Genomic DNA, 56,877 nt, shown 5'->3' with positions numbered 1-56,877 from the left:
GGTCACAACCGCGCCATCTTCATCACGCTCCGCCAGCCAGGGGTACTCCTCCCCGACGCTGAACGGCGCATGGCCAACGATCACTCGCGTTTCAGCCATCTCAGCCTCCTGTCACCGGTGGGAAAAAGGCCACTTCATCACCCGCCGTCAGCGGATGTTCAAAACTGACCAGCGTCTGATTGACGGCGGCCAGCAGCTTGCCGTCTTCCAGCGCCAGCGCCCAGCGATCGCTTTGCGCCGCCAGATGCTGACGCAGCGCTTCTACGGTTGGGAAATCGGCGGCGACCTCTAACGCATCCGTTCCCACCAGTTCACGCACCTGAGCGAAAAACAGAACCTTAATCATGCGTATCCACCTTAAAATCGCCAGACTTACCGCCGCTTTTCGCCAGCAAGCGCACCGGGCCAATCACCATATCCTTTTGCACCGCTTTGCACATGTCGTAGATCGTCAATGCCGCCACGGAAGCGGCAGTCAGCGCTTCCATCTCCACGCCGGTTTTCCCCGTCAAGCGACACAACGATTCAATGCGTACCCGGTTGTGTTCAGGTTCCGCCTGCAATTGCACTTCGACCTTACTCAACAACAGCGGGTGGCACAGCGGGATCAGCTCCCAGGTACGTTTAGCCGCCTGAATACCGGCGATACGCGCGGTCGCGAAAACATCGCCCTTATGGTGGCTACCGTCGATAATCATCGCCAGCGTTTCACTGCGCATCGTCACAAACGCTTCGGCGCGCGCCTCACGTACGGTTTCCGCTTTGGCGGAGACATCCACCATGTGCGCTTCGCCAGCGGCATTAATATGGGTCAGTTGCGACATACTTATTTCTTCAAATGTGGGTGGAAGTTACACGGGCGTGTGCGAGCATCAAGCTGCGGCGCGATGATGTTGTCCCAGGCGGTGCGGCACGCTTTTGTGGAGCCCGGCATCGCAAAAATCAGCGTCTTGTTGGCAACGCCGGCCACCGCGCGAGATTGCAGGGTCGATGTGCCAATCTCTTCAAACGACAACATGCGGAACACTTCGCCAAACCCTTCGACTTCGCGATCAAAGAGCGGCAGTAACGCTTCCGGCGCCTGATCGCCATCGGTCAGCCCGGTACCGCCGGTGATGAGCACCACCTGAACGTCATCGCTGGCGATCCACGCGGAAACCTGCGCGCGAATGGCGTAGCGGTTCTCTTTAACGATGGCTTTGTCCACGACCTGATGCCCTGCTTCCAGCGCGGCGTCGCGCAGAAAATGGCCGGAAGTGTCGTCTTCTTCGCCGCGACGACTGGAAACCGTAAGAATAGCAATGCGGGTAGGGATAAACTCAGCGCTTACCTGACTCATAAAAACTCCTTGTCCGTTAAGGCGTTAACCGCCTATGTACGATAGATTTTGCGTAATACCGGTATTGTTCTGGTGCAGGAAGTGGGTCTGCTTTTTCTCCAGCAGCGCGGCTGAAATGCGTTCTTCCAGCGCATGTTGCTGTGCATCGTCTTCCAGCAGGTCGCGCAGGCTTACGCCGCCTTCGCCAAACAGGCAAAGATGGAGTTTACCGACCGAGGAAACGCGCAGACGGTTGCAGGTGGCGCAGAAATCTTTTTCATACGGCATGATGAGACCGATTTCACCGGCATAGTCAGGATGACAAAAAACCTGCGCCGGGCCGTCGCTGCGCTGGCGCAGCTGATGAATCCAACCGCGACGCAGCAGTTCATCACGCAGCACCTGTCCAGAAATATGGTGTTTACGAAAGAGTTCGCTCCCCTCTCCCGTCTCCATCAGTTCAATGAAGCGCAGTTGAATGGGGCGTGCCTGAATCCAGGCGAGAAAGGTGTCCAGTTGATGATGGTTCACATCGCGCATCAACACGGTGTTCACTTTGACCTTTGCGAAACCGGCGTCAAACGCGGCGTCAATGCCCGCCATCACCTGCTGGAATTTATCCTGCCCGGTAATGGCGTGAAACTGGCGGGCGTCGAGGCTATCGACGCTGACGTTGATGCCCGTCAGACCCGCGTCGCGCCAGTTCGCCGCATCACGCGCCAGACGATACCCATTAGTGGTCACCGCAATCTGGCGAATCGCGTCGTTTTCACGCACGGCGGCAATGATGTCGGTAAAGTCGCGACGCAGCGACGGTTCACCGCCGGTAAGGCGCACTTTTTCGGTGCCCAGACTGGCAAACGCGCGCGTCACACGGCGAATTTCATCGACGGTCAGAAAGCCGTTATTGGTGACACCGCCAGGCTTGTAGCCATCCGGCAGGCAGTATGTGCAACGAAAGTTACACACATCAGTAATCGACAGACGTAAGTAATAAAACTTACGTGCGAAAGCATCGGTAAGTTGTGAGGCCATGTACACCTTTCCAAATACGGGAGGCGGAGTCATTTCTTCCTGCGCCCTGGTGGCAAACTCTTTCGAGGCTTGTCACGGCCAAAACACCATATCAATTTGACACAGGCGTAGAGGCTAGAGTGTCTTTTTAAGCATCGCTTAAAAAGGTGGTTATGCCGATACTAGCGTGTAAATAGCATTTTTGCCATTCCCACTTTACGCTATATAATCATGTATATAGCGTCATGATCGTGCTATTTCGCTACAGAATAAGCAAAAATCACACTTTTGCATTGATATACATCAGTTAGCCATCAGGCTAACCCTATCCGAAAGAGGTAGAGGAGATGGATTTATTTTCCATCGTTGTTCGTTGGCTAATTGCTGAAAAGGCGCTATTTGCGCTACTGTAGCGCAGTACCTCTGATATTAGGAATTTGTATGCGCAATCGTACGCTGGCAGACCTGGATCGTGTTGTCGCTCTCGGCGGAGGGCATGGATTAGGACGCGTTCTCTCTTCACTCTCTTCATTAGGCTCACGCCTGACCGGTATTGTCACCACCACCGATAACGGGGGTTCCACAGGCCGTATTCGCCGCTCTGAAGGGGGCATCGCCTGGGGCGATATGCGCAACTGTCTGAACCAGTTAATTACCGAACCCAGCGTCGCGTCGGCGATGTTTGAGTATCGTTTTGGCGGTAATGGTGAACTTTCCGGCCATAACCTCGGAAATCTGATGTTAAAGGCGCTGGACCACCTGAGTGTGCGGCCTCTCGAAGCGATAAATTTAATTCGCAATTTGTTGAAGGTGGATGCGCATTTAATCCCTATGTCGGAGCTGCCGGTAGACCTGATGGCCATCGACGATCAGGGGCATGAAGTATACGGCGAGGTGAATATCGATCAACTGGCGACCCCGCCGCAGGAGCTGATGCTGTCACCGAAAGTCCCCACCACCCGGGAAGCGGTGCAGGCCATTAGCGAAGCCGATTTGATTCTGATTGGCCCCGGAAGTTTCTACACCAGTTTGATGCCGATTCTGCTGCTTGATGAGCTGGCGCAGGCGCTGCGCCGTACTCCGGCGCCGATGGTCTATATCGGTAATCTGGGGCGCGAATTGAGTCTGCCCGCCGCCAGCTTAACGCTTGTCGACAAACTGGCGATTATGGAGCAATACGTCGGGAAACAGGTTATCGACGCCATTGTGGTTGGCCCGAAAGTGGATGCCTCAGCGGTGACGGGCCGGATTGTGATTCAGGAAGTGCTGGAAGCCAGCGATATTCCGTATCGCCATGACCGACAGCTGCTGCATAACGCGCTGGAGAAAGCGATACAGGCGTTGGGGTAAACGTTCAGATTTGCCCGGTGGCGCTTCGCTTACCGGGCCTACACACAACAGGCGGCACAACCGTAGGCCGGATAAGACGCTTTGCGTCGCCATCCGGCATCGTCAGGACGCCGCGATAAACAGCTCACGTAGCTGATGCAACTGGTCGCGGATCTCTGCGGCTTCTTCAAACTCCAGGTTTTGCGCATGCTGCATCATCTGGCCTTCCAGCTCATGAATTTTCTGCTGCAACGCTTTCGGCGTCATATCCAACTCAACCACACCCGATTTCGCCGCTGCGCGGGACTTCCCTTTGCCCTTCGCTTTGGTTTTCGCGATGTTCTGACCCAGCGCCAGAATATCGACCACTTTCTTATTCAGCCCCTGCGGAACGATACCGTGCTCTTCGTTGTATAACTGCTGTTTCTCGCGACGACGTTCGGTTTCGCCTATCGCTTTCGCCATCGACGGGGTGATCTTATCGCCATAGAGGATCGCCTTCCCGTTGACGTTACGCGCCGCACGGCCGATGGTCTGAATCAGCGAACGCTCTGAGCGCAGGAACCCTTCTTTGTCTGCGTCCAGAATCGCCACCAGCGAGACCTCAGGCATGTCCAGCCCTTCTCGCAACAGGTTGATCCCCACCAGCACGTCAAACTCGCCCAGACGCAAATCACGAATGATTTCCATACGCTCAACGGTATCGATGTCCGAGTGCAGGTAACGTACGCGCTCGCCGTGTTCTTCGAGATATTCGGTAAGATCTTCCGCCATTCGTTTGGTCAGCGTTGTCACCAGCACACGTTCGTTAATCGCCGCCCGTAGGCGGATCTCAGAGAGCAGATCATCAACCTGCGTCGCCACCGGCCGAACTTCAATGATCGGGTCCAGCAGCCCGGTAGGACGCACCACCTGATCCACCACCTCGCCGCCGGATTTCTCCAGCTCATAGTTGCCCGGCGTGGCGGAAACGTAGATGGTTTGCGGGGCCAGCGCTTCAAACTCTTCAAATTTTAGCGGACGGTTATCCAGCGCTGACGGCAGACGGAAACCGTACTCCACCAGCGTCTCTTTGCGCGCCCTGTCCCCACGAAACATCCCGCCGATTTGCGGAATCGTGACGTGAGATTCATCCACGACTAACAGGCCATCGGCTGGCAGATAATCAAACAGCGTCGGCGGCGGCTCGCCAGGCCCGCGCCCGGAAAGGTAGCGGGAGTAGTTTTCAATCCCCGAGCAATATCCCAGTTCGTTCATCATTTCCAGATCGAACTGCGTACGCTGGGTTAAGCGCTGTTCTTCCAGCAGCTTATTGTTTTCCAGCATGATCCTGCGTCTGTCCACCAGTTCGTCTTTGATCTCCTCCATCGCCTGTACGATGCGCTCGCGCGGCGTAACGTAGTGCGTTTTCGGGTAGATGGTGTAGCGCTGGATAGTCGATTCAACCTGCCCGGTCAGCGGGTCAAACAGCGACAGACGTTCAACCTCTTCGTCAAACAGCTCAACCCGCAGCGCAATATCGTCAGACTCCGCCGGGAAGATGTCGATGACCTCGCCGCGTACGCGGAAAGTGCCGCGCTGGAAGGCCTGATCGTTGCGGGTATATTGCAACTCCGCCAGACGGCGCAGGATAGCGCGCTGATCGATGATCATCCCCACCGTCAGGTGCAACATCATCTTCAGGTATAAGTCGGGATCGCCCAGACCGTAGATAGCGGAAACCGAAGCCACGACCACAACGTCCCGCCGCTCAAGCAGCGCCTTGGTCGCCGACAGTCGCATCTGTTCTATGTGTTCGTTCACCGACGCATCTTTTTCGATAAAGGTGTCGGAGCTGGGCACATACGCCTCTGGCTGATAGTAGTCATAGTAAGAGACGAAATATTCCACCGCGTTGTCAGGGAAGAACTCTTTCATTTCGCCGTATAACTGGGCCGCCAGCGTTTTATTGGGCGCAAGCACCATCGTCGGGCGCTGTAAATCGGCAATCACATTGGCGATGGTGAACGTTTTCCCTGATCCCGTTACGCCCAACAGCGTCTGGTGCGCCAGACCATCTTCAAGACCTTCCTCCAGACGACGTATCGCCTCCGGCTGATCGCCTGAAGGTTTAAAAGCGGAATTCAGTTTGAACGGTTTACTCATGGGCAGCTACCTGAAGGAATGGGCGGGCAGGACACTAATTTTACCCGGAGCCGCTAATATTGCCAGCAAAATATACTGGATGAAAAAACAGTGGCGACTTAAGGTATTACTCAAATAAGGGATAACACCCGGCATTGCGACGTAAAATGTAGACCCTGACGAGATAAAAAACCAGTGAGATGCGGTTATCCCCAAACCAAAGACTTTTTTAACACTTGTCAAGATGTGTGATGAAAGATTTGTGGCAACCCGTGACACTTTCCTTACAGCCATTGCTTTTATCTAACAAATTGTTTCATAAGCACTATTTACTTAAGACGCCTTTCGCATCAATTTAGTCGCAGGCCGCGTCTTCTCTCGCTTACGTTGTGTTTTCTAACTCTAATACACAAGGTTATCCACAGGAATGGTGGATAACTGCGTCCAGCCCGTATGGACTGCCGCCTGGCAAAATCGCGCGGACGCCCCTTGATGAGGGGCTAAAAAAAAATTATCGCTTTTTTTTGATTTTTATCAGCTAACGAAACGCGGGCGGCAGGCGAGATCCTGCTCGCATTTTCACCTGTTTTACACCGCCTTCAGGCGCGTCAGGTCGAGATATTGTCCTGTTGATGCACTTTCCGCCTTCCCGGAAAGCCAGGGGATTTCGCCCAGCAGAGGAGCCGTAATCACCCGCGTTAGCGTCGCCATGTATTCCGCATGGCGCTTTCCGGGCGGCGTCACGTCATTGGCTACCCACCCGGCAAGCGTCAGCCCGGCTTGCTGCACGGCCTGCGCCGTCAGCATGGCATGATTGATACACCCCAGCTTCACGCCCACCACCAGAATCACCGGCAGGTGCTCCGCCGCAACCCAGTCGGCAAACGTCAGCGTTTCGCCAAGCGGAGTAAACCAGCCGCCCGCCCCTTCCACTAACACCCAGTCGGCCTGCCGTTCCAGCGTGCGTAAACCGGCGGACATCACCGAGGCCTGAACGGGTCTCCCCTCCTCTGCGCTCACAATGTGCGGCGAGGTCGGTTCCGCAAAGGTGTAGGGATTGATCGCTTCATAGGCCAGCGTCAGCGTGCTGTTGCGCTGTAGCGCCAGGGCATCGCTATTGCGCAGCCCCTGCGCCGTCATCTCGCTGCCCGACGCCACGGGCTTGTAGCCTGCCGTCCGAAAGCCGCTCTGCGCGGCAGCCTGTAACAGGGCGCAACTGGCGACCGTTTTTCCGACTTCAGTGTCCGTCCCGGTGACAAAATACCGTTTAATCACGTTCAATGACTCCCAAAAAAAGCTGATACGTCAGCGGATATTTCCCCTGTTGCTGCGGCCAGGCCAACTGTAACTGTCGCAACTGCGAACGCGTTAACACGCGCGGTTCACGCCCCTCGTGCAGATGCGTCGCCCCAATGCCTTTAAGCGAACGCATCGCGCTGAGCGCATCATCAAACCACAGGGTGATCGCCTGGATCTGCTGACGGACGCGCCAGCCGCGCATTGCATTGCCGATCGTCTCCGGCGACAAAAAATGGTTGGCATGCCCCCGGTTATCTACCGCCTGCCAGGCCTGACGCAGTTCCGGCAGCGATCCGTGCGCCAGCGAGGTAAACGCCACCACGCCGCCAGGACGCACCACGCGATACAGTTCGCTTAGCGCGCCGCGCAAGTCGCCGCACCACTGCACCGCCAGGTTGCTCCATGCCAAATCAAACCGCGCCGCCGCCAGCGGGATGGCTTCGATATCCGCCGCAAGGTAATGGTGAGCAGCCTGCTGACGACGCGCCTCATCCAGCATTTGCGCCGAAAGATCGAGCGCCGTGACCTCGCATCCCTGCTCTCGCCAGAAGCGGCTCATCCGCCCTGGCCCACAACCAGCGTCCAGAACGTGCGCACATTCGCGCCCTGCCAGCAGCGCCAACAGCGCGTCCGCACTCTGGCGTTGCAGTTCAGCGTGCTGCTCATAATGCGACGCGGCGCGCCCAAACGCGGCCGCAATCGCCTGCTTATCAACCTGCGCCATCCAGCACCTCCAGTAAGCGATCAATATCCTGCGCTTCGTGCGCCTGAGTGAGCGTCAGGCGCAACCGGGCAGTACCGGCCGGAACGGTAGGCGGTCGGATCGCGCTCACCCAGCATCCCTGTTCCCGCAGAGTATCCGCCAGCCGTAACGCGCGCGCATTGTCTCCGACAATCAGCGGCTGAATCGCACTGTGCGAATTTGCCAGCGTAAAATCGCTGGCCTTAACGCCCGAACGGAAGCGCTGAATTAACGCAGCCAGTTTTTCCCGGCGATCTGCGCCTTCCGGGCTTCGGATCACCGCCAGCGCCGCGCTCAGCGCCTGCGCCTGGGCCGGTGGCATACTGGTGCTGTAGATCAGATGGCGGGCAAACTGCAACAGATAATCCGCAACGCTTTCAGAGCAGAGAATCGCCGCCCCGCTGACGCCAAAACCTTTGCCAAACGTCACAATCAGCAGCTCAGGTTTGACCTGCTGTCGCCAGCAGCTTCCGCGCCCCTCATCGCCCGTAACGCCAATACCGTGCGCATCATCCACCAGCAGCCAGGCGTTACGCTGCCGTGCGACACGGTGGATCTCCGCCAGCGGCGCGCCGTCGCCGTCCATACTGAATATGCCCTCTGTCACCACCAGTTGCTGCCCGCCGCACGGGGCGTCCAGCAGGCGCGCCAGGTGTTGAGGATCGTTGTGGGTAAAGCGGCGAAGCGTCGCCGGGCTGAGGTTTGCCGCTTCCAGCAATGAGGCGTGGCTGAGACGGTCCGCGACAATCCGATCGTCTTTCGCCATCAGTGCAGCGATAACCGCCTGATTCGCCGCAAAGCCAGAGATAAACAGCAGCGCCCGCGAATAGCCAAGCCAGCCTGCCAGCGCCTCTTCAAGCGCCTGATGCGCCACGGAGTAGCCGCTGACGTGGCCGGAGCCGCCGCTGCCGACGCCAAAGCGCTCCGCACCCTGTTGCCAGGCGCGAATAATCTGCGGATGGTGACTTAAACCGAGGTAGTCATTGCTGGAGAAATTCAGATACTGGCGTTCGTTAGCCACCAGCCAACGCCCTGCCCCCTGCGCCACCGCATAGCGGCGACGCAACGCATCGGCAGAACGACGCGCCGTAAGCGCATCGTCGATTTTTTGCTGCCAGGTCATACTGCTGCCGCGTTGTAATAGTCGTCTGTATCCGGGGTCATCAGCGCCTGTTCCAGACGCTGTTGCTGTTCGTTGTCGCCAGCCAGCACCGACGTTTGCTGCGGATTCAGCCCCAGTTTGCGGAACAGCTGGAGATCTTTGTCTTCTTCCGGGTTCGGCGTGGTCAGCAGCTTGCAGCCGTAGAAGATGGAGTTCGCCCCCGCCATAAAGCACATCGCCTGCGTCTGTTCGTTCATCTGTTCGCGACCCGCAGAAAGACGCACGTATGAGGTTGGCATCATAATGCGCGCGACAGCGATCGTGCGGATGAAATCAAACGCATCCACATCCTCATTATCCGCCAGCGGCGTACCTTTGACCTTCACCAGCATGTTGATCGGCACGCTCTCCGGCGGAGTCGGCAAATTCGCCAGTTGCAACAGCAGCCCGGCGCGATCTTTAACCGTTTCGCCTAAGCCAACGATACCGCCAGAGCAGACTTTAATCCCCGCTTCACGCACTTTGTCCAGCGTATCAAGACGTTCCTGATACGAGCGGGTCGTGATGATGTTGCCGTAAAATTCCGGGGAGGTATCCAGGTTGTGGTTGTAGTAGTCCAGCCCGGCGTTGGCAAGGCGCTGCGCCTGAGATTCATTGAGCGTGCCGAGAGTCATACAGGCTTCCAGCCCCATCGCCTTCACGCCCTGCACCATCTGTTCCAGATACGGCATATCGCGCTCGTGCGGGTTTTTCCATGCTGCGCCCATGCAGAAACGGGTTGAACCGGCGTTCTTCGCTTTGCGCGCGGACTCCAGCACCTGCTCCACTTCCATCAGACGCTCCGCTTCCAGCCCCGTCTTATAGCGAGAACTCTGCGGGCAATATTTGCAGTCTTCCGGGCAGGCGCCGGTTTTAATCGACAGCAGCGTGCTGACCTGCACCTGTTGCGGATCGAAATGCTGACGATGGATTTGCTGCGCGTCAAACAGCAGATCCAGCAGCGGTTTATTAAATAATTCGGTAACTTGCGACAATGTCCAGCGTGGGTGGTGAGCCATAGGGCCTCTCCAAAGGGTGTTGTTAATTCTTGATTCGGTGTAGACTCGTAAACCTAAATGTTTTTAATTTGGTTTACAAGTCGATTATGACAACGGACGATCTTGCCTTTGACCAACGCCATATCTGGCATCCCTATACCTCCATGACCTCCCCACTCCCGGTTTATCCGGTTGCGCGCGCCGAGGGTTGCGAACTGATTTTGGCCAACGGCGACCGTCTGATCGACGGCATGTCGTCATGGTGGGCGGCGATCCACGGTTACAACCATCCACAGCTCAACGCCGCGATGAAAACGCAAATTGACGCCATGTCGCATGTGATGTTTGGCGGCATTACCCATGCCCCTGCGGTCAACCTGTGTCGCAAGCTGGTGGCGATGACGCCGCAAGCGCTGGAGTGCGTGTTCCTGGCGGACTCCGGTTCGGTAGCGGTGGAAGTGGCGATGAAAATGGCGCTGCAATACTGGCAGGCGAAAGGCGAGTCTCGTCAGCGTTTTCTGACCTTTCGCAACGGCTATCACGGAGACACCTTCGGCGCGATATCGGTATGCGATCCAGATAACTCAATGCACAGCCTGTGGAAGGGCTATCTGCCGGAAAACCTCTTTGCCCCCGCCCCGCAAAGCCGGATGGATGGCGAATGGGACGAGCGGGATATGGTGGCCTTTGCCCGCCTGATGGCGGCGCACCGGCATGAGATTGCGGCGGTGATTCTGGAGCCCATTGTCCAGGGCGCTGGCGGGATGCGGATGTATCACCCGGAGTGGCTTCGCCGCATCCGTAAGATGTGCGATCGCGAAGGGATTCTGCTGATTGCCGATGAAATCGCCACCGGATTTGGCCGCACAGGTAAACTGTTTGCCTGCGAATATGCAGACATTACGCCGGATATTTTGTGTCTCGGTAAGGCCATCACCGGCGGTACGATGACGCTTTCCGCCACGTTAACCACCCGTCTGGTCGCTGAAACCATCAGCAACGGCGAAGCCGGTTGCTTTATGCATGGCCCGACCTTTATGGGCAATCCGCTGGCGTGCGCCGTGGCCTGCGCCAGTCTTTCCCTGCTGGAAACGGGCGAGTGGCAGCAGCAGGTGGCGGCGATTGAAACGCAGTTACGCCGCGAACTAGCGCCCGCGCGCGCATCGTCCTGGGTCGCTGACGTGCGCGTACTCGGCGCCATCGGCGTCGTGGAAACCACGCACCCGGTCAATATGGCGGCGTTGCAGCGTTTCTTTGTCGGGCAAGGCGTCTGGGTGCGCCCGTTCGGTAAACTTATCTACCTGATGCCGCCCTATATCATCCAGCCGGAACAATTGCATCGTCTGACGCAGGCGGTGAACGACGCTGTGCGCAATGAAACATTTTTTATCCATTAATCAGCGGTAAGCTGTAGCGGTTCTGGCTACACTTCCTTGCTAATCAGTAGATTAATGGAGGCGGTATGAAACTTATCAGCAACGACCTGCGCGACGGGGAAAAACTGCCCCATCGCCATGTGTTTAACGGCATGGGCTATGACGGGGACAACATCTCTCCGCATCTGGCCTGGGACGAGGTGCCCGCCGGTACGAAAAGCTTTGTCGTGACCTGCTACGATCCCGATGCGCCAACCGGCTCAGGCTGGTGGCACTGGATTGTCGCCAACCTGCCAGCCGATACCCGCGTACTGCCGCAAGGGTTTGGTTCCGGCCTGGTGGCGATGCCGGAAGGGACTCTCCAGACGCGCACCGATTTTGGTAAAGCAGGCTACGGCGGCGCAGCTCCGCCGAAAGGGGAAACGCACCGCTACATCTTTACCGTTCACGCGCTGGATGTGGAGCGTATTGATGTCGATGCAGGCGCCAGCGGCGCGATGGTGGGCTTTAACGTCCATTTCCATGCGCTCGCCAGCGCGTCGATTACCGCAATGTTCAGCTAAGTGCCGTTGTTGCCTGATGGCGACGCTAAAGCGTCTTATCCAGCTTACGGCACCTGACACCCAGCGCCGTAGGCCGGATAAGCGTCAGCGCCATCCGGCATTTTTTTACAAGAAATCAGGTAATAAGCGGAACAAGTCCCCGCGCGCCAGCAATTCGGTCGCGCACTCAATATCCGGCGCGAAGAAACGGTCCTGAGTATAATGCGGCACCTGCTCGCGCAGCGCTTTTCGCGCCTGCTCCAGCAGCGGGCTTGAGGTTAATCCTTCCCGGAGGTCGATCCCCTGACAGGCCGCCAGCCACTCTACCGCAATGACCCCACGCGTGTTTGCCGCCATTTCCCATAGTCGCCGACCCGCAGCGGGTGCCATCGACACATGATCTTCCTGATTGGCCGACGTCGGCAGGCTGTCCACGCTGTGCGGATGCGCCAGCGCTTTGTTCTCGCTGGCCAGCGCCGCAGCGGTCACCTGCGCAATCATAAAACCGGAGTTGACGCCGCCGTTTTTCACCAGGAAAGGCGGCAACTGCGACATATGTTTATCCATCATCAGCGCGATACGCCTTTCCGACAGCGCGCCGATTTCCGCAATCGCCAGCGCCAGATTATCCGCCGCCATCGCCACCGGTTCGGCATGGAAGTTACCGCCGGAAATCACATCCCCCTCTTCGGCAAACACCAGTGGGTTATCCGAAACGGCGTTGGCTTCAACGAGCAGCACCTCCATCGCCTGACGCAGTTGTGTGAGGCACGCGCCCATCACCTGCGGCTGACAGCGCAGCGAGTACGGGTCCTGCACCTTTTCACAGTTATGGTGCGACTGTGCTATCGCGCTGGTCTCCGTCAGAACGTGGCGGAACAGCCCGGCGGCGTCAATCTGCCCACGCTGACCGCGCGCGGCATGAATGCGCGCATCAAACGGTCGGCGCGACCCCAGAACGGCTTCGGTGGTTAACGCCCCGCAGACCACCGCAGAGGCGAACAACGCCTGCGCTTCGAACAGCCCACGCAGCGCAAAGGCGGTGGAGGCCTGGGTGCCATTCAGCAGCGCCAGCCCCTCTTTCGCCGCCAGCGTGATCGGTTCCAGTCCGGCCTTTTTCAACGCCTCTTTCGCCGGAAGCCACTCCCCCTGCCAGCGGGCTTTCCCTTCGCCAAGCAGCGTCAACGACATATGCGCCAACGGCGCCAGATCGCCCGATGCCCCTACAGAACCTTTCGCCGGGATCAGCGGCCAGACCTCTGCGTTAACCAGCGCAATCAGCGCCTCAATCACGCTCAGGCGGATGCCCGAGAAACCACGCGCCAGGCTATTGATTTTCAGCACCATGATCAGACGCACCATCGCGTCGTCCAGCGGCTCGCCAATACCCGCCGCGTGGGAGAGCACCAGCGAACGTTGCAGGTTTTGCAGATCCTCCGTGGCGATGCGCGTCTGCGCCAGCAGACCAAAACCGGTATTGATACCGTAGGCCGTGCGCCCCTCGGCGACGATATTGTTCACGCAGTCGACGCTGGCATTAATACCGTCAACCGCGCTGCTATCAAGACGCAGTTGCACTGGCTGCTGCCAGACGGCGCGAAGCTGCGCAAAACTCAGATGACCCGGCGTTAACGTAAGCGTATTCATATCAGCGTTTTCCTTGAGTAGCCGCGATCATCGGCAAGTTCAGCCCTTGTTCTGCGGCGCATTCAACCGCAATCTCATACCCGGCGTCAGCATGACGCATCACGCCTGTCGCCGGATCGTTATGCAGCACTCTGGCGATACGCACCGCCGCCTCGTCGGTGCCGTCGCAGACAATCACCATTCCGGCATGTTGCGAGAACCCCATGCCGACGCCGCCGCCATGATGCAGCGAAACCCAGGTCGCACCGCTGGCGGTATTGAGCAGCGCGTTCAGTAACGGCCAGTCGGATACCGCATCAGAGCCGTCGCGCATCGCTTCCGTCTCCCGGTTTGGACTGGCGACGGAGCCGGAATCCAGATGGTCGCGGCCAATGACGATCGGCGCGGAGACCTCTCCACGGCGTACCATTTCGTTAAACGCCAGACCCAGTTTTTGCCGCCACGCCAGCCCCACCCAACAAATACGCGCCGGTAAGCCCTGGAAGTTAATACGTTCGCGCGCCATATCCAGCCAGTGATGCAGATGTTTGTCATCCGCCACAATCTCTTTGACTTTGGCATCGGTTTTATAAATATCTTCTGGATCGCCTGAAAGCGCCACCCAACGGAATGGGCCGATCCCCCGACAGAAAAGCGGGCGGATATAGGCCGGAACGAACCCAGGAAAATCAAAGGCGTTCTCTACGCCCATCTCTTTCGCCATCTGGCGGATATTGTTGCCGTAATCGAAGGTCGGGACGCCCATTTCACTGAACGCCAGCATCGCCTGTACGTGCTTCGCCATTGAGCGTTTCGCCGCCTGTACCGTGCCCTGTGGATCTGACGCCGCTTTCGCCTGATACTCCTCCCAACGCCAGCCAGAGGGTAGATAACCGTGCAGCGGATCGTGCGCGCTGGTCTGGTCGGTCACCAGATCCGGGCGAACGCCGCGTTTTACCAGTTCCGGCACGACGTCCGCCGCGTTGGCGCACAGCGCAACGGAGACGGCTTTACCCTCGCGGGTATATTTTTCAATTCGCGCCAGCGCGTCGTCCAGCGAGGTGGCCTGTTCATCGACGTAGCGGGTACGCAGACGGAAATCGATACGGCTTTGCTGGCATTCGATATTCAGCGAGCACGCCCCCGCCAGCGTCGCGGCCAGCGGCTGTGCGCCGCCCATACCGCCAAGCCCGGCGGTCAGCACCCAGCGCCCGGACAAATTCCCCTGATAGTGCTGCCGTCCTGCTTCAACGAAGGTTTCATAGGTACCCTGCACGATGCCCTGACTGCCGATGTAGATCCAGCTTCCGGCGGTCATCTGGCCGTACATCGCCAGCCCTTTGGCGTCCAGCTCATTGAAATGTTCCCAGGTCGCCCAGTGCGGCACCAGGTTGGAGTTAGCGATCAGGACACGTGGCGCGTTTTCGTGGGTCTTAAACACGCCGACCGGTTTACCGGACTGCACCAGCAGGGTTTCATCGGCCTCCAGTTTGGTCAACGCATTGATGATGGCGTCATAGCACTCCCAGTCGCGCGCCGCGCGGCCAATGCCGCCATAAACCACCAGTTCATGCGGATTCTCGGCAACATCGGGATCGAGGTTGTTCATTAACATGCGCAGCGGCGCTTCGGTTAACCAGCTTTTTGCCGTCAGGGTTGTTCCCCTCGGGGCGCGGATATCCTGCTGACGATACTTGCTTTGAGGCATGACACCAGACTCCTTACGATGATCGGACAGATAAGTAACATATACTTGTCTATACAACTTGTCGCAAGGCTGATTTTAACAACTGAGATACATTTTTGTTATATTGCGTCAGCAATCACGCTTTTTATCGCGCCGTCATTCAGGACATAAAATGGCCCTGCAACCGGTAGCGAGAACCGGGGAAAAGCAGGCGAGCGTGAGAAACAATGTGCGACGCAGACCAGGTGCGTCGATGAATTAACAGGCAGGGATCGTGCTCCTTAATGTTCAGCAGCGCGCACTCTTCCGCCGTGGCGCGCACGGCTTCCACAATGTGCTCCCCTTCCGTTAGCGGGGCGATCAGCGACAGGTATGCATGAGGCGTGGTCTGGCTGTAATCCTGCGCCAGATAATCCGGTACAACGCCAGCATTCACACAGCGATCCTCAATCTGCACCGGCAGATCGTTTTCATAGTGCACCATCACCGAATGAAAAATCAGCGTGCCTTCACGCACATTCAGGGCAGTGGCCTGAAGCGCATTCGCCTGCGTCTGTTCCAGCGTCAGCACCTCACAGCGATGCTGATGGTGACGGGCGGCGATTTCATCGGCAATGCTGCGAATTTCAAACAGTGCGGACTGCCCTTTCGGTTCCGCCACAAATGTGCCGACGCCCTGTAAACGCACCAGCAGCCCTTCATCCGTTAATTCCCGCAACGCCCGGTTGATTGTCATCCGGCTGAAGCCAAATTGCGCCACCAGTTCCGCTTCCGAGGGAATGCGGTCATGCGGGCGCCAGACGCCGCTGGCGATGTTGTCGCTGATCGTCTGTTTGACCTTTTCATAGAAAGGCACAGGGGCAGAACGGGATGGGAGCATGCGTAAGCCTTCCTTAAGCGTATGATTTTATTTGCCGGATGGCATTATCCAGCCTGTAACGCGATTCTGGGCCGGACAAACATCGCGATTAACGCCACCCGTGTGCGATTTGCCAGCCGAGGCGTGCCGCAACACGCGCTGCGTTGCCATCATCGTCAAAGCGCGGATTAAATTCAACCATATCCACCGCCTGTAGCTTACCGCTGCGACAAACGGCATCGACAAGCCGCATCACCGTCGCCAACGGCACACCGAGCGCTGCGGGCGCAGACACTGCGGGCATCTCCCAGGCGGGCAGCACATCAAGATCGATGGTCAGGTAGATCTTATCCACGCTGTCGATAACCTGCGCCAACGGCGCCTGAGCGGTATCACAATCCACGTCTTCTACGATGGTCACTCCGCGTTGTTGCGCCTCATCCCATAACGCCTGCGTATTTGCCGCCCGACTGACGCCAAAGCAGGCGTAATGAAACTCACGCTGCTGTTCATCGCATAATTGCGCCAACTGGCGAAACGGCGTACCGGAGGTGGCGTGGTCAGCCCGACGCAGATCCAGATGCGCATCAAGATTAATAATGCCGACTCTGGCATGCGGGAACGCATCGAGCAGTCCCGCGCCATGCCCAAACGCCGTTTCATGTCCGCCGCCTAGCACAAACGTGCGCATATCCGCCTGCTGGCAGCGCCGTACCGCATCGCGAAGCGCCTGCTGCGCGCCTTCCAGATCGGGGGCTTGCGCAATAATGTTACCTAAATCCACCAGCCGATCGTGGCCGTGGTGAGAGGCCAGGTTCGCCAGCGCCCGGCGCAGGGCATCCGGCGCGCCAGCAGCGCCAGGCCGCCCCTGGTTTCGCTTCACGCCTTCGTCACAGGCAAAGCCGAGCAAGGCGATTTTTTCACGATACATTTCGGGAGAAAACGTCGGGCTGCGCGTCACCGTCTGAAAGAGACGCAGCGCATTAGCCGCCTCGGCGCTGTCATCACGCCCCTGCCAGAGCGTGGGGGATGCGGGTTGCCATTGCGTCATGTTACTTCTCCTCTGAATACACGGTGACAGAGCGGGTTACGCCCCGGTTCATAAAGGATTTCAACCGGAAGCTCAGCGTCCCATACGGCAAAGTCAGCGACATATCCCGCTTTCAATTGCCCATGCGTCGTCTGCCGCCCCAGCGCGCGCGCAGCATGCCGCGTCACGCCCGCCCACGCCTCTTCCGGCGTTAAGCCAAACTGTACGCAAGCCATGTTCATCGCCATATGCAAACTGATAAACGGACTGGTGCCGGGGTTAAAGTCCGTTGCAACCGCCATTGGCACGCCATAGTGGCGGAGCAACGCCACCGGCGGGCGCTGCGTCTCTTTGAGGAAATAAAACGCCCCCGGCAGCAGAACGCCCACGGTGCCGCTGCGACTCATCGCCGCCACGCCAGCCTCATCCAGATACTCAATATGGTCAGCGGATAACCCCTGATAACGACTCACCAGTTGTGCGCCCCCCAGCAAGGAGAGCTGCTCAACGTGCCCTTTTACCGGAATGCCCAACGCCTGAGCGGCCTGAAATACCCGCTCACTCTGCGCCAGGTTAAACCCCACGCTTTCACAGAAAAGATCCACCGACTCAAACAGCCCTTTTGCCCATAATCCGGGCAGAATACTTTCGCAAACTAGCGTGATATAGCCGTCGGGATCGTCGCGGTATTCTGCTGGCGTCGCATGTGCCGCCAGCAGGGTAGGACTGATTTCCACCCTGTTTTCATGCGCCAGCGCAGCGGCAACGCGCAACATTTTCTCTTCCGTGGCGAAATTCAGGCCATAGCCGGATTTCACCTCCAGCAACGTAACGCCTTCTTGCAGCAACCGCGCCATCCGCGCACGCGCAATGGCTAAAAGCTCATCTTCAGAGGCCGTCCGGGTCGCGGCGACGGTCGCGTTGATACCGCCGCCCTGCGCGCTGATCTGCTGGTACGACACGCCGTTAAGCCGCTGCTCCCACTCCCCGGCGCGCGTGCCGCCAAAAATCAGGTGGGTGTGACAGTCAATCAGTCCGGGCGTGACCAGTCGGCCTTGCAGATCCACGGTATTGCGGTGCGCGGCGTTGAGCGACGACGCAGGCGCAATATCCAGTATCCGGCCCTGGCGGACGACAAGCGCATGATCGTCCACCATCCCATAAGGGCTACCGCGTTCAGGGTTCATCGTCGCCAGTCGGCCATTCCGCCAGATCGTGTCATCAGGTAAAAGTTGCGCCATTGGGTTCATCACTTGTCATGGGTTGTCTATACATTTATTTTTTATTCTGCCGGGGTTGTCAATCTTACAGGCCATGAATGTTATTTATTTGTGATGTACTTGCCTGGAACATCGGGTGCGCGGCGTCTAAAAAAGAACTTTTTACCTTTTCACCTTCCCGTTTCGCTCAACTTAGTATAAAAAAGCAGGCTTCAATGGAATTAATTTAACTTTCAAAGCCCGGAGCAACCTGTGAACACATTTTCGGTTTCCCGTCTGGCGCTGGCACTGGCTTTTGGCGTGACGCTGACCGCCTGTAGCTCTACGCCGCCCGATCAAATCCCATCCGATCAGACCGCGCCAGGCACCTCCTCGCGTCCGATCCTGTCGGCGAACGAAGCGCAGAATTTCGTTGCTGCACACTATTTCTCGTCACTGACGCCGAATACGGCGCCGTGGACGCCTTCCGCCATTACGCTGCCTGCGCAACCTGACTTCGTTGTCGGCCCGGCTGGCACGCCAGGCGTGACGCACACCACCATTCAGGCGGCGGTAGATGCAGCAATTACGCAGCGCAGCAGCAAGCGTCTGTACATCGCCATTATGCCGGGCGAGTATCAGGGAACCGTGTATATCCCGGCGGCGCCTGGCAGCCTGACGCTGTACGGTACGGGCGAGAACGCGATTGATGTGAAAATCGGCCAGGCGATTGACGGCGAAATGAGCACGACCGACTGGCGTCGTTCAGTGAACCCGGGCGGTAAATACATGCCGGGCAAACCTGCGTGGTATATGTTTGATAACTGCCAGAGCAAACGCGGCGCCAGCATTGGCGTGATGTGTTCTGCGGTAGTCTGGTCACAGAATGACGGCTTGCAGTTACAAAATCTGACCATCGAAAACAATCTCGGTGACAGCGTTGACGCCGGCAACCATCCGGCAGTGGCCTTACGCACTGACGGCGACAAAGTGCAGATTAATAAAGTGAACATTCTGGGTCGCCAGAATACCTTCTTCGTGACCAACAGCGGCGTACAGAACCGTCTGCAAAACGATCGCCAACCGCGCACGCTGGTGACGAACAGTTACATTGAAGGGGATGTGGATATGGTTTCCGGTCGCGGCGCAGTGGTGTTCGATAACACTGATTTCCGCGTGGTGAACTCCCGTACCCAGCAGGAAGCGTATGTTTTCGCTCCGGCAACGCTGTCGAATATTTATTACGGTTTCCTCGCCACCAACAGCCGCTTTACCGCCGCAGGTGATGGCGTCGCACAACTGGGGCGTTCGCTGGATGTGGATGCCAACACCAACGGTCAGGTCGTTATCCGCGATAGCGTGATTAACGAAGGGTTCAATATGGCGAAACCGTGGGCTGACGCCGTTATCTCCAAACGTCCTTTTGCCGGGAATACTGGCGCGAAGGATGATAAAGACGAGGTACAGCGTAACCTGAACGACACGAACTTTAACCGGATGTGGGAATACAACAACCGGGGTTTGGGCAGTAAAGTGGTTGCCGAACCGAAGCAATAATATCTGCTGACGATTATTCTTCAGGCCAGATAAAAGAGAAAAGGTCGTCACGCCTGGCGTGACGACCTTTTTTTACATCTGACGATTTTTATTGAAATTAATCAGACTTCCCGCTTTGATAATTTCACGTTCCTCGGCGGTCAGGCTTTCCAGATACAGACTGATTTCCGTGATTTCATCGTCATGAATCACATAGCCTTTTAAGGTGGTTGCGCATTGATCCAGCGCCGTACGGACGCCAGGAATGTAAATATAATCCCCGACGTCAAACCCAGGCTCACCCGCCATTTGCAGCGGCAACATTCCCCAGTTGATCACATTCGAACGGTAGCGTTTCGTCGCATACTCCTGGGCAATATTCGCCAGACCGCCAATCACGCGCTGACAGCTTGCCGCCTGTTCACGCGCGGAACCGTCTCCCGGCTTAACGGCATAAATCATGCTGCCAATCCCGGTGGCTAACGGATCGGTGGTTTCCTGGCCCGCAATTGTGCGAATACGGGCAAAGACCGGCTCCAGCTCACTCACCTCGCCTGCCAGACGCTGTTTTTCCAGCGTCGCGGTTGCTTTGCTTCGGCCAACATAGTCTGGATCGCGGCGTGACAGGGTGAACTCCGCCAGACCAACCGGATTTGAGCGAAAAGAGGAGGTCTCCCCGGACGGAATCAGCTCATCCGTCGTTGTGACTTCATCAAGAATTTTTGACGCCACCTTGAGCAGAATATTTTCCGTCAGCGCCCCCAGCGCCGGCCAGTCTTTAATATTCGGGCCATAGATGAGCGATTGCTGCGTCGCCCCTTTAACAAAACCCTGATAGACACGGTTTTTGTACGGAGTGGGATCAAACGCATAGTCAGGAACGTTTTCCCAGCAGTCCAGTTCAGCGGCGGAGGTCAGATAGCCCCCATTTATTGCCGTCGCCGCAATAGAACGCGCATCCATCAGCGCAACCGCGGACATTTGACCATTACCCGGTTTCGAACCTTCACGGTTCGGGAAGTTACGGGTGGTGTGGCGAATGCTCAGCCCGTTGTTAACGGGCGTATCGCCAGCGCCAAAGCATGGGCCGCAGAAAGCGGTTCTGATGATTGCGCCCGCGCCAGTTAAATCGGCCACCACGCCTTTTTTCGCCAGATCCATAAATACAGGCTGTGAAGAGGGGTAAACCGCGAGTGAGAACGTCTCATTACCACACGATTTACCGCGCAACGCATTCGCCGCCGCAATGACGTTCTCATAGTTACCGCCTGAGCATCCGGCAATAATTCCCTGCTGAACCTTTAATTTTCCCTTCTCAACTTTATCCAGCAGTGAGATTTTGGCTTTCCCACGGGCAATGCGCGCAGACTCAATTTCTACCTGGTGCAGAATATCCGTCAAATTCTCATTTAACGTGTCGATTTCATACACATTGCTCGGATGGAAAGGTAGCGCGATCATCGGTTTAATTGTGCTCAAATCAACATAAATACAGCCATCGTACCAGGCCATTGGCTGCGGATTCAGCTGTCGATAGTCCGGTTCACGGCCATGTAACGCCAGCCAGCTACGGGTTTCATCATCCGTTTGCCACACCGAACTCAGGCAGGTCGTCTCCGTGGTCATGACATCAACACTGTTACGGAAGTCCGTGGACATTGCGCTAATGCCCGGCCCCACAAATTCCATGACCTTATTTTTGACATAGCCATTTTTAAATACGGCGCCAATGATGGCTAACGCCACATCCTGCGGGCCAACGCCTGGCGCCAGTTTTCCCGTCAGATATACCGCCACGACGCCCGGATAATCGATATCCCAGCTATCATTCAACAGTTGCTTGACGAGTTCACCTCCGCCCTCCCCTACGGCCATCGTCCCCAGCGCGCCATAGCGCGTGTGGCTGTCTGAGCCTAAAATCATTTTTCCACCGCCCGCCATCATCTCGCGCATATATTGGTGGATGACCGCAATATGGGGCGGCACATAAATACCGCCATAGCGCTGCGCAGCGGAGAGTCCAAAAAGATGATCATCGCCATTAATGGTTCCACCAACGGCGCATAATGAGTTATGACAGTTTGTGAGAACATAAGGTAATGGAAAACGCACCATCCCGGACGCTTTCGCGGTCTGAATTATGCCTACATAGGTAATATCGTGGGAGGTTAACGAATCAAACTTGATTTTAAGTTTATCCATATTTCCTGACGTATTATGAGACGCAAGAATGGACCATGCTATGGTGCCTTTTTTGGCTTCCTCTTTTTGTACATTACCGCAATACTGTTCTTCTGCAATTATCTCATTGTTACCGGAGAGATAAATCCCTTTGTCATATAACTTAATCATTCATTACTCCACATTGCCGTGCATGTTTCCATGCACGGACAACAGACCATGTCATTAATAATAAAAATGAACGCTGACGGTTGATTACAGCATGTTCCAGTCAATCAACATGTTCCACCACCAGATACCAACCGTGATATGTACCAGGAACGTTAAAATGGTCAGAACCGCGCCGACGAGCCACCAGGACTTAATATCGTTATAACCGACCCCGAAAATAACCGGGCCAGCGGCACCGCCATAGTGCGTGACCATTCCGCCATAAGAGTTGGAGAATAATAAGGCCAGCGCGGTTAGCATTAATGGCGCACCAGAGACATTCGCCAGCATGGCGAATACCGGCATCATCGCCACAATATAAGCGCTACCGGAGGCAAAGAAATAACGGACAATAATACTCAGAAACAAAATGACGAAGAACGCCACGTTACCATGATTATCAAAAGAGAGATTGTTTTTAAACAGTTCAGCCAGCCAGTCAAAAAACTTCACTTTCGATAATAAAGAGCTTAAGCCAATGATACCGCCGTACCAGATTAATGTATTCCAGCCGCCCTTATTTTTAACGACATCATCCCAGCTCACCACGCCCAGTAGCAACATCGCGCCCATCACCACAATCGCAACGGTTGATTCATCCACGCCAAGCTGTTTACTGAAAATCCAGCCTGACAGCGCGAGGACAAAAATACCCAGCAGTAATTTCTCACGGCCTTTCATTGGCCCGAGATCCTGAAGCCCGGCTTTCGCGATCGTCTTATTATCAACCTTTTTAATTTCTGGTGGATACATGGTATAAATCACCAGCGGCGTCACCAGCAACATAATGATACCCGGCACCATTGCTGCCAGCGCCCATCCTCCCCAGCTTAATTGCAGATGGCAAATATCGTTGATCATTTTCAGCGCCAGTATGTTCCCTGCCATTGCGGTAAAAAACATATAACTGGTCGTTTTCGTGACCATATACACGGACATCATTAAGTAATGACCGACACGACGGGGGCTTTTTTCAGGCTCTGAACCCAGCGCGACGGCCACACTGTTGATGATAGGTAAAACAATGCCGCCTGCGCGCGCCGTGTTTGACGGCGTTGCCGGAGAGAGAACCAGATCGAGAAAAACCGTAACGTAGCCCAGCCCCAGCGTGGTATTCCCGATCTTACCAATCAGAATATACGCAATGCGTTTGCCCAGACCGGTAGTGACAAACGCGGCGCTTAACGTAAACGCAGAAAATACCAGCCACGTCGTTCCAGAGGCGTAACCGCTGAGCACGCTGGTCGTTTTAAACGCCCCTTCACTTAAATTTCCGACCACGACCATCGATGCCGCGACGGCAATCAATAATACAACGGGTTCGGGAAACGGTTTTATCACCAGCCCCACGATTGCCGCAAGATAGATGCCAAAGAGAACCCAGGCGAGTTCACTCAGACCGGCTGGCGCGGGAATTAAGCCAATAATACACGGGATCGCTAATATAATAATTAGCTTCCATATGGATTTTTTATTCATTTTTTGCACCCTGATTTATCTGTATTCGTTATACAGAAAAGGCATTGTTTGATTTTCCTTAATCACAGCGAAATGAGATCAACATCATTCAGGAATATAAACTTCACCTGCAAAAATCTTTCTTGCTGTGCGAATAACAGAAGCACGTATTGAAGAAGGCTCATTACCTTCATTTGTTAAATGAATATCAAGGCACCCGCCCGGGTGTTCGATATTTATATCGCCATAGTCTGTCAATTGCGTCATCCGGTGGGCGACCGTCCCTTCTGTCGCACAGCTACTGGCAAGCGCGATGGCACCAGTAATCGCCAGCGCCTTATGGCAGGAGTGCGGCATAAAATAGCGCACATTGATCGTCCCGCCCCGTCTGGCCGGGGAAATAAGCATCGGTTTAGGAATAACCATATTGCTGACGTCGCCTAACCCCATCGCTTTACCCGCCTGCAAACGGATGGATTCAATGCGACGCAATAATTCAGTATCGGCATCAAGTTCCGCAGGGGATTCATAACCCGTTTTACCGACATCTTCGGCAGCGATAATAACCACCGGCATCGCCATATCAATACAGGTGACGGCAACGGAATCAAAATGATCGACACGATGACCGGTCGGAAAAATTTGCCCGGTTTTGGCGCCAGCAGCGTTCAAAAACGTGAGTGCCACGGGCGCAGCCGTTCCCGGTACGCCATCGATTTTTGCCTGACCTTCGTACTCAACGGCGCCGTCCGGCGTCTGCACGTCCGCTTCGATATACGTATTTGTATTTACATTACGTATACGCACGCGCGTGACGGGCGGCGTAGTCTCAATTAAGCCATGTTCAATCGCAAATGCGCCTACCGCGGAAAGCATATTTCCACAGTTCGGCGTGGTATCAACGCGGTGTTCATGTACCAGAACCTGAGCAAATAAATAGTCGATATCTGCTTTTGAGTCATCCGAACGACGGATAATGGCCACTTTACTGGTCAACGGATTACCGCCGCCAATGCCATCTATTTCCAGCTCATTCCCCGATCCCATAATTGCCATCAATATGGCATCGCGCCGCTGTCTCTCCTCAGGAAGGTGTTCTGCTAATAAAAACGCCCCTCTGGATGTTCCCCCTCGCATCAACGTGCAGGGAATTTTTTTCATAACATTGCCCTCAATTAAAAAACATTAGCGTTAATGAGGACATGGTTGCACGCGCAGAATAGAGAGGCTAATGACTTTAAATTTATGATTGATAATTTATTTGCATTAATCAAGACGGATAATTTACATATAAACTACGTTTTTCTCTCCTGGGGCAGCAAATCAGGGAATCCCTGGATTCTATTTTCTGGAGTTATGATGAAACACGAATTATCAAGTATGAAGGCATTTGTCACACTGGCAGAGGCAGGATCATTTAACAAAGCCGCTAAATTACTTAACATTACGCAACCTGCATTAACTCGCAGAATAAAAAAGATGGAAGATGATTTACATACCCTGCTTTTTGAGAGAACAACACGTAAAGTAGAATTAACAAAAGCGGGGAGGATGCTGTTACCGGAAGCCAGAGAATTAATAAGAAAACTGGATGAAGCTCTTTTTAATGTTCGCGAAATGAATGCTTATCACCACGGCACGATCACATTGTCCTGTATTCCGACCGCTGTTTTCTATTTTCTACCCCTTGCTATCGGAAAATTTAATGAGTTGTACCCCAATATCAAAATACGAATTCTTGAAAAAGGTACGAACAACTGCATGGAATCGGTGTTGGGTAACGAAGCTGATTTCGGCATAAATATGAACAGCATCACAAATTCTGCTATTGACTTCACCCCGCTGGTGAATGAACCGTTTGTTCTGGCCTGTCGACGAAACCATCCCTTAGCCAGTAAGCAACTGGTCGAATGGCAGGAGTTGGTGGGCTACAAATTGATTGGCGTGCGGTCATCCAGCGGTAACAGGCTGCTTATTGAGCACAATCTGGCGGATAAACCCTGGAAGCTGGACTGGTTTTACGAGGTTCGTCATTTATCGACCTCACTTGGCCTGGTTGAGGCCGGGCTGGGTATTTCTGCACTGCCGGGGCTGGCAATGCCTCAGACAGTGCATCCCACGCTTATCGGAATCCCGTTGATCGAACCCGTTATCAGACGCACGTTAGGGATTATCCGGCGCAAAGACGCCGTTCTCTCTCCTCCGGCAGAGCGTTTTTTCTCTCTGCTTTTGAATGTCTGGGCCGATGATAAAGACACGCTGTGGACGCCCTTTGCTGAACCACAGCGGCAACAATAACGCCGTATCCGGCCGACGGCCCGGTAAGCGAGCGCCACCGGGCACAACGGTCACGGAATATTAATACGCGTTAACCACGACCCACATTGGCCCCTGGCCTACCGCATAACGGCCTTTCTCCGTCAGCAGCCCCTGCTCACCGGCAATGGCATACACCGCAATATGGTGTGACTTCTGCCCGGCGGCAATCAGGTACTTACCGCTATGATCGACGTTAAAGCCGCGCGGCTGCGTTTCAGTCGGCTGGAAGCCCTCTTTTGTCAGTACGCTGCCGTCTTCAGAAACGCTAAAAACGGTAATCAGGCTGGCAGTACGGTCGCAGGCATACAGATGACGGCCATCCGGCGTAATATGGATATCCGCCGCCCAACGCGTGTCAGAAAAATCGGCAGGCATCATATCCAGCGTCTGCACGCATTCAATATTGCCGTGCGGATCTTTCAGCTCCCAGACATCAACAGAGCTGTTCAGTTCATTCACGCAGTAGGCATATTGCTGGTTCGGGTGGAACGCCATATGGCGCGGCCCGGCCCCCTCAACGGTGGTGACTTCCGCCGGTTCCTGGGCGACCAGTTTGCCGTCGTCACTGAGCGTAAACAGGCAAATGCGATCCTGCTTCAGCGCAGGCACCCACAGCGTCCGGTTATCCGGTGAGATATTCGCTGAGTGGCACCCTTCCAGCCCTTCAACGACATCCACCACGCCAGCCGGCAGGCCATCATCCAGACGGGTCACGCTGACGTTACCGGCATTGTACGAGCCAACAAACACAAAACGGCCCTGATGATCGGTAGAGATATGGGTTGGGCTACCCGGCAGAGCGGACTCCGCCGCGAAGGTCAGCGCGCCGTCATCCGGCGCAATACGGTAAGCCAGCACGCGGAACTCAGGACGGACGCCAACATAGAGATAGCGCTTATCAGGGCTGACCACCATCGGCTGAACCTGCCCCGGCACATCAACCACCTGCACCAGCTTCAGCGAGCCGTCATGATTCAGGCTCCAGACGTGAATTTGCTGGCTCTCAGGGCTGGCGGTATAAACGGTTTGCTTCATGACTACTCCTTCCTTATGGCAACTGTCTGCAATTGCGGAATACAGCTTAACGTAGACGCTTTTAACGGTGAATGCTGAATTAACGCTCAGAATTTTGTCCGGCCAACCGTCTCGGTGTACCATTCCCGCAGGCAAAATTCTCAACCTTAATCTGGAACTCCCTATGACCGCTCGTGTGATTGCCCTGGATTTAGACGGCACCTTACTGACGCCGAAAAAAACATTGCTCCCCTCCTCGCTTGAGGCGCTTTCTCGCGCCAGAGAGGCAGGCTACCAACTTATCATCGTCACTGGCCGTCATCACGTTGCGATTCATCCTTTTTATCAGGCACTGGCGCTGGATACACCTGCAATTTGCTGTAACGGCACTTACTTGTATGATTATCAAGCAAAAAATGTTCTTGAGGCCGATCCGCTGCCTGTCGATCAGGCATTGCAACTGATTGATCTGCTGGATGCGCATCAGATTCACGGTCTGATGTACGTTGATGACGCGATGGTTTATGAACGCCCGACCGGCCATGTGATCCGTACCGCTAACTGGGCGCAGACGCTGCCGCCGGAACAGCGCCCGACCTTTACTCAGGTGCCGTCGCTGGCGCAGTCGGCACGCGACGTCAACGCCGTCTGGAAATTCGCGCTGACCGATGAAAATCTGCCAAAACTGCAACAGTTCGTGCAGCAGGTTGAGCATCAGCTGGGTCTGGAATGCGAATGGTCCTGGCACGATCAGGTGGATATCGCGCGTAAAGGGAACAGCAAAGGGAAGCGCCTTACCCAGTGGATTGAAGCGCAGGGCTGGTCGATGGAGAATGTGGTGGCGTTTGGCGATAACTACAATGATATCAGTATGCTGGAAGCGGCAGGCACCGGCGTCGCGATGGGCAATGCTGACGACGCGGTGAAAACGCGGGCGAATATCGTGATCGGCGATAACACCACGGACAGCATTGCGAAGTTTATTTATACCCACCTGCTGTAATCAGGCGGTAATTGAGACACTCTTGATTTGCGCGTACAGCCACAGGCCAGGTTTGATGCCCAGCTCATCCCTGGCCCACGGGCTGATTCTTGCCCACAGCGTTTTCCCGCCGACTTCAAGCTGGACTTCCACCTGCCCGTTATCGTCATAACAGTTTGCCACTTTTGCCCGCAGGATATTACGGATACTGGTTTGCATCGGTGGTTGTAATACCAGCGACACGTCCGAGGCCTGAATACGAATACGCAGCACGGTTTGCAGCGGCTCTTCCAGTTTGTTGACCCACAGGTGCTGATCGCCCAGCGCCAGCGCGGTCATTGCATAATGCGGATGATGCTCCAGCACGCTCACTTTCAGGATGCTGCTCTGCTGCTCTTTCGGCAGCCACGGGTGCATCACACTGCTGCCCCAGACCTCTTCCAGCGCGCCAAACGCTTTCACCTGCCCGTTTTCCAGCACCATGACTCTGTCCGCCAGATGTAAAATCTCGTCCAGCGAGTGACTGACGTACAGCAGGGGGATATTAATTTCGCGCGCCAGGCGTTGCAGATACGGCAGCAGTTCGCGTTTGCGCGGAATATCCAGCGAAGCCAGCGGCTCATCAAGCAACAGTAGCTCCGGCGCGGTCAGCAACGCGCGACCAATCGCCACACGCTGTTTTTCCCCGCCGGAAAGGCTGCCAGGCAAACGCTCCAGCAAAGGTTCGATACCGAGCAGATCCACCAGCTTGTCGAACTGTCCGGCCATGCTTTTCGCCATGCCATAGCGCAGATTGCCGCGCACTTTGTAATGCGGAAACAGTCGGGCATCCTGGAACACATAACCGACGCGCCGTTTTTCCGGCGTCAGGCAGATGCCATTTTCAACATCATTAAGCACGCGACCATTGAGCACAATGCGCCCTTTTTGCGGGCGCGTCAGTCCGCTGATGGCATTGATCAGCGATGTTTTCCCGGCGCCGGAAACGCCAAAAATAGCGGTGATCCCATTGGCAGGTAACGTTTCGTTGAGTGTCAGACAGTGGGTGCCCAGCGTCTGGGAGAAATTGAGTTCCAGCATGTTTATCTCCCCGCGCGCTCACGGCTGATACGCGCCAGCCATTCCGAAATCAACAATGAGATCAGCGCCAGCACAATAGAAATAATGCACAATCTCGCCGCCGCGCTTTCGCCGCCAGGGGTCTGGATCAGGGTATACATCGCGGAAGGAATGGTGCGGGTTTCACCCGGAATGTTAGACACGAAAGTGATGGTAGCGCCGAACTCGCCGAGCGAACGGGCAAACGCCAGCACGGTCCCGACGATGATGCCAGGCAATGTCAGCGGTAGCGTAATGGTGAGGAAAACACGCCAGCGTCCTGCGCCCAGCGTTCTGGCGGCCTGCTCCAGCTTAATGTCAACCCCTTCAAGCGCCAGACGAATAGCGCGAACCATTAACGGGAAAGACATCACCGCCGCCGCCAGCACGGCGCCTCGCCAGCTAAAGGCAAAGGTAATGCCGAACCAGTCATAAAGCCACTGACCAATAAATCCGCGTCGGCCCATCGCGATAAGCAGCAGATAACCGACCACCACGGGCGGTAAAACCAGCGGCAGATGCAGTACGCTGTCGAGCAACGCTTTGCCTGGAAACTTGCATCGCACAAGTAACCAGGCAAAAAAGATCCCAAACGGCAGACTAAACAACACGGCCAGGGAAGAAACTTTCAGGCTCAGTAGAACGGCCTGCCATTCTGGATCAGTCAGTATCATTACTTCGTCGTAAATCCATAACGTTTAAATATTTCGGAAGCCTGCGGTCCTTTCAGGTAGTCATAGAACGCGCTGACCGTTGCGTTTTTGTGTCCATCAACAATTGCGATCGGGTATTCCACTTTCTTATGGGAATCTTCCGGGAACGTGCCAACCACTTTCACGCCTTTGCTGGCAACGGCATCAGAACCGTAAACGATGCCCAGCGGCGCTTCGCTACGCTCCACCAGCGCCAGTGCGCCACGCACGTCTTCCGCAGGAGCCAGTTTCGGTGCCAGGGTATCCCATGCGCCCAGTTTTTGCAGCGCTTCTTTTGCATAAATGCCAGCCGGAACGTGTTCCGGGTCGCCCACCGCCAGACGACCGCCATTCAGCAGAGTCGTCCAGTTGGTTTTGCTGTCGATGGTGATGTCTTTCTGTTCACTGGCCTTTGGCGCGACCACAACCAGGCTGTTGCCAAGCAGCGTTTCACGCGTTGCGGTATCAATCGCTTTTTTGTCTACCGCGTAATCCATCCATTTCTGGTCAGCAGAGATAAACAGATCCGCTGGCGCTCCCGCTTCAATCTGGCGAGCCAGCGTAGAAGAAGAGGCAAATGAAGAGACAACGTCAACGTTCTTCTCTTTTTTGTATTCAACCGCAATATCCTGCATTGCGTTGGTCAGCGAAGCCGCCGCGAATACGGTGATTTTCCCTTCATCCGCCAGCGCATGTCCGGCAACAGTCAGAGATAATGTTGCCCCAGCAAACAGGCGTAACCATGTACGTGCCATCTGTAACTCCTTTGAGTGTCGTTATGTAGGCGCAAATATAGCGAGAAAATAAGGTTTTTCCCAGAAGTTATTGATACCCAATTGAGGTTACGCAAAGAAAATATCGGCAGAAAAAGCAGGATCTTGAGGGGCGCTACCCAATAGATTTCGGGTTGCGCTGAGACTCACAGGCACAGCCAACAAAAATGCGGCCTGAAAGTCGAAGAAAGTAAAACGCCCGACTGAGCGGGCGTTTAAAAATCAATGGTTTTGTCTGGACTGGTCTTTCTGACCGATGCCGGAGAAAATGTTGAACACTTCACCCAGACCGTAAATCAGCCCCAGAATGATGGCCATGACCACCGGAACCATGACTACGGCGAATACCAGACTTTTCAATAACTCTAACATGGTCAACTCCAGATAGGATTCTTTTGATATTCTAACTGCATAAATGAGAAAAGCACTCCCCTTTTGTGCGGTCGACTTTGCGCGGAAGCGGTTTTCCGTCACAATAACCCTTTTGCCAGGATCTTGTTATGCAGGCCGAAATCCTCCTTACACTCAAACTTCAACAAAAATTGTTTGCGGACCCCCGCCGCATTTCGCTGCTCAAGCATATCGCGCTTTCCGGCTCCATCAGCCAGGGGGCGAAAGATGCGGGCATCAGCTACAAAAGCGCCTGGGATGCCATTAACGAGATGAACCAACTCAGCGAGCAGACGCTCGTCGAGCGCGCAACGGGCGGCAAAGGCGGCGGCGGCGCGATACTGACCCGCTACGGTCAGCGCCTGATCCAGCTTTACGATTTGCTCGCCCAGATTCAGCAAAAAGCGTTCGACGTGCTGAGCGACGACGACGCCCTGCCGCTCGACAGCCTGCTGGCCGCCATTTCCCGTTTCTCTTTGCAAACCAGCGCCCGTAACCAGTGGTTCGGCACCATTACCGCACGCGATCACGATCAGGTTCAACAGCATGTCGATGTGCTGCTGGCCGACGGCGAAACGCGACTGAAGGTCGCCATCACTGCGCAAAGCGGCGAGCGTCTTGGCCTTGATGAAGGTAAAGAAGTCCTGATCCTGCTGAAAGCGCCGTGGGTTGGCATTACCCAGGACGAGGCGATTGCCCGGGCTGCCGACAACCAGCTTCAGGGAACCATCAGCCATATTGAACGCGGCGCCGAGCAGTGCGAAGTTCTCATGACATTACCTGACGGCCAGACGTTATGCGCCACCCTGCCCGTTGAAGAGACCGCCACGCTGGAAGAAGGTGCTAACGTGACGGCATATTTTAATGCTGACAGAGTGATTATCGCTACGTTGTGCTAAGTGCATTGACATCTGTTCTTTGAACACGTATCCCTGTCATTCATCGCTGCAAAAAATGGGATACAAAATGTCATCATTGCATATTTCGCAAGGTACGTTTCGCCTGAGCGACACAAAAACGCTTCAGTTAAATGCGCTGACGTTGCAGGCGGGGGATAGCTGGGCTTTTGTCGGCACCAATGGAAGCGGGAAATCGGCGCTGGCCCGCGCGCTGGCGGGAGAACTGACGCTACTGAAAGGCGAGCGCCAGTCTCAGTTCGCGCGCGTCACCCGCCTCTCATTCGAACAGTTGCAAAAACTGGTCAGCGATGAATGGCAGCGCAATAACACCGACCTGCTCAGCCCTGGCGAAGACGACACCGGACGTACTACGGCAGAAATCATTCAGGATGAGGTGAGCGATCCCGCCCGCTGTGCCGAACTGGCGCAGCAGTTTGGCATTTCTTCCCTGCTCGACAGACGTTTTAAATACCTTTCTACGGGCGAAACGCGCAAAACGCTGCTTTGTCAGGCGCTGATGTCAGAGCCGGATTTATTAATCCTCGATGAGCCGTTTGACGGGCTGGATGTCGCCTCCCGCCAGCAACTGGCGAATCTTCTCGCCACGCTGCACCAGTCGGGCTACACGCTGGTGCTGGTGTTAAACCGCTTCGATGAGATCCCCGAATTCGTTCAGTATGCGGGAGTCCTTGCCGACTGCACGTTAACGGAAACGGGGGAAAAAGCGGATTTGCTCCAGCGGGCGCTGATTGCCCAACTCGCGCATAGCGAACGACTGGAAGGCGTAAAGTTGCCCGAGCCGGATGAGCCTTCTGCCCGTCACGCCCTGCCGGACGGCGCGGCGCGCATTATTCTCAACGATGGCGTCGTCTCCTATAACGACCGCCCTATCCTTAATCATTTGAGCTGGCAGGTGAATCCGGGTGAGCACTGGCAGATTGTCGGGCCTAACGGCGCGGGAAAATCCACCCTGCTAAGTTTAATCACCGGCGACCATCCGCAGGGATACAGCAACGACCTGACGCTGTTTGGCCGCCGTCGCGGGAGTGGTGAAACAATCTGGGATATCAAAAAACATATCGGCTATGTCAGCAGTAGCCTGCATCTGGATTACCGCGTCAGCACCACGGTGCGTAATGTCATTCTCTCCGGTTACTTTGACTCGATTGGCATCTACCAGGCGGTTTCCGACAGGCAGCACAAGCTGGCGCAGCAATGGCTGGATATTCTGGGAATGGACAAACGCACTGCGGATGCGCCTTTCCACAGCCTGTCCTGGGGGCAACAACGGCTGGCGCTGATCGCCCGTGCGCTGGTCAAACACCCTACGCTGCTGATTCTTGACGAGCCCTTACAAGGCCTGGACCCGCTGAATCGTCAGCTTGTTCGCCGCTTTGTCGATGTACTGATTAGCGAGGGAGAAACGCAGTTGTTGTTTGTCTCCCATCACGCGGAAGACGCCCCAGGCTGCATTACCCATCGGCTGGAGTTTGTACCGGAAGGCGAGAGTTACCGCTATCAACAGACGACGCTGCGTTAGCGGTTCACTGGGGGCGTGCGACCACGCCCCTTTTTTCACTGCTTTTTCAGATAAAAGGCGCAATCATTCTTAAAGCATATGATTTATCATTAAATAACAGTCGTTGGCGGGTGAAAAAACCGAAGTGTAAACGATTCCACTAATATATTCCATGTCACACTTTTCGCATCTTTGTTATGCTATGGTTATTCCATACCATAGGCTTAACGGAGCGAATTATGAGAGTACTGGTCACCGGTGGTAGCGGTTACATTGGAAGTCATACTTGTGTACAGTTACTGAAAAACGGTCACGATGTCATCATCCTTGATAACCTCTGCAACAGTAAGCGCAGCGTACTGCCTGTTATCGAGCGATTAAGTGGTAAGCACCCAACTTTCGTTGAAGGCGATATTCGTAACGAAGCGCTGATGACTGAAATTCTGCATGACCACGCGATTGACGCCGTCATTCACTTTGCCGGTCTGAAAGCCGTGGGCGAATCCGTCGCCAAACCGCTGGAATACTATGACAACAACGTCAACGGTACGCTGCGTTTAATCAGCGCCATGCGCGCCGCCAATGTCAAAAACTTCATCTTCAGCTCCTCCGCCACCGTCTACGGCGATCAGCCCAAAATTCCTTATGTCGAAAGCTTCCCGACCGGCACGCCGCAGAGCCCATATGGCAAAAGTAAACTGATGGTCGAACAGATCCTGACCGACCTGCAAAAAGCGCAGCCGGACTGGAGCATCGCCCTGCTGCGCTACTTCAACCCGGTCGGCGCGCATCCGTCAGGTGATATGGGCGAAGATCCGCAAGGCATTCCTAACAACCTGATGCCGTACATCGCCCAGGTCGCCGTTGGCCGTCGCGAATCACTCGCGGTCTTTGGCAACGACTACCCTACCGAAGACGGCACCGGCGTGCGTGATTACATCCATGTGATGGATCTTGCCGACGGCCACGTAACCGCGATGGAAAAACTGGCTGGCAAACAAGGCGTGCATATTTACAACCTTGGCGCCGGTGTTGGCAACAGCGTGCTGGATGTGGTTAACGCCTTCAGCAAAGCCTGCGGTAAACCCGTTGCTTATCATTTTGCCCCACGCCGTGAAGGCGACCTTCCGGCCTACTGGGCGGACGCCAGCAAAGCCGACCGCGAACTGGACTGGCGCGTAACCCGCACACTTGACGAAATGGCACAGGACACCTGGCGTTGGCAGTCACGCCATCCGCAGGGATATCCAGACTAAGGACATGTCATGACGCAATTTAATCCTGTCGATCATCCACATCGCCGTTTTAACCCGCTAACCGGACAGTGGATTCTGGTTTCACCGCATCGCGCAAAGCGCCCCTGGCAGGGGGCGCAGGAAACGCCATCTCAGCAGGCGCTTCCCGCCCATGACCCGGACTGCTTCCTGTGCGCGGGCAATACGCGCGTAACCGGAGATAAAAACCCGGATTACACCGGCACCTATGTCTTTACAAATGACTTTGCCGCGCTGATGTCTGACACCCCGGACGCGCCGGACAGCCATGACCCGTTAATGCGTTGCCAGAGCGCCCGCGGCACCAGCCGCGTGATCTGCTTTTCTCCCGATCACAGCAAGACGCTGCCGGAACTGAGCCTCCCCGCGCTGACCGACATCATCAAAACCTGGCAAGAACAGACTGCCGATCTGGGAAAAATCTACCCCTGGGTGCAGGTTTTTGAGAATAAAGGCGCGGCGATGGGCTGCTCCAACCCGCATCCGCACGGCCAGATTTGGGCCAACAGCTTCCTGCCGAACGAAGCCGAGCGTGAAGATCGTTTGCAAAAAGCCTACTTCGCCGAGCATCACTCCCCAATGCTGGTGGATTATGCGCAGCGCGAACTGGCGGACGGCAGCCGTACGGTGGTTGAAACCGAGCACTGGCTGGCGGTCGTGCCTTACTGGGCAGCCTGGCCGTTTGAAACGCTGCTGCTGCCCAAAGCGCATGTGCTGCGCATTACCGATTTGACCGACGATCAGCGCGACTCCCTGGCGCTGGCGCTGAAAAAGCTGACCAGTCGTTATGACAACCTGTTCCAGTGCTCCTTCCCCTACTCCATGGGCTGGCACGGCGCGCCGTTTAACGGTGAAGAGAACGGGCACTGGCAGCTACACGCGCACTTTTATCCACCGCTGCTGCGTTCCGCGACCGTCCGTAAATTTATGGTCGGTTATGAAATGCTGGCGGAGACCCAGCGCGATCTGACGGCAGAACAAGCGGCGGAGCGTCTGCGCGCGGTCAGCGACATTCATTTTCGCGAATCAGGAGTTTAAATAATGAGTCTGAAAGAGAAAACACAATCTCTGTTTGCAGAAATTTTCGGCTACCCTGCTACCCACACCATTCAGGCGCCTGGTCGCGTCAATCTGATCGGCGAGCACACCGATTACAACGACGGCTTCGTGCTGCCTTGCGCTATCGACTACCAGACGGTGATTAGCTGCGCCACGCGTGACGATCGCAAAGTGCGCGTGATTGCGGCTGACTACGACAACCAGGTTGATGAATTCTCCCTTGATGCGCCGATCGTTACCCACGACAGCCAGCAGTGGTCAAACTACGTGCGCGGCGTGGTGAAGCATCTGCAAAAACGAAATAACGCATTTGGCGGCGCGGATCTGGTTATCAGCGGCAACGTGCCGCAGGGCGCGGGACTCAGTTCTTCTGCGTCGCTGGAAGTCGCGGTCGGCACCGTATTCCAGCAGTTGTACCACCTGCCGCTGGATGGCGCGCAAATCGCGCTCAACGGCCAGGAAGCGGAGAATCAGTTCGTCGGCTGTAACTGCGGCATTATGGATCAGCTGATCTCCGCGCTGGGTAAAAAAGATCATGCCCTGCTGATTGACTGCCGCACGCTGGGTACGAAAGCGGTTTCCATGCCGGAAGGCGTGGCGGTGGTGATCATCAACAGTAACTTTAAACGTACGCTGGTGGGCAGCGAGTACAATACCCGTCGCGAGCAGTGTGAAACGGGCGCGCGTTTCTTCCAGCAACCGGCGTTGCGCGATGTCAGCCTTGCGGCGTTCAACGCGGTGGCCAACGAGCTGGACCCGATTGTCGCCAAACGTGTTCGCCACGTACTGACCGAAAACGCCCGTACCGTTGAAGCCGCCAGCGCGCTGGAGAAAGGCGACCTGAAACGCATGGGTGAATTGATGGCGGAATCTCACGCCTCAATGCGCGATGACTTCGAAATCACCGTCCCGCAGATCGACACGCTGGTCGAAATTGTGAAAGCGACCATCGGCGATAAAGGCGGCGTACGCATGACCGGCGGCGGCTTCGGCGGCTGCGTCGTCGCGTTGATCCCGGAAGCGCTGGTTCCTGCCGTACAGCAGGCCGTAGCCACGCAGTATGAAGCGAAAACCGGAATCAAAGAAACGTTTTACGTATGCAAACCCTCACAAGGAGCCGGACAGTGCTAAACGAAACGCCCGCACTGGCGCCCGATGGTCAGCCGTACCGCCTGCTCACCCTGCGCAACGATGCAGGGATGGTGGTCACGCTGATGGACTGGGGCGCCACACTACTTTCCGCCCGTATCCCGCTAACCGATGGCAGCGTCCGTGAAGCGTTGCTGGGGTGCGCCAGCCCGGAATATTACCAGGATCAGGCCGCCTTTCTTGGTGCATCGATTGGCCGCTACGCCAATCGCATTGCCAACAGCCGTTACACCTGGGCGGGTGAAACCGTCAGTCTGCTGCCGAGCCAGGGTGAAAACCAACTGCACGGCGGGCCGGACGGCTTTGACAAACGTCGCTGGCAGATAGTCAACCAGAACGATCGTCAGGTGCTGTTTGCACTGACGTCTGACGATGGCGATCAGGGCTTCCCCGGCCATCTCTGCGCCACCGCGCAGTATCGTCTCACCAACGATAACCGAATCTCCATTACCTATCGAGCGACGGTAGATAAGCCCTGCCCGGTGAACCTGACCAATCACGTCTACTTTAACCTGGACGGCGAGCAGTCAGACGTACGCCAGCACAAGCTACAGATTCTGGCTGATACGTACCTGCCGGTTGATGAAAGTGGTATTCCACTCGACTGGCTGAAATCCGTTGCCGGAACCTCGTTCGACTTCCGCAGCGCAAAAACCATCGCCAGCGCGTTTCTTGCCGATGACGATCAGCGCAAGGTAAAAGGTTACGATCACGCCTTCTTATTGCAGACCAAAGGTGATGCCAGCCAGCCAGCCGCGCATCTGTGGTCGCAGGATGAGAAATTGCAGATGAAGGTTTATACCTCCGCTCCGGCGCTGCAATTCTATTCCGGCAACTATCTGGGCGGCACGCCGTCACGCGGGCCTGAACCTTATGCCGACTGGCAAGGCCTGGCGCTGGAAAGCGAATTTCTGCCAGACAGCCCGAACCACCCGGAATGGCCGCAACCTGACTGCGTGTTGCATCCCGGCGACGAGTACGCCAGCCTGACGGAATATCAGTTTATTCCGGCCTGACGATGAGCCATAACAGGCCCGATGGTGCCAGCTATCGGGCCTGTGGCGCGTCGCTTTGCTCAAATCCCCACCACTCAAAGACAAAATCGCAACTCCGGGTTCACAAGAACCTTACACTGCGTCACTATTTTCGCTATGGTTATGCGTAAGCGTTGCCGCTGACCTGTCACGGCAATATAATGAGAATTATTATCATTCAATAAAGCTTGAGGAGTGAGAGTATGGCTGTAACTAAGCTGGTTCTGGTACGTCACGGCGAAAGTCAGTGGAACAACGAAAACCGTTTCACCGGTTGGTACGATGTTGACCTGTCCGAGAAAGGCGTGGGTGAAGCAAAAGCGGCAGGTAAACTGCTGAAAGAGGAAGGCTATAGCTTCGATTTTGCTTATACCTCCGTGCTGAAACGTGCCATCCACACGCTGTGGAACGTCCTGGACGAACTGGATCAGGCCTGGCTGCCGGTTGAGAAATCCTGGAAGCTGAACGAACGTCACTACGGCGCACTACAGGGTCTGAACAAAGCGGAAACCGCTGAAAAATACGGTGATGAGCAGGTTAAACAGTGGCGTCGCGGTTTTGCCGTAACCCCGCCGGAGCTGACCAAAGATGACGAGCGTTACCCGGGCCACGATCCGCGTTATGCGCAACTGACCGAGAAAGAGCTACCGCTGACTGAAAGCCTGGCGCTGACTATCGATCGCGTGATCCCTTACTGGAACGAAACCATTCTGCCGCGCATGAAAAGCGGTGAGCGCATCATCATCGCCGCTCACGGTAACTCTCTGCGTGCGCTGGTGAAATACCTGGATAACATGAGCGAAGAAGAGATTCTCGAACTGAACATCCCGACCGGTGTACCGCTGGTGTACGAGTTCGACGAAAACTTCAAACCGATCAAACATTACTATCTGGGTAACGCTGACGAGATCGCGGCAAAAGCGGCGGCCGTAGCGAACCAGGGTAAAGCGAAGTAATCTGATTTGCCTGATGGCGCTTCGCTTATCGGGCCTACGGGTTGGCAATGTGCGTCCCGTAGGCCCGATAAGCGAAGCGCCATCCGGCAATACATGCACTTAAACCCCGATAACCCCGTCGAGCACCACCTGCGCCCTGCCCTGTGAACAACGTTCCACACGACCCCGAACGTTATACACTTCCGCCAGGCTTTCTGCGGTAATAACCGCTTCCGGCGCGCCGCTGGCCACCAGTTTGCCCTCCTTCAGCATCAGCACATGTTCGCTGTGGCGTAGCGCGATATTAATGTCATGCACCACCACAACCGTCACCATATTGCGCGCCCGCGTTTCCCGCGCGATCAGATCCATAACGTGAAACTGATAGTTCAGATCCAGCGCGCTAAGCGGCTCGTCCAGCAACAAAAGTTCCGGGTAGCGAATCAGCGACTGCGCCAGCCCCACCAGTTGCCGCTGGCCGCCGGAAAGCTGGTCAAGATAGTGCAGCGCCAGATGCGCAATGCCGAGTTGATCCAGGATTGCCAGCACCTGCGAGTGGCTGTTCGCGCCATCCCGCCCGCCGGACGCCCGCTGCGCCACGATAATTGACTCCAGCACATGCAGATGTACGCCCTGCGGCAGCGACTGAGGTAAAAACACCACCTTTTCCGCACGCCGGGCAAACGGCAGCGACATCAGGTTCTCACCGTCCAGCATGACCTCGCCACGGGCTTTATTCAGCCCGGCCAGCGCGCGTAATAACGTTGATTTCCCGCAGCCGTTCGGCCCCAGCAGAACGGTAATTTTACCGCGCGGCAGCTCAGGCACGCTGAGATCGCGAATAACCGGATGTTTCGGGTAACCGGCGCTTATTCCCTTGAGGATCAACCCGCTCATGACATGCTCCCCCGGTGGCGCAAAATAATGCTCAGGAAGAACGGCACACCCACCAGCGACGTTACGATGCCTACCGGGATGATCACCCCAGGAACAATATTCTTCGACGCGATCGAGGCTAGAGACAGCACCAGCCCCCCCGTCAACACGCTGCCCGGCAGATAGAACCGGTGATCTTCACCAAACAGCATTCGCGCAATGTGCGGCGCGACCAGACCGATAAAACCGATTGGCCCGACAAACGCCACCGACAGCGCCGATAGCAGGCTGATGCGCAGCAGCGATGACAGGCGCAGGCGCCGCACGTCAATGCCAAAACTCATCGCCCGATCTTCCCCCAACCGCAGCGCCGTCAATTGCCAGGCGCTACGCATCGACCACGGCAGCACAATGGCAAACACCAACGCCAGCACGCCGAGCTTTTCCCACGACGCGCGCGCCAGGCTGCCCATCGTCCAGAACACCAGCCCCTGTAGCGTGTCCTCATCGGCAACGAACTGCATCATCGACACCAGCGCATTAAAGGTAAACACCAGCGCGATACCGAACAGCACCACGCCAGAGGTCGCCACGCGCGTCCAGCGAGTAATCCCGTCCAGCAGCAGGGCGGACAGCAGCGCAAAAGCAAAGGCATTCGCGGGAATAAACCAGGCGGCAGGAACGCCGGGAATGCCGATACCCAACACGATCGCCAGCGCAGCGCCAAAGGCTGCTGCGGAAGAAACGCCCAGCGTGAACGGACTCGCCAGCGGGTTGTTCAGGATCGTCTGCATTTCGGCGCCCGCCAACCCCAAAGCCATTCCCACCAGTAACGCCATCAGCGCATAGGGTAAACGGATATCCCAGACGATAACGCGCGTCCCCGCATTAACGCTTGCCGGGTGCAGCAGCGTTTGCCAGAGCTCGCCGAGCGACAGACCAGACGGGCCAAGCGTAGAGTCCAGCACCAGCGAGGCGACTATCGCCGCAATAATCAGCAGCGCCAGCATCAACCGCTTGCGTACCACAAGACGGTAGCGATCGTCGATCGACGGAGCATTAGCGGATAGCGACATAACGTTCCTTACCTGTAGAGTCATTTCGGCGGATTGAGCACATCGCTAATCTGCGCGTCGCTGAGTGTAATGCCAAAGAAGTCCTGGTAAAAGCGGCGGGTCTCCTTGCGCATATCCACATCGGCAAAGCGCTGCGGGTAGAGCGTTTTTGCCAGCCAGAGGAATTGTAACGCCTCTTCGCTGGTCTCCCGACACCACCAGAACATCCCTTTCGGGTTCACATACACGCGATGATGAATCACGGCATCCACCTGCGCCCACTGGGGAGAAGTCAGGATGGCATCCGCATCCCGCTTATTCATGGCGACAATCACCGCCGGATTTGCCGCGACAATCTGCTCAAGAGCAACTTCCCCCGTCCGGTTTTGCTTGTGGCTAAACCAGCGCTCGGCGACGTTTTTTGCACCGGCCAGATCCATCCAGTCCTGATTAAGCGACGGCCTGCCGGAAGTGGTCAGCGGATTGCCCATGCTGTGATAGAGGGTCATTCGCTGATCTTCAGGAAGATCGCTTAAGCGCGCCTTTACCCGCTCCACATTGCGGTCAAAATACTGCTGATACCGCTGCGCTTTATCCTGCGCATCCGGCCCCAGCACCTCCGCTGTTTTATGCACCCGGGCGGTCAGCGCCTGCATGGAGTTCGCCTCAAACGCCAGTACGCGCACCCCCGCCTGCTGGAGCAGCGACGCCCTCGGCACCGTCATCGATTTTGGCACAAACAGCAGTTGCGTACCGAGCGAGATGATCTGCTCCGGGTCCAGTTCGTGACCGCTGTTGACGCTGACAACGGCGACATTCTCAATACGCGGCAGACTCTGGCGAAAAAGCGGAATCGTCTTTGCAATCATCGACGTGCCAACAATATTATCGCCATACCCCAGCATGGTGATGATGGTGTTTTGCGCCGGCCACGGCGAAGCGATGCGCACATCGTTGTGCGGCTGCGCGGCAAACAGGCTCCCCGCCACCAGCCAGGCCAGCGCGGGGAAAATGCGGGTTAGCGTCATGACTCCATCCTTTAAAAATCAAACGTGACGGAGGCGCGAACTTCACGCCCGCTGCCGATAAAGGCGCTGGGTGAACCGTTATCGCCATCGGTGCCTGACGGGAAGATTGATGCCCAGTAGTGTTTATCGAACACGTTGTTAACCACCACGCGGAAGGTGGTCGGCACGTTGCTGATTTTCGTGGTGTAGCGGGTGCCCAGGTCCCAGGTGGTGTAGCTGCTGGCCCATGCGGTGTTGGTATCGTTGGCGGCACGCTTGCCGGTATAGTGAACGTTAGCGCTGTATACCCATTCCGGCATCGACGGTAAGCTGTACTCCGCCAGCACGTTCGCCTGTACTTTCGGTACGCCTACCACCCGTTTATCGCTGGTGGTATCGCTCACCGTATCTTTCAGTTTCGGATCGAGGAGCGTCACGCCGCTGTAGATATTCAGCCCTTGCCAGACATTACCGGAGGCCGTCAATTCCAGACCGTTATTGACCTGGTTCCCCTGTTCCTTATAGACGTTATCGCCGGGATCGACATAGGCAAATGGACGCTCAAGACGGAACAGCGCCGCCCCCAGATTCATCCCGGAGACATCGGCTTTTAGCCCCATCTCATATTGTTTGCTGCGATACGGGTCGAGGGTTTGCCCGGCATTTTTCACGTCGCTATTGGTTGGCGCCGTCCCGCCCTGTTCCAGCGACTCCGCATAGCTGACGTAGGCCATCACATTCGGGGTGATTTTATACATCAACGCCGCATTCGGGCTTAAACCGTTCTCATCAATCTGGCCGGTTTTATGACCGCTTTTATTGTAGTTCTGCGACTGAATCCAGCTCTGGCTCAAGTAGAACATCGCCGACCATTTCGGCGTGAAAGTCACGGTATCCCCAAGGGTAATGCTCTGTTGCGTGTTGACGCTGGATTTATAACGATCCCCACCGGTTATGATTTTGCCATCGCCCTTTTCGTACATCTCAGAGGGGTGGTACATATTGGTGGTGTCCCAGCTATAAGACGGCCCCGTCCCTTTCGCACTGTACAGCGACCAGACATAACCGGTGGTCGAGAGCGCAATATCATGCCCGACAGAACCGGTATCAACATGACCGTTAAGCGTGGCGGTATTGCTCAGTACGCGAAAACGTCCTGCGGCAGTAGAGTCTTTCAGCGAACGGCTGATATCGCCCTGGTTATTGATAATTTTGCTGGATACGTTACGCATCGCACGATCCGCCTGCTGCCAGCCAACGCCTGCCGTTACGGACCAGTCATCATTGAGATAATGAATAAGACGCGTGCTCACCGTGTCGGTTGTCAGATCGTTCCCGGCCGTGCTGAGCGCCAGATTTTTATCTTTGGGATCGGGTGCGGAAGGTAGTTTAATGTTCGGGCCATAGCTGAAGCTTCCCGGATAGCCTTTTTGAATAAACTCATAGTGGCTGGCATCCAGCTGCAATTGCGTGCCTGGCTGAATATTCCAGTCCAGCGCCACGGAAAGCAACTTACGGCGCAGCGTACTGTCATCCAGATTCCCTTCACCTTCCTGATTTAGCACATTCACGCGATAGCCAAAACGGTTGTCATCATCAATGTGTCCGCCCAAATCGACATGCCCGGTAAAGGCGCTCCGGCTTTGATAACCCAGAGTGACTTTGCGCAGCGTCTCTTCCGTTGGGCGTTTGGCGACAAAATTAAACTGCCCGGCCGGACTTGCCGGGCCGTACAGCGCGCCGGTCAGGCTGTTGAGCACATCCAGGCGTTCCAGCATCTCAACGGGGAAAGCGGTGGTTGAGACGATGTTCAACCCATCCAGGCGGCTGTTGGCAACCACGCTGCCCTGCATCCCCCGGCTCTGCGGTCTGCCGACATCCATGCCGCCGCGCGCCTGCATTTGTGTGCTGGGCGAGTATTTCAGCAGTTCGCTCACGCTTTGCGCCTGCTGGTTCTCAATCATCTCTTTGGTGACGGTCGTGGTCGAATACGGTGTATCAACCCAGGCTTTATTGCCCAGCGGCCCGACATCGATATCATTGGTTTTGAATCCAGCGCCGGAAGCGGCATGCGTGGTATCGGCAGAAGGCTGGCTGGTGACGATAATTTCATCTTCAGAGGTGTTTGCCGCATGTGCGCTGTGCGGCGCCAGGGAAATGAGAAGAGGCAACAGCGTTGCCAGTTGAGTGGGCTTATTCATTTGTATTATCAATCGTTATGTAAAAATTTATATTACGACCGATATAAGTGTAAAAAGTTGATCACGATCACATCAAAACTTTTAAACAAAGAACTAACTCTTTTGGATTACAAACAGTTAGTAGAAAAAAACCGGCCTGATTTGCCGGTTTTTCAATTGCGCAACGTGCGTTGGCAGGAGGAATTATCCGCGACGGGCTTTCACCGCATTCGACAACTGACGCAGCAGCGCATCCGTATCTTCCCAGCCGATGCAGGCGTCGGTAACACTCTTACCGTAGGTCAGCGGTTCGCCGCTTTCCAGGCTCTGATTACCTTCCACCAGATGGCTTTCCACCATCACGCCAATGATCGCGTTTTCGCCACGCGCAATCTGCTGGCAAACATCCGCACAAACGTCCATCTGCTTTTTAAACTGTTTGGAGGAGTTCGCATGGCTGAAATCGATCATAACCTGCGGCGCAAGCCCCGCTTTAGCAAGACCTTCTTTTACTTCTGCCACATGTTGCGCGCTGTAGTTTGGCTCTTTGCCTCCACGCAGAATAATGTGGCAGTCGCCGTTGCCGCTGGTATTCACAATGGCGGAGTGCCCCCACTTAGTGACGGAGAGGAAGCAGTGAGGCGCACCGGCGGCATTGATGGCGTCAATCGCTACTTTGATGGTGCCGTCGGTGCCATTTTTAAAGCCGACCGGGCAGGAAAGACCAGAGGCCAGCTCGCGGTGTACCTGAGACTCCGTGGTACGTGCGCCAATCGCGCCCCAGCTCATCAGATCCGCCAGGTATTGCGGGGTGATCATATCAAGAAACTCACCCGCAGCAGGTAATCCGCTGTCGTTAATGTCGAGCAATAGCTTGCGGGCAATACGCAGGCCATCGTTAATCTGGAAGCTGTTATCCATATGCGGATCGTTGATCAGCCCTTTCCAGCCCACCGTGGTGCGCGGTTTTTCAAAATAGACGCGCATGACAATTTCAAGCTCGCCTTTTAGCTCTTCACGCAGCGTCATTAAACGAGCGGCATACTCTTTGGCGGCAACCGGATCATGAATTGAGCACGGCCCAATCACCACCAGCAGGCGATCGTCATTCCCTTTCAGGATTTTATGAATCGCTTTGCGGGCATGGGCAACGGTGTTTGCTGCATTCTCTGTAGCGGGAAATTTTTCAAGGAGTGCGACTGGCGGTAATAACTCGTTGATCTCTTTAATACGTAAATCGTCGTTCTGATAATTCATGATTATTCCAGTGTTGCCATACTTATCTAATTAAATGCAATCCCTTCAATCTATCTCTTTGGCTAAAAAGTGTAAACTGACTTTTACACTTCGAACGGACTAATCCTGGAATTAGGAAAAAAAACGCCAGAAAGTAGCGAAAAACGAGATCTAACCTACAATTTTTAACTGCAAACACTCTTTTTGTGAGTTTTTTTAAGATTCTCTGCTGGGCTAAATCGCCAGTGCGGGATCTTTAACCCCTCTCTGAGATTTTACTGGCACATGCACTGTTGGAAGAGTTATCCGACATATCGACCATAACAGGAGCATCTTATGAAAATGACAAAACTGGCCACACTTTTTCTTACTGCCATACTCAGCCTTGCCAGTGGCGCAGCGTTGGCCGCTGACGCGAATACGCAGTCCAACAACGGACAGGCAAACTCTTCGGCGGATGCCGGACAGGTCGCCCCTGACGCCCGCGAAAACATCGCGCCAAACAATGTGGACAACAGCCAGATTAATTCCGGCGGCACCATGCTTCACCCGGATGGCTCATCAATGAACCACGACGGCATGACCTCCGATGAAGTGCATAAAAACACCATGTGTAAGGACGGCCGCTGCCCGGACGTGAATAAGAAAGTGGAGACCGGCGACGGCATCAACAACGACGTTGATACTAAAACCGATGGCACCACGCAGTAAGCCTGAAAAAAGGCCAGGTAACGGGAGAGCTGACGCTCTCCTTTTTATTTTGTCAGCCCAAAACTTGTATGATGTCATACAGTAATAATGAAAATAACAAAGGGATGACACGATGGCACATTCACACTCTCATACTGCTTCGCATCTGCCGGAAGATAAGAACGCGCGTCGGTTGCTGTTCGCATTTTGTGTCACCGCCGGATTTATGCTGGTTGAAGTGGTGGGCGGCATTCTTTCAGGATCGCTGGCGCTGCTGGCCGATGCCGGGCATATGCTTACCGATGCCGCAGCCCTGTTGTTCGCTCTGATGGCCGTACAGTTTTCCCGTCGTCCTCCAACCATTCGCCACACTTTCGGCTGGCTGAGACTGACAACGCTGGCCGCGTTTGTTAACGCCATCGCATTAGTGGTGATTACTCTTTTAATCGTCTGGGAAGCCATTCAGCGCTTCTATACGCCACGCCCTGTCGCAGGCGGCATGATGATGACTATCGCAGTGGCGGGTTTGCTCGCCAACGTGTTCGCGTTCTGGCTCCTGCACCGGGGGAATGAAGAAAAAAACCTCAATGTGCGTGCCGCCGCGCTGCATGTGATGGGGGATTTACTGGGATCGGTCGGCGCCATTTTTGCCGCACTGATTATCATCTGGACAGGCTGGACGCCAGCGGACCCAATTCTCTCGATCCTGGTTTCCATACTGGTGTTACGCAGCGCCTGGCGTCTGTTAAAAGACAGCGTAAATGAATTACTGGAAGGCGCGCCGGTTTCGCTGGATATCGCGGCGTTGCGTCGCCATCTCAGCCGGGGTATTCCCGAAGTACGCAATGTGCATCACGTCCATGTCTGGATGATAGGAGAAAAACCCGTGATGACGCTGCATGTGCAGGTGATCCCGCCGCACGATCATGACGCGTTGCTGGCGCGCATCCAGCATTTCCTGATTCACCATTACCAGATTGAGCACGCCACCATTCAGATGGAATATCAGCCGTGCAACGGGCCGGACTGCCACCTGAATCAGGGGCTATCCGGCCATTCGCATCATCACCACTAACTGGAAAGCGCGTGTGAGCCTCGTTCGCGCGCGCTGTTGATCCACATCCGGCTGCCATTCAGGGCGATGAAGGTCAGGATCAGATACTCCAGCGACATCGCATAGACGCCTTGCAGTGCGAAGATCACCACGCTTATCACGTTGATAATCACCCACAGCAGCCAGTTTTCGACGTACTTGCGCGTCATCAGGATCATCGCCACAATCGACAGCACCATCATGCAGGAGTCCCAGAACGGGAAGGCATCAGGCTGCAATTCCGGTACGGCGACCGACAATCCCAGCGCCTGCATCAGGTTGACGGCGACGCGAGTCAGGAAAGCAAATACCGGATCGATATACGCGGTCATCAGACCTATCGCCACCACGCATACCGCCAGCCAGGCCAGCGCTTTTGGCAGCGGCAGCCAGCGAATTTTCAATTCAATCTCATGCTGGCTTGTTTTGCGGGACCAGGCATACCAGCCGTAAATATTGGCGGCAAAGAAAAATACCTGAAGCAACAGGCTGGCGTAGAGTTGGATCTGAAAAAAGATGATCGCGAATAGCGTCACGTTAATCAGGCCGAAAAAATAGTTGCTGATCTTTTCCAGGCTGGCAAGCCCGATACACAGCAAACCCGCAACGGTGCCGACAGCTTCAATCCATGACAGGTCGTAACCGCCAGCGCCAATTGGAATATGAACCAGAATGTTCTGTGTGCTAAAAAAATCCATCTTTCCCCCAGAGCGTTTTACGTTTTACGCTCGTAGTGTAGCCGCAAATTCCAGCATACGGTTGAGCGGCAGCAGCGCCCCTTCTCGCAACGCCTGGTCAACGTGAATCTCATGGGCCTGCCCGCCCTGCTCTAACCCCTCAGCAATCGCCTTAAGGCCGTTCATCGCCATCCACGGACAATGCGCGCAGCTACGGCAGGTCGCCCCTTCTCCGGCTGTCGGCGCTTCAAGCAACTCTTTATCAGGCACCGCCTGCTGCATTTTATAGAAAATTCCCCGGTCGGTCGCCACAATAAGCTGCTTATGCGGCAGCGTGCGGGCGGCATTAATCAGCTGGCTGGTAGACCCGACGGCATCCGCCATATCGACAATCGATTGTGGCGACTCAGGATGCACCAGCACGGCGGCATCCGGGTACAAACCTTTCATCCGGGTCAACGCCTGGGTTTTAAATTCATCATGAACGATACAGGCCCCCTGCCAGCAGAGCACATCCGCGCCGGTCTGCTTTTGCACGTAATGTCCCAGGTGGCGATCCGGCGCCCAGATAATTTTCTCGCCCAGACTGTCCAGATGTTCAATCAGTTCAACGGCGATACTGGAGGTAACAACCCAGTCAGCGCGGGCTTTGACGGCAGCAGACGTGTTGGCGTAAACCACTACCGTGCGATCCGGGTGGGCGTCGCAAAACGCGCTAAATTCGTCAATCGGACAACCCAGATCCAGCGAGCATTCCGCCTGTAGAGTCGGCATCAGGATGGTTTTTTCCGGGCTGAGAATTTTGGCCGTCTCGCCCATAAAACGGACGCCAGCGACCAGCAACGTGGAGGCAGGATGTTTCGCGCCAAATCGCGCCATCTCCAGCGAGTCGGAAATGCATCCTCCGGTTTCTTCAGCCAGTTGCTGGATTTCGGGATCGGTGTAATAGTGCGCCACCATGACGGCATCGCGCGCTTTCAGCAGACGTTTGATTTTCTCGCGGTAGAATTGCTTTTCATCCACGCTTAGCGGGGTCGGTTTCGGCGGAAACGGATAGATTGCGGCTTCCGGGTCAAACATTACGCTCATCATGCTTTCTCGTTTTACTGGCTTAACGAAATAACCGATATAAAGCGTAACCCACGCCACAATCGGTTAAATTTGTTTTATATGCTAAACAAGATAGCCGATTGGCTGGCAAAAGTCACAACAATTGCGCTTGATAATGCCGGATGGCGGCGCAAGCGCCTTATCCGGCCTACGGGTCGCCGACTGACATCTTATCCGACCTGGACGAGTGTATCGCTGTAGGCCTGATAAGCGCAGCGCCATCAGGCACAAATTCTGCGCATAGCAAAAAGGCGCCTTTAGGGCGCCTTTTTACATTGGTGGGTCGTGCAGGATGACTCGGCTTCGCCTCGCCCTTCGGGCCGTTGCTGACGCAACGTTATCCTTCACGTTTAACATCTGAGTGCAATGTTAAAATTGGTGGGTCGTGCAGGATTCGAACCTGCGACCAATTGATTAAAAGTCAACTGCTCTACCAACTGAGCTAACGACCCCTTGCGGGATTTTACTGCTTAATCATTCAGGATGGTGGGTCGTGCAGGATGACTCGGCTTCGCCTCGCCCTTCGGGCCGTTGCTGACGCAACGTTATCCTTCACGTTCTCTACCAGTAACCACCTTTAAAACTGGTGGGTCGTGCAGGATTCGAACCTGCGACCAATTGATTAAAAGTCAACTGCTCTACCAACTGAGCTAACGACCCATACGGGTGTTACCTGAAAGATTTTACTCGGCACCAATTTTTAAATTGGTGGGTCGTGCAGGATTCGAACCTGCGACCAATTGATTAAAAGTCAACTGCTCTACCAACTGAGCTAACGACCCCTTGCGGGATTTTACTGCTTAATCATTCAGGATGGTGGGTCGTGCAGGATGACTCGGCTTCGCCTCGCCCTTCGGGCCGTTGCTGACGCAACGTTATCCTTCACGTTCTCTACCAGTAACCACCTTTAAAACTGGTGGGTCGTGCAGGATTCGAACCTGCGACCAATTGATTAAAAGTCAACTGCTCTACCAACTGAGCTAACGACCCATACGGGTGTTACCTGAAAGATTTTACTCGGCACCAATTTTTAAATTGGTGGGTCGTGCAGGATTCGAACCTGCGACCAATTGATTAAAAGTCAACTGCTCTACCAACTGAGCTAACGACCCGAGTGGTGGGTGATGACGGGATCGAACCGCCGACCCCCTCCTTGTAAGGGAGGTGCTCTCCCAGCTGAGCTAATCACCCGATACTACGCTGGTAAGATGTTTCCATCTTTAAAGTGGTGGGTCGTGCAGGATTCGAACCTGCGACCAATTGATTAAAAGTCAACTGCTCTACCAACTGAGCTAACGACCCACTTTTGCGCTGCTTTCGGTTTGTTTGATATCCCCTGGCAACGGCGGCATATATTACTGATTTCAGATTTCAGCGCAACAAAAATTTCGATGTAGATCACTCAACTGCTTAGGAATCGCACGACGAGACCAGAAATAACGCGATTTCTGGTCGCGTGGTGTGCATTACATCGCGTTAAGACGTTTTTGCGCTTGTTTTGCGCCATCAGTGCCAGGGTATTTACTGATAACCTGCTGATAAACCGCTTTGGCTTTTGCCGCGTCGCCTTTGTCCTGCATGATGACGCCGACTTTGTACATCGCGTCAGCCGCTTTTGGTGACTTCGGGTAGTTTTTGACTACCGAGGCAAAATAAAATGCGGCATCATCTTTTTTACCCTTGTTGTAATTCAACTGGCCGAGCCAGTAATTGGCATTCGGCTGATAAGTTGAGTCCGGGTATTTTTTGATGAAGTTCTGAAACGCCACAATCGCATCATCCTGGCGGGACTTATCCTGCACCAGAGCAATTGCCGCATTGTAATCGGTATTGGCGTCGCCGCTTTGTACCGGCGCGCCTGACGTCGCCGCGCCCGCGCCAGGCGCAGGTGTTGCGGTTGCCGCCCCGCTTTGCTCGCCGCCCGCCGATGGCGTCGCTGCGCTACCGCTGCTCAGACTGTCCATCTGTAGCAGGATCTGCTTCTGCCGTTCAACAACCTGATTCAGCTGATACTGGCTTTCCTGGATTTGACCACGCAGGGAATCAATATCGGACTGATTATCAGAGAGTTGTTGCTGGAGTTGGGTTAAAAGCTGGCTGTGAGCATTCGAAATACGCTCGAGTTGAGTGACGCGGTCTTCGACCGAGCCTGAGCCGACACTACTGATTGGCGCCTGAGCAAAAGCGGCCCAGGGGGCCGCTATGCCAACCAGTAACGACAGACTCAACAGGTGATGTCTGAAGTTACTGCTCATGCAATTCTCTTAGTAAACCAGTACGGCGCGACGGTTTTTAGCGTAAGCCGCTTCGTCGTGACCCAGTACTGCGGGTTTTTCTTTACCGTAAGAAACGATGGAGATCTGGTCAGCAGAAACGCCTTTACCCTGCAAGTACATCTTAACAGCGTTAGCACGGCGTTCGCCCAGGGAGATGTTGTACTCAGGAGTACCACGTTCGTCCGCATGACCTTCTACGGTGACTTTGTAAGACGGGTTGCTACGCAGGAAGTTAGCGTGCGCATCCAGCATTGCCGCGAAGTCAGAACGGATATCGTACTTGTCCAGATCGAAGTAAACGATGTTGTTCTGCTGCAATTGCTGCATCTGCAAACGCGCTTGCTCTTCAGAAGACATGTTGCCGCTGCCGTTCGCATCCATACCAGTGCCTGCACCCAGCATGCCTTCGCTGCCGTCATTGCTGGCGTTCTTGTTGGAAGAACATGCAGCAATTGCCATAACAGGCAGAGCGATCATCAGCCCTTTCAGCACTTTGTTCAGTTGCATTTCAATGATTCCTTTACTAATCAATTAATTATTATCACAGATACGGCGACCAGGCAGGGAATTTAACCTGACCATCAGTTGCCGGAAGACGCGCCTTGAAACGCCCATCTGTAGAAACCAAATTCAGCACGGATCCCATCCCCTGAGAAGAGCTGTAGATTACCATAGTGCCGTTAGGTGCCAGACTTGGCGTTTCATCCAGGAACGTTGACGACAGAACCTGTACGCCACCCGCTACCAGATCTTGTTTGGCAATGTGCTGCTGACCATTCGCCGAGCTTACCATTACCATAAATTTACCGTCGCTGCTCACATCCGCATCCTGGTTTTGCGAACCTTCCCAGGTGATACGCTGCGGAGCACCGCCGTTCACGTTAACTTTATACACCTGCGGACGACCGGCCTGGTCAGAGGTAAAGGCCAGGTTCTGGCTGTCCGGGAACCATGTTGGTTCGGTGTTGTTGCTGCGACCATCCGTCACCTGACGAATCTGACCAGAACCAATGTCCATCACATACAGGTTCAGGCTACCGGTTTTAGACAACGCAAACGCCAGTTTGCTGCCATCCGGCGAGAACGCAGGCGCGCCGTTGTGACGCGGGAACGACGCAACCTGACGCACAGCCCCGTTAGCCAGCGTCTGGATAACCAGCGCGGAACGACCGCTTTCGAAGGTCACGTAGGCCAGTTTAGAGCCGTCAGGAGACCACGCCGGAGACATCAGCGGCTGCGGAGAACGGTGAACCACGAACTGGTTGTAGCCATCGTAGTCAGACACGCGCAACTCATACGGGAACTGGCCGCCGTTAGTCTGCACTACGTAAGCGATACGGGTGCGGAATGCGCCCTTGATGCCGGTCAGCTTCTCAAACACTTCATCACTTGCAGTATGGCCAGCATAACGCAGCCACTGCTTGTTCACTTTGTAAGAGTTCTGCGCCAGTACAGTACCCGGTGCGCCGCCGGTGTCAACCAGCTGATAAGCAACATTGTAGGAACCGTCAGGATTCGGAGTCACCTGGCCGACAACAACCGCATCAATACCCAGCGCAGACCATGCCGCCGGCTGAACTTCTTGCGCCGTACCCGGCTGCTGCGGCAGACGAGAACGATCCAACGGATTGAATTTACCGCTGTTGCGCAGGTCAGCGCCAACGATGCCGCCAATATCTTCAGGCGCAGCTCCCGGCCCTGCCCACTGGAATGGCACAACGCCAATCGGGCGCGCCGAGTCCACCCCCTGGGTGATCTCGATACGTACTTCTGCGTGCAGCACCGCTGCCCACAGCATTAAGAAACCAAATGCTACTCGTAATGCCTGCTTCATCATATCTCCCTTATCCGGGCGGAAAGCCCACGATAATTTAGCAGAATGTTAACAAACTCAAATACACAAAACTACCAGAACCCAGCGACTCCCGTTGCGTGCCTTTCCCCGCCGTGACGGGGAAAGTTTAGCTTACGGTTTAAAGTCCAGAGGTGCGTTTTTAAACACTTCGTATACCGCCTGGCTTGGTGGTTTTGGAATCTTCGCCTGTCGGGCCGCAGCAAGCGCTGCCTGACAAAGCGCGGGATCGCCACCTTCAGACTGAATATCCAGCAACAGGCCATCTGGAGCCAGTTTTATACGCAGCGTACAGGTTTTACCTGCATAGGACGATGCGTCGTAAAACTTACTTTCAATGGCCGATTTAATCTGCCCGGCATAGTTGCTGATATCCGCGCCTGATGCACCATTGTTTTTAGTATTACCACTCCCCGCAGGAGAAGCATTGCTTCCTGCCGCTCCGCCGCCGGTTTTCGGCGCATTCTTACCGGAGCTTAAATCGCCCAACAGGTCGTCGACGCCAGATGCGGCAGCGGCTTTTTCGGCTGCGGCTTTCTTCGCAGCAGCCGCTTTATCTGCCGCAGCTTTCTTATCGGCAGCAGCCTTCTCAGCAGCAGCTTTTTTTGCTGCTGCCGCTTTCTCAGCGGCGGCTTTGTCGGCGGCAGCTTTTTCAGCAGCAGCCTTTTCTGCTGCGGCTTTCTTCGCGGCCTCTGCCTGAGCCTGCTTAGCCGCCTCGGCTTCCGCTTTTTTCTTCGCGTCGGCGGCGGCTTTTGCCGCTTCAGCTTCGGCTTTCTTCTTCGCATCAGCAGCCGCTTTTACCGCTTCGGCTTCGGCTTTCTTCTGCGCTTCCGCCGCTGCTTTAGCCTGCGCGTCCGCTTTCGCTTTCGCATCCGCTGCGGCTTTCGCCGCCGCTTCTTCAGCCTGTTTCTGCTGCTCCTGCGCTTTCTTCGCGGCCGCTTCCGCTTGTTTCTGCTGTTCCGCCTGCTCGCGCGCCTGTTCCTGCGCGGCTAAACGTTCTTTCTCAAGTTGCTTCAGTCGTTCCTGTTCAGCCGCCTGCTTCTCGCGAAGCTCTTCAGCTTGCTGCTGCGCCTGTTTTTCACGCTGTTCCGCCGCACGCTTCGCGCTCGCCTGTTGCTGCTGCTGACGATCGTACTGCTGAACAACTGCGCCGGGATCGACCATGACGGCGTCGATGGAAGAACCACCGCCGCCCCCGGCTGAAGCCTCTATATGCTCATCGAACGAACTCCAGATCAGCACTGCAAATAAGATGACATGCAGTACCGCTGAAATAATTATCGCCCGTTTGAGCTTGTCGTTTTGTTCGGTTGCCTTTGACACTCTCGGTTCCCAAAAACTGTGCGCCTGTTACTTGCTATCTTTACGTCCCGGAGACGCAGAAGATCAGATAGGCTGCGTCATCAAGCCAACCGATTTCACGCCCGCACTGTGTAACAAGTTCAGCGCTTTAATTATTTCATCGTAAGGCACGTCTTTCGCGCCACCGATTAAGAAGACCGTTTTCGGATTGGACTCCAGGCGACTTTTCGCTTCGGCAATAACCTGCTCTGGCGGCAACTGATCCATCCTGTCTTTCTCAACCACCACGCTGTATTGCCCAATACCGGAAACTTCAATAATGACCGGCGGATCGTCATTGGTGCTGACGGCCTGCGACTCGGTCGCGTCCGGCAGGTCGACTTCCACACTCTGGGTAATGATCGGCGCCGTCGCCATGAAAATCAGCAACAGCACCAACAGTACGTCGAGCAACGGTACAATGTTGATTTCGGACTTGAGATCGCGACGACCTCGTCCACGCGTTCTGGCCATGGCTTACCCCTTGTTGCTCTCGCTACTGGTAAACGCCTGACGGTGCAGAATGGCGGTGAACTCTTCCATAAAGTTGTCGTAATTCAGTTCCAGCTTGTTCACGCGCTGATTCAGGCGGTTGTAGGCCATAACCGCTGGAATCGCCGCAAACAGACCGATAGCCGTTGCAATCAGCGCTTCCGCGATACCCGGCGCCACCATTTGCAGCGTCGCCTGTTTCACCGCACCGAGGGCGATAAACGCGTGCATAATCCCCCATACCGTACCAAACAGACCAATATACGGACTGATGGAACCCACGGTGCCGAGGAAAGGAATGTGCGTCTCTAATGTTTCCAGCTCACGGTTCATGGAGATACGCATCGCACGAGACGCCCCCTCAACAACCGCTTCCGGCGCATGGTTATTTGCACGATGCAGACGCACAAACTCTTTGAACCCGCTATAGAAGATTTGTTCCGAACCCGCGAGGCTATCACGACGCCCCTGGCTCTCCTGATACAGGCGAGACAGTTCGATTCCAGACCAGAATTTATCTTCGAACGCTTCCGCTTCGCGCGCCGCAGCGTTAAGAATACGAGTCCGCTGGATGATGATAGCCCAGGATGCGATTGAAAAACCAATCAAAATCAACATGATAAGTTTAACCAGAAGGCTTGCCTTCAGGAACAAATCAAGGATATTCATGTCAGTCACTGCTTAAACTCCGCGACAATAGACTTGGGAAGCGCACGAGGCTTCATTTTGAGTGGATCAACGCAAACAATCAGAACTTCCGCTTCGTTGAGCACGTTGTTCTCTGCGTTGACAATGCGTTGCGTGAAAACCAAAGAGGTGCCACGCATTGACGTAATTTCAGTTTGGACTTCGAGCATATCGTCGAGTCGCGCAGGCGCATAATATTCCAGCATCATTTTACGCACCACGAAGGCAACCCGTTCAGCCAACAGCACCTGTTGACTGAAGTGATGATGACGCAGCATCTCTGTGCGTGCTCTTTCATAAAAAGCGACGTAACTGGCGTGGTAAACCACACCACCGGCGTCGGTATCCTCATAATAGACACGAACCGGCCATCGAAATATATTCACTGTACATCCCGGTAATGCAAAAAAAGTTAACGCTTTTAAACGTTGCTACTATACGCGCGCGAATGAGGCTTGGGAATGGGGGGAAGTTAAGGGAGAGTAAAAATTTATGGGCTTATGAAAACCCATAAATTTTTAAGGATACTTCTTATTCAAAAGAAGAAAAAAATCAGACCAACAATAAGCACGATATCGGCGAGCAGCGGGCAAAAGACCCCCTGCCAGTGAACGGCGCGAGGACGAAATCCTACGCCATGAATCACGCCCGTACAAACGGCCCACATCAGCAGAAAACCATGCCAGATTTCCAGCTCGCTTGTTTTCGCCGCGAAACGCGTCGGGTCCCAGAAGATGCAGCCTGCCAACACTAACGCCAGCATAAAGGAAAGCGCCCGTAATGGGCGCTTATCCATTACCGCATACAACGTTGCGATAATACTGGTCATTAGCTGTCTTCTTGTCCGGCTTTACCTGATTCTACGTGCTCAAGCGCCAGCGCAGTGATTATCCCAAATGCACAGGCAAGAAGCGTTCCCAGAATCCATGCGAAATACCACATTTTTAGCTCCTTACTTAGTACAGAGAGTGGGTGTTGCTTTCAATATGTTCTTTAGTGATGCGGCCGAACATTTTCCAGTAACACCAGCTGGTGTAGATCAGAATGATCGGTACAAACACCAACGCAACCCAGGTCATCAGGTTCAGCGTTCTCTGGCTGGAGGTCGCATCCCACATGGTCAGGCTCGCATTCATCATGGTGCTGGAAGGCATCACAAACGGGAACATTGCGATACCGGCAGTCAGGATGATGCAGGCCAGGGTCAGAGAAGAGAACAGGAATGCCCATGCTCCTTTCTCCATACGGGAGGTCAGGATAGTCAGCAGCGGCAGAACCACGCCCAGCGCCGGAACCAGCCACAGGATCGGCGTACTGTTGAAGTTCACCATCCACGCACCGGCTTCACGCGCGACTTCTTTGGTCAGCGGGTTAGATGCGGCGTGATGATCCATCGCGGAAGTCACGACATAACCATCAATACCGTAAACCACCCATACGCCCGCCAGCGCGAAGCACACCAGCGTAACCAGCGCGGCTACCTGTGCCGTCGTGCGGGA

The 56,877-nt window shown here is 55.1% G+C and carries 55 protein-coding genes, 7 tRNA genes and 1 riboswitch (2 of these 63 only partly in view); of the genes, 15 read left to right on the top strand and 47 right to left on the bottom strand.

Annotated features, from left to right (window positions below; translation table 11 throughout):
* From moaE to moaA, 5 genes are all read right to left on the bottom strand, one after another.
* Positions 1–99, bottom strand: partial view of a molybdopterin synthase catalytic subunit MoaE gene (gene moaE / locus OGX75_RS17770; protein ID WP_012133190.1) — the 5' portion only. The gene continues 354 nt to the left of window position 1, outside the view; only the first 99 of its 453 coding nucleotides appear in the window; it begins with the start codon at positions 97–99; its stop codon lies off the left edge, out of view.
* Position 100: 1 nt separating this feature from the next.
* Positions 101–346, bottom strand: a complete 246-nt coding sequence (moaD, locus tag OGX75_RS17765; RefSeq protein ID WP_012133191.1) for a molybdopterin synthase sulfur carrier subunit — start codon at positions 344–346, stop codon at positions 101–103.
* Positions 339–824, bottom strand: coding sequence for a cyclic pyranopterin monophosphate synthase MoaC (gene moaC, locus OGX75_RS17760; RefSeq protein ID WP_049008945.1), 486 nt, complete (start codon positions 822–824; stop codon positions 339–341). The genes moaD and moaC overlap by 8 nt, the downstream gene beginning before the upstream one ends.
* A gap of 2 nt (positions 825–826) precedes the next feature.
* Entirely contained in the window at positions 827–1,339 is a 513-nt protein-coding gene (gene moaB / locus OGX75_RS17755) for a molybdenum cofactor biosynthesis protein B (RefSeq protein WP_047457988.1), read from the bottom strand.
* A 24-nt stretch (positions 1,340–1,363) separates the two neighbouring features.
* Positions 1,364–2,353: a GTP 3',8-cyclase MoaA gene (gene moaA / locus OGX75_RS17750; protein WP_024130512.1), complete on the bottom strand. Its 990-nt coding sequence runs from the start codon at positions 2,351–2,353 to the stop codon at positions 1,364–1,366.
* A riboswitch (molybdenum cofactor riboswitch) is annotated at positions 2,341–2,487 on the bottom strand. Its footprint overlaps the gene before it by 13 nt.
* Positions 2,488–2,773: 286 nt before the next feature.
* On the opposite strand from moaA, the gene yvcK reads away from it, so the two are divergent.
* Entirely contained in the window at positions 2,774–3,682 is a 909-nt protein-coding gene (yvcK, locus tag OGX75_RS17745) for a uridine diphosphate-N-acetylglucosamine-binding protein YvcK (RefSeq protein WP_024130513.1), read from the top strand.
* Between the two features lie 102 nt (positions 3,683–3,784).
* Here the strand turns inward: yvcK and uvrB are convergent, their stop codons facing one another.
* From uvrB to bioB, 5 genes are all read right to left on the bottom strand, one after another.
* Positions 3,785–5,806 (bottom strand): excinuclease ABC subunit UvrB, encoded by a 2,022-nt coding sequence (gene uvrB / locus OGX75_RS17740; RefSeq protein ID WP_049008949.1) that lies wholly within the window; start codon positions 5,804–5,806, stop codon positions 3,785–3,787.
* Positions 5,807–6,373: 567 nt separating this feature from the next.
* Positions 6,374–7,060 (bottom strand): dethiobiotin synthase, encoded by a 687-nt coding sequence (gene bioD, locus OGX75_RS17735; protein WP_049008951.1) that lies wholly within the window; start codon positions 7,058–7,060, stop codon positions 6,374–6,376.
* Positions 7,053–7,808: a malonyl-ACP O-methyltransferase BioC gene (bioC, locus tag OGX75_RS17730; RefSeq protein WP_153258246.1), complete on the bottom strand. Its 756-nt coding sequence runs from the start codon at positions 7,806–7,808 to the stop codon at positions 7,053–7,055. The genes bioD and bioC overlap by 8 nt, the downstream gene beginning before the upstream one ends.
* Positions 7,795–8,949, bottom strand: coding sequence for an 8-amino-7-oxononanoate synthase (bioF, locus tag OGX75_RS17725; protein ID WP_104868894.1), 1,155 nt, complete (start codon positions 8,947–8,949; stop codon positions 7,795–7,797). The genes bioC and bioF overlap by 14 nt, the downstream gene beginning before the upstream one ends.
* Positions 8,946–9,986, bottom strand: a complete 1,041-nt coding sequence (gene bioB / locus OGX75_RS17720) for a biotin synthase BioB (protein WP_286451398.1) — start codon at positions 9,984–9,986, stop codon at positions 8,946–8,948. The genes bioF and bioB overlap by 4 nt, the downstream gene beginning before the upstream one ends.
* 86 nt (positions 9,987–10,072) lie before the next feature.
* Between bioB and bioA the strand changes: the two genes are divergently transcribed.
* Entirely contained in the window at positions 10,073–11,362 is a 1,290-nt protein-coding gene (gene bioA, locus OGX75_RS17715; protein ID WP_286451399.1) for an adenosylmethionine--8-amino-7-oxononanoate transaminase, read from the top strand.
* Between the two features lie 65 nt (positions 11,363–11,427).
* Positions 11,428–11,904: a kinase inhibitor gene (locus tag OGX75_RS17710; protein ID WP_047458005.1), complete on the top strand. Its 477-nt coding sequence runs from the start codon at positions 11,428–11,430 to the stop codon at positions 11,902–11,904.
* Positions 11,905–12,009: 105 nt separating this feature from the next.
* On the opposite strand, the gene hutH is transcribed toward OGX75_RS17710, so the two are convergent.
* From hutH to hutI, 5 genes are all read right to left on the bottom strand, one after another.
* Positions 12,010–13,530, bottom strand: coding sequence for a histidine ammonia-lyase (gene hutH / locus OGX75_RS17705; RefSeq protein ID WP_012133205.1), 1,521 nt, complete (start codon positions 13,528–13,530; stop codon positions 12,010–12,012).
* Position 13,531: 1 nt separating this feature from the next.
* Positions 13,532–15,217, bottom strand: coding sequence for a urocanate hydratase (hutU, locus tag OGX75_RS17700; RefSeq protein ID WP_286451400.1), 1,686 nt, complete (start codon positions 15,215–15,217; stop codon positions 13,532–13,534).
* Between the two features lie 139 nt (positions 15,218–15,356).
* Entirely contained in the window at positions 15,357–16,076 is a 720-nt protein-coding gene (locus tag OGX75_RS17695) for a histidine utilization repressor (RefSeq protein WP_012133207.1), read from the bottom strand.
* Positions 16,077–16,164: 88 nt separating this feature from the next.
* Entirely contained in the window at positions 16,165–17,106 is a 942-nt protein-coding gene (hutG, locus tag OGX75_RS17690; RefSeq protein ID WP_012133208.1) for a formimidoylglutamase, read from the bottom strand.
* Positions 17,103–18,326: an imidazolonepropionase gene (gene hutI, locus OGX75_RS17685; RefSeq protein WP_286451401.1), complete on the bottom strand. Its 1,224-nt coding sequence runs from the start codon at positions 18,324–18,326 to the stop codon at positions 17,103–17,105. The genes hutG and hutI overlap by 4 nt, the downstream gene beginning before the upstream one ends.
* Positions 18,327–18,557: 231 nt before the next feature.
* Between hutI and OGX75_RS17680 the strand changes: the two genes are divergently transcribed.
* Entirely contained in the window at positions 18,558–19,841 is a 1,284-nt protein-coding gene (locus tag OGX75_RS17680) for a putative acyl-CoA thioester hydrolase (protein ID WP_012133211.1), read from the top strand.
* Positions 19,842–19,913: 72 nt separating this feature from the next.
* Here the strand turns inward: OGX75_RS17680 and OGX75_RS17675 are convergent, their stop codons facing one another.
* From OGX75_RS17675 to OGX75_RS17665, 3 genes are all read right to left on the bottom strand, one after another.
* Entirely contained in the window at positions 19,914–22,172 is a 2,259-nt protein-coding gene (locus OGX75_RS17675; protein ID WP_286451402.1) for a hydratase, read from the bottom strand.
* 84 nt (positions 22,173–22,256) lie between these two features.
* Positions 22,257–23,690 (bottom strand): anion permease, encoded by a 1,434-nt coding sequence (locus OGX75_RS17670; RefSeq protein WP_071259654.1) that lies wholly within the window; start codon positions 23,688–23,690, stop codon positions 22,257–22,259.
* Positions 23,691–23,774: 84 nt separating this feature from the next.
* Positions 23,775–24,830, bottom strand: a complete 1,056-nt coding sequence (locus OGX75_RS17665) for a 4-oxalomesaconate tautomerase (protein ID WP_012133215.1) — start codon at positions 24,828–24,830, stop codon at positions 23,775–23,777.
* Between the two features lie 198 nt (positions 24,831–25,028).
* Here OGX75_RS17665 and OGX75_RS17660 point away from each other — a divergent pair, with 198 nt between their 5' ends.
* Positions 25,029–25,967, top strand: coding sequence for a LysR family transcriptional regulator (locus OGX75_RS17660; protein ID WP_047458020.1), 939 nt, complete (start codon positions 25,029–25,031; stop codon positions 25,965–25,967).
* Between the two features lie 60 nt (positions 25,968–26,027).
* On the opposite strand, the gene pgl is transcribed toward OGX75_RS17660, so the two are convergent.
* Positions 26,028–27,023 (bottom strand): 6-phosphogluconolactonase, encoded by a 996-nt coding sequence (pgl, locus tag OGX75_RS17655; RefSeq protein WP_024130516.1) that lies wholly within the window; start codon positions 27,021–27,023, stop codon positions 26,028–26,030.
* 163 nt (positions 27,024–27,186) lie between these two features.
* Here pgl and OGX75_RS17650 point away from each other — a divergent pair, with 163 nt between their 5' ends.
* Positions 27,187–28,005 (top strand): pyridoxal phosphatase, encoded by an 819-nt coding sequence (locus OGX75_RS17650; RefSeq protein WP_012133218.1) that lies wholly within the window; start codon positions 27,187–27,189, stop codon positions 28,003–28,005.
* Here OGX75_RS17650 and modC read toward each other — a convergent pair whose 3' ends face one another.
* From modC to OGX75_RS17630, 4 genes are all read right to left on the bottom strand, one after another.
* Complete coding sequence (gene modC / locus OGX75_RS17645) at positions 28,006–29,064, bottom strand: molybdenum ABC transporter ATP-binding protein ModC (protein ID WP_012133219.1); 1,059 nt, start codon at positions 29,062–29,064, stop codon at positions 28,006–28,008.
* Between the two features lie 2 nt (positions 29,065–29,066).
* Entirely contained in the window at positions 29,067–29,756 is a 690-nt protein-coding gene (gene modB / locus OGX75_RS17640) for a molybdate ABC transporter permease subunit (RefSeq protein ID WP_012133220.1), read from the bottom strand.
* Positions 29,756–30,529, bottom strand: a complete 774-nt coding sequence (modA, locus tag OGX75_RS17635) for a molybdate ABC transporter substrate-binding protein (RefSeq protein WP_012133221.1) — start codon at positions 30,527–30,529, stop codon at positions 29,756–29,758. Before modA ends, modB begins: the two co-directional genes overlap by 1 nt.
* A gap of 240 nt (positions 30,530–30,769) precedes the next feature.
* Complete coding sequence (locus OGX75_RS17630) at positions 30,770–30,919, bottom strand: AcrZ family multidrug efflux pump-associated protein (RefSeq protein WP_024130518.1); 150 nt, start codon at positions 30,917–30,919, stop codon at positions 30,770–30,772.
* Positions 30,920–31,047: 128 nt separating this feature from the next.
* Between OGX75_RS17630 and modE the strand changes: the two genes are divergently transcribed.
* The 7 genes from modE to gpmA all read left to right on the top strand — a co-directional run bounded on the left by modE (position 31,048) and on the right by gpmA (position 38,827).
* The gene (gene modE, locus OGX75_RS17625) at positions 31,048–31,836 is read left to right on the top strand and encodes a molybdenum-dependent transcriptional regulator (protein ID WP_012133223.1); all 789 of its coding nucleotides are present in this window, start codon (positions 31,048–31,050) and stop codon (positions 31,834–31,836) included.
* A 67-nt stretch (positions 31,837–31,903) separates the two neighbouring features.
* Positions 31,904–33,376, top strand: coding sequence for a molybdate ABC transporter ATP-binding protein ModF (gene modF / locus OGX75_RS17620; RefSeq protein ID WP_115614944.1), 1,473 nt, complete (start codon positions 31,904–31,906; stop codon positions 33,374–33,376).
* A gap of 218 nt (positions 33,377–33,594) precedes the next feature.
* The gene (gene galE / locus OGX75_RS17615; RefSeq protein WP_024130520.1) at positions 33,595–34,611 is read left to right on the top strand and encodes a UDP-glucose 4-epimerase GalE; all 1,017 of its coding nucleotides are present in this window, start codon (positions 33,595–33,597) and stop codon (positions 34,609–34,611) included.
* A 9-nt stretch (positions 34,612–34,620) separates the two neighbouring features.
* Positions 34,621–35,667: a galactose-1-phosphate uridylyltransferase gene (gene galT / locus OGX75_RS17610; protein ID WP_286451403.1), complete on the top strand. Its 1,047-nt coding sequence runs from the start codon at positions 34,621–34,623 to the stop codon at positions 35,665–35,667.
* A gap of 3 nt (positions 35,668–35,670) precedes the next feature.
* Entirely contained in the window at positions 35,671–36,819 is a 1,149-nt protein-coding gene (galK, locus tag OGX75_RS17605) for a galactokinase (protein WP_286451404.1), read from the top strand.
* On the top strand, positions 36,813–37,853 hold the full coding sequence (galM, locus tag OGX75_RS17600) for a galactose-1-epimerase (protein WP_286451405.1): 1,041 nt from the start codon (positions 36,813–36,815) through the stop codon (positions 37,851–37,853). The genes galK and galM overlap by 7 nt, the downstream gene beginning before the upstream one ends.
* A 221-nt stretch (positions 37,854–38,074) precedes the next feature.
* A complete protein-coding gene (gpmA, locus tag OGX75_RS17595; protein WP_012133230.1) occupies positions 38,075–38,827 on the top strand; it encodes a 2,3-diphosphoglycerate-dependent phosphoglycerate mutase in 753 nt (250 codons plus the stop codon).
* Between the two features lie 99 nt (positions 38,828–38,926).
* Here the strand turns inward: gpmA and OGX75_RS17590 are convergent, their stop codons facing one another.
* From OGX75_RS17590 to aroG, 5 genes are all read right to left on the bottom strand, one after another.
* A complete protein-coding gene (locus tag OGX75_RS17590; RefSeq protein WP_012133231.1) occupies positions 38,927–39,703 on the bottom strand; it encodes an ABC transporter ATP-binding protein in 777 nt (258 codons plus the stop codon).
* Positions 39,700–40,782: a FecCD family ABC transporter permease gene (locus OGX75_RS17585; protein ID WP_052194398.1), complete on the bottom strand. Its 1,083-nt coding sequence runs from the start codon at positions 40,780–40,782 to the stop codon at positions 39,700–39,702. The genes OGX75_RS17590 and OGX75_RS17585 overlap by 4 nt, the downstream gene beginning before the upstream one ends.
* Entirely contained in the window at positions 40,779–41,765 is a 987-nt protein-coding gene (locus tag OGX75_RS17580; RefSeq protein ID WP_115181828.1) for an ABC transporter substrate-binding protein, read from the bottom strand. Before OGX75_RS17580 ends, OGX75_RS17585 begins: the two co-directional genes overlap by 4 nt.
* Positions 41,766–41,776: 11 nt before the next feature.
* Positions 41,777–43,945, bottom strand: a complete 2,169-nt coding sequence (locus tag OGX75_RS17575) for a TonB-dependent receptor (RefSeq protein ID WP_198448348.1) — start codon at positions 43,943–43,945, stop codon at positions 41,777–41,779.
* A gap of 183 nt (positions 43,946–44,128) precedes the next feature.
* On the bottom strand, positions 44,129–45,181 hold the full coding sequence (aroG, locus tag OGX75_RS17570; protein WP_012133235.1) for a 3-deoxy-7-phosphoheptulonate synthase AroG: 1,053 nt from the start codon (positions 45,179–45,181) through the stop codon (positions 44,129–44,131).
* 315 nt (positions 45,182–45,496) lie between these two features.
* Between aroG and OGX75_RS17565 the strand changes: the two genes are divergently transcribed.
* Positions 45,497–45,871, top strand: coding sequence for a YbgS-like family protein (locus OGX75_RS17565; protein ID WP_110494523.1), 375 nt, complete (start codon positions 45,497–45,499; stop codon positions 45,869–45,871).
* A gap of 112 nt (positions 45,872–45,983) precedes the next feature.
* Positions 45,984–46,925 carry a CDF family zinc transporter ZitB gene (gene zitB / locus OGX75_RS17560; protein WP_104868906.1) on the top strand — a complete coding sequence of 314 codons (942 nt, stop codon included), beginning with the start codon at positions 45,984–45,986 and terminating at the stop codon, positions 46,923–46,925.
* On the opposite strand, the gene pnuC is transcribed toward zitB, so the two are convergent.
* The 19 genes from pnuC to cydB all read right to left on the bottom strand — a co-directional run.
* Positions 46,922–47,641 carry a nicotinamide riboside transporter PnuC gene (gene pnuC / locus OGX75_RS17555; RefSeq protein ID WP_047458055.1) on the bottom strand — a complete coding sequence of 240 codons (720 nt, stop codon included), beginning with the start codon at positions 47,639–47,641 and terminating at the stop codon, positions 46,922–46,924. The two genes, zitB and pnuC, sit on opposite strands and share 4 nt — an antisense overlap.
* 24 nt (positions 47,642–47,665) lie before the next feature.
* Positions 47,666–48,709 (bottom strand): quinolinate synthase NadA, encoded by a 1,044-nt coding sequence (gene nadA, locus OGX75_RS17550; RefSeq protein WP_024130522.1) that lies wholly within the window; start codon positions 48,707–48,709, stop codon positions 47,666–47,668.
* Positions 48,710–49,106: 397 nt separating this feature from the next.
* Positions 49,107–49,182, bottom strand: a tRNA-Lys gene (locus tag OGX75_RS17545).
* A gap of 132 nt (positions 49,183–49,314) precedes the next feature.
* Positions 49,315–49,390 (bottom strand) — tRNA-Lys (locus tag OGX75_RS17540).
* Positions 49,391–49,436: 46 nt separating this feature from the next.
* Positions 49,437–49,512: transfer RNA gene (locus OGX75_RS17535), tRNA-Lys, on the bottom strand.
* Between the two features lie 132 nt (positions 49,513–49,644).
* Positions 49,645–49,720 (bottom strand) — tRNA-Lys (locus tag OGX75_RS17530).
* Between the two features lie 46 nt (positions 49,721–49,766).
* Positions 49,767–49,842: transfer RNA gene (locus OGX75_RS17525), tRNA-Lys, on the bottom strand.
* Between the two features lie 3 nt (positions 49,843–49,845).
* Positions 49,846–49,921: transfer RNA gene (locus OGX75_RS17520), tRNA-Val, on the bottom strand.
* A gap of 35 nt (positions 49,922–49,956) precedes the next feature.
* A tRNA-Lys gene (locus OGX75_RS17515) sits at positions 49,957–50,032 on the bottom strand.
* A gap of 164 nt (positions 50,033–50,196) precedes the next feature.
* Positions 50,197–50,985, bottom strand: a complete 789-nt coding sequence (gene cpoB, locus OGX75_RS17510; protein WP_012133241.1) for a cell division protein CpoB — start codon at positions 50,983–50,985, stop codon at positions 50,197–50,199.
* 9 nt (positions 50,986–50,994) lie between these two features.
* Positions 50,995–51,513 carry a peptidoglycan-associated lipoprotein Pal gene (gene pal, locus OGX75_RS17505; RefSeq protein WP_003022983.1) on the bottom strand — a complete coding sequence of 173 codons (519 nt, stop codon included), beginning with the start codon at positions 51,511–51,513 and terminating at the stop codon, positions 50,995–50,997.
* A 34-nt stretch (positions 51,514–51,547) separates the two neighbouring features.
* A complete protein-coding gene (tolB, locus tag OGX75_RS17500) occupies positions 51,548–52,840 on the bottom strand; it encodes a Tol-Pal system beta propeller repeat protein TolB (protein WP_024130523.1) in 1,293 nt (430 codons plus the stop codon).
* A 132-nt stretch (positions 52,841–52,972) separates the two neighbouring features.
* Entirely contained in the window at positions 52,973–54,181 is a 1,209-nt protein-coding gene (tolA, locus tag OGX75_RS17495; RefSeq protein ID WP_286451406.1) for a cell envelope integrity protein TolA, read from the bottom strand.
* Between the two features lie 63 nt (positions 54,182–54,244).
* Positions 54,245–54,673, bottom strand: coding sequence for a colicin uptake protein TolR (gene tolR / locus OGX75_RS17490; protein ID WP_012133245.1), 429 nt, complete (start codon positions 54,671–54,673; stop codon positions 54,245–54,247).
* Between the two features lie 3 nt (positions 54,674–54,676).
* A complete protein-coding gene (tolQ, locus tag OGX75_RS17485; protein WP_024130524.1) occupies positions 54,677–55,369 on the bottom strand; it encodes a Tol-Pal system protein TolQ in 693 nt (230 codons plus the stop codon).
* Positions 55,366–55,764 (bottom strand): tol-pal system-associated acyl-CoA thioesterase, encoded by a 399-nt coding sequence (gene ybgC, locus OGX75_RS17480; RefSeq protein ID WP_286451407.1) that lies wholly within the window; start codon positions 55,762–55,764, stop codon positions 55,366–55,368. Before ybgC ends, tolQ begins: the two co-directional genes overlap by 4 nt.
* A 149-nt stretch (positions 55,765–55,913) precedes the next feature.
* Entirely contained in the window at positions 55,914–56,207 is a 294-nt protein-coding gene (gene ybgE, locus OGX75_RS17475) for a cyd operon protein YbgE (RefSeq protein ID WP_115609481.1), read from the bottom strand.
* The gene (gene cydX, locus OGX75_RS17470; protein WP_003022970.1) at positions 56,207–56,320 is read right to left on the bottom strand and encodes a cytochrome bd-I oxidase subunit CydX; all 114 of its coding nucleotides are present in this window, start codon (positions 56,318–56,320) and stop codon (positions 56,207–56,209) included. The genes ybgE and cydX overlap by 1 nt, the downstream gene beginning before the upstream one ends.
* A gap of 14 nt (positions 56,321–56,334) precedes the next feature.
* A protein-coding gene (cydB, locus tag OGX75_RS17465) for a cytochrome d ubiquinol oxidase subunit II (protein WP_012133250.1) crosses the window boundary here: on the bottom strand, positions 56,335–56,877 show its end. It continues 597 nt past the right edge of the window; only the last 543 of its 1,140 coding nucleotides appear in the window; the start codon falls outside the window, past its right edge — the gene reads right to left on this strand; the stop codon is at positions 56,335–56,337.

The sequence above is a fragment of the Citrobacter sp. CK199 genome (assembly GCF_030333285.1).
Taxonomy (GTDB): domain Bacteria; phylum Pseudomonadota; class Gammaproteobacteria; order Enterobacterales; family Enterobacteriaceae; genus Citrobacter_B; species Citrobacter_B koseri.
This window is presented reverse-complemented; position numbering and strand designations above follow the sequence as displayed.

What these genes read in the sequence shown, in the direction of transcription:
- OGX75_RS17665 (WP_012133215.1), bottom strand. Translation starts at nt 24,830, where the DNA reads ATGAAAAAAATTCCCTGCACGTTGATGCGAGGGGGAACATCCAGAGGG.
- bioC (WP_153258246.1), bottom strand. Translation starts at nt 7,808, where the DNA reads ATGGCGCAGGTTGATAAGCAGGCGATTGCGGCCGCGTTTGGGCGCGCC.
- tolR (WP_012133245.1), bottom strand. Translation starts at nt 54,673, where the DNA reads ATGGCCAGAACGCGTGGACGAGGTCGTCGCGATCTCAAGTCCGAAATC.
- gpmA (WP_012133230.1), top strand. Translation starts at nt 38,075, where the DNA reads ATGGCTGTAACTAAGCTGGTTCTGGTACGTCACGGCGAAAGTCAGTGG.
- tolB (WP_024130523.1), bottom strand. Translation starts at nt 52,840, where the DNA reads ATGAAGCAGGCATTACGAGTAGCATTTGGTTTCTTAATGCTGTGGGCA.
- OGX75_RS17660 (WP_047458020.1), top strand. Translation starts at nt 25,029, where the DNA reads ATGAAACACGAATTATCAAGTATGAAGGCATTTGTCACACTGGCAGAG.
- OGX75_RS17585 (WP_052194398.1), bottom strand. Translation starts at nt 40,782, where the DNA reads ATGACTCTACAGGTAAGGAACGTTATGTCGCTATCCGCTAATGCTCCG.
- OGX75_RS17580 (WP_115181828.1), bottom strand. Translation starts at nt 41,765, where the DNA reads ATGACGCTAACCCGCATTTTCCCCGCGCTGGCCTGGCTGGTGGCGGGG.
- bioB (WP_286451398.1), bottom strand. Translation starts at nt 9,986, where the DNA reads ATGGCTCACCACCCACGCTGGACATTGTCGCAAGTTACCGAATTATTT.
- OGX75_RS17630 (WP_024130518.1), bottom strand. Translation starts at nt 30,919, where the DNA reads ATGTTAGAGTTATTGAAAAGTCTGGTATTCGCCGTAGTCATGGTTCCG.
- hutH (WP_012133205.1), bottom strand. Translation starts at nt 13,530, where the DNA reads ATGAATACGCTTACGTTAACGCCGGGTCATCTGAGTTTTGCGCAGCTT.
- pnuC (WP_047458055.1), bottom strand. Translation starts at nt 47,641, where the DNA reads ATGGATTTTTTTAGCACACAGAACATTCTGGTTCATATTCCAATTGGC.
- cydX (WP_003022970.1), bottom strand. Translation starts at nt 56,320, where the DNA reads ATGTGGTATTTCGCATGGATTCTGGGAACGCTTCTTGCCTGTGCATTT.
- uvrB (WP_049008949.1), bottom strand. Translation starts at nt 5,806, where the DNA reads ATGAGTAAACCGTTCAAACTGAATTCCGCTTTTAAACCTTCAGGCGAT.
- galK (WP_286451404.1), top strand. Translation starts at nt 35,671, where the DNA reads ATGAGTCTGAAAGAGAAAACACAATCTCTGTTTGCAGAAATTTTCGGC.
- modA (WP_012133221.1), bottom strand. Translation starts at nt 30,529, where the DNA reads ATGGCACGTACATGGTTACGCCTGTTTGCTGGGGCAACATTATCTCTG.
- OGX75_RS17590 (WP_012133231.1), bottom strand. Translation starts at nt 39,703, where the DNA reads ATGAGCGGGTTGATCCTCAAGGGAATAAGCGCCGGTTACCCGAAACAT.
- moaA (WP_024130512.1), bottom strand. Translation starts at nt 2,353, where the DNA reads ATGGCCTCACAACTTACCGATGCTTTCGCACGTAAGTTTTATTACTTA.
- modF (WP_115614944.1), top strand. Translation starts at nt 31,904, where the DNA reads ATGTCATCATTGCATATTTCGCAAGGTACGTTTCGCCTGAGCGACACA.
- hutG (WP_012133208.1), bottom strand. Translation starts at nt 17,106, where the DNA reads ATGACGCAATGGCAACCCGCATCCCCCACGCTCTGGCAGGGGCGTGAT.
- nadA (WP_024130522.1), bottom strand. Translation starts at nt 48,709, where the DNA reads ATGAGCGTAATGTTTGACCCGGAAGCCGCAATCTATCCGTTTCCGCCG.
- hutU (WP_286451400.1), bottom strand. Translation starts at nt 15,217, where the DNA reads ATGCCTCAAAGCAAGTATCGTCAGCAGGATATCCGCGCCCCGAGGGGA.
- moaC (WP_049008945.1), bottom strand. Translation starts at nt 824, where the DNA reads ATGTCGCAACTGACCCATATTAATGCCGCTGGCGAAGCGCACATGGTG.
- zitB (WP_104868906.1), top strand. Translation starts at nt 45,984, where the DNA reads ATGGCACATTCACACTCTCATACTGCTTCGCATCTGCCGGAAGATAAG.
- OGX75_RS17650 (WP_012133218.1), top strand. Translation starts at nt 27,187, where the DNA reads ATGACCGCTCGTGTGATTGCCCTGGATTTAGACGGCACCTTACTGACG.
- modB (WP_012133220.1), bottom strand. Translation starts at nt 29,756, where the DNA reads ATGATACTGACTGATCCAGAATGGCAGGCCGTTCTACTGAGCCTGAAA.
- modC (WP_012133219.1), bottom strand. Translation starts at nt 29,064, where the DNA reads ATGCTGGAACTCAATTTCTCCCAGACGCTGGGCACCCACTGTCTGACA.
- galE (WP_024130520.1), top strand. Translation starts at nt 33,595, where the DNA reads ATGAGAGTACTGGTCACCGGTGGTAGCGGTTACATTGGAAGTCATACT.
- pal (WP_003022983.1), bottom strand. Translation starts at nt 51,513, where the DNA reads ATGCAACTGAACAAAGTGCTGAAAGGGCTGATGATCGCTCTGCCTGTT.
- moaB (WP_047457988.1), bottom strand. Translation starts at nt 1,339, where the DNA reads ATGAGTCAGGTAAGCGCTGAGTTTATCCCTACCCGCATTGCTATTCTT.
- aroG (WP_012133235.1), bottom strand. Translation starts at nt 45,181, where the DNA reads ATGAATTATCAGAACGACGATTTACGTATTAAAGAGATCAACGAGTTA.
- modE (WP_012133223.1), top strand. Translation starts at nt 31,048, where the DNA reads ATGCAGGCCGAAATCCTCCTTACACTCAAACTTCAACAAAAATTGTTT.
- ybgE (WP_115609481.1), bottom strand. Translation starts at nt 56,207, where the DNA reads ATGACCAGTATTATCGCAACGTTGTATGCGGTAATGGATAAGCGCCCA.
- OGX75_RS17675 (WP_286451402.1), bottom strand. Translation starts at nt 22,172, where the DNA reads ATGATTAAGTTATATGACAAAGGGATTTATCTCTCCGGTAACAATGAG.
- cpoB (WP_012133241.1), bottom strand. Translation starts at nt 50,985, where the DNA reads ATGAGCAGTAACTTCAGACATCACCTGTTGAGTCTGTCGTTACTGGTT.
- OGX75_RS17670 (WP_071259654.1), bottom strand. Translation starts at nt 23,690, where the DNA reads ATGAATAAAAAATCCATATGGAAGCTAATTATTATATTAGCGATCCCG.
- pgl (WP_024130516.1), bottom strand. Translation starts at nt 27,023, where the DNA reads ATGAAGCAAACCGTTTATACCGCCAGCCCTGAGAGCCAGCAAATTCAC.
- galT (WP_286451403.1), top strand. Translation starts at nt 34,621, where the DNA reads ATGACGCAATTTAATCCTGTCGATCATCCACATCGCCGTTTTAACCCG.
- bioA (WP_286451399.1), top strand. Translation starts at nt 10,073, where the DNA reads ATGACAACGGACGATCTTGCCTTTGACCAACGCCATATCTGGCATCCC.
- moaD (WP_012133191.1), bottom strand. Translation starts at nt 346, where the DNA reads ATGATTAAGGTTCTGTTTTTCGCTCAGGTGCGTGAACTGGTGGGAACG.
- bioF (WP_104868894.1), bottom strand. Translation starts at nt 8,949, where the DNA reads ATGACCTGGCAGCAAAAAATCGACGATGCGCTTACGGCGCGTCGTTCT.
- OGX75_RS17710 (WP_047458005.1), top strand. Translation starts at nt 11,428, where the DNA reads ATGAAACTTATCAGCAACGACCTGCGCGACGGGGAAAAACTGCCCCAT.
- yvcK (WP_024130513.1), top strand. Translation starts at nt 2,774, where the DNA reads ATGCGCAATCGTACGCTGGCAGACCTGGATCGTGTTGTCGCTCTCGGC.
- hutI (WP_286451401.1), bottom strand. Translation starts at nt 18,326, where the DNA reads ATGGCGCAACTTTTACCTGATGACACGATCTGGCGGAATGGCCGACTG.
- OGX75_RS17575 (WP_198448348.1), bottom strand. Translation starts at nt 43,945, where the DNA reads ATGAATAAGCCCACTCAACTGGCAACGCTGTTGCCTCTTCTCATTTCC.
- OGX75_RS17695 (WP_012133207.1), bottom strand. Translation starts at nt 16,076, where the DNA reads ATGCTCCCATCCCGTTCTGCCCCTGTGCCTTTCTATGAAAAGGTCAAA.
- OGX75_RS17565 (WP_110494523.1), top strand. Translation starts at nt 45,497, where the DNA reads ATGAAAATGACAAAACTGGCCACACTTTTTCTTACTGCCATACTCAGC.